General features: G+C 71.6%; 56 protein-coding genes (2 of these 56 only partly in view). 34 read left to right on the plus strand and 22 right to left on the minus strand.

The genetic code is table 11. The features are described 5' to 3' along the window. Together ACVHNB_RS18155 and ACVHNB_RS18160 are read right to left on the minus strand one after the other, a co-directional pair. Positions 1-131 carry the start of an LCP family protein gene (locus ACVHNB_RS18155; RefSeq protein ID WP_456228613.1) on the minus strand. Its footprint begins 1,006 nt before the window's first position, so the window shows 131 of its 1,137 coding nt (coding positions 1-131); it begins with the start codon at positions 129-131; its stop codon lies off the left edge, out of view. 28 nt (positions 132-159) lie between these two features. After that, positions 160-666: a transglycosylase SLT domain-containing protein gene (locus ACVHNB_RS18160; protein WP_456228614.1), complete on the minus strand. Its 507-nt coding sequence runs from the start codon at positions 664-666 to the stop codon at positions 160-162. Between the two features lie 583 nt (positions 667-1,249). On the opposite strand from ACVHNB_RS18160, the gene ACVHNB_RS18165 reads away from it, so the two are divergent. Next, positions 1,250-2,680 (plus strand): MFS transporter, encoded by a 1,431-nt coding sequence (locus tag ACVHNB_RS18165; protein WP_428950095.1) that lies wholly within the window; start codon positions 1,250-1,252, stop codon positions 2,678-2,680. After that, complete coding sequence (locus ACVHNB_RS18170; protein ID WP_428950094.1) at positions 2,677-3,249, plus strand: TetR/AcrR family transcriptional regulator; 573 nt, start codon at positions 2,677-2,679, stop codon at positions 3,247-3,249. The genes ACVHNB_RS18165 and ACVHNB_RS18170 overlap by 4 nt, the downstream gene beginning before the upstream one ends. 49 nt (positions 3,250-3,298) lie before the next feature. Here the strand turns inward: ACVHNB_RS18170 and ACVHNB_RS18175 are convergent, their stop codons facing one another. Both ACVHNB_RS18175 and ACVHNB_RS18180 read right to left on the minus strand, forming a co-directional pair. Further along, positions 3,299-4,336, minus strand: a complete 1,038-nt coding sequence (locus ACVHNB_RS18175) for an aminoglycoside phosphotransferase/kinase family protein (RefSeq protein ID WP_428950093.1) — start codon at positions 4,334-4,336, stop codon at positions 3,299-3,301. A 63-nt stretch (positions 4,337-4,399) separates the two neighbouring features. Next, entirely contained in the window at positions 4,400-5,638 is a 1,239-nt protein-coding gene (locus tag ACVHNB_RS18180; protein WP_456228615.1) for an MFS transporter, read from the minus strand. 100 nt (positions 5,639-5,738) lie between these two features. Here ACVHNB_RS18180 and ACVHNB_RS18185 point away from each other — a divergent pair, with 100 nt between their 5' ends. After that, positions 5,739-6,203 (plus strand): winged helix-turn-helix transcriptional regulator, encoded by a 465-nt coding sequence (locus tag ACVHNB_RS18185; RefSeq protein WP_428950091.1) that lies wholly within the window; start codon positions 5,739-5,741, stop codon positions 6,201-6,203. A 181-nt stretch (positions 6,204-6,384) separates the two neighbouring features. Here the strand turns inward: ACVHNB_RS18185 and ACVHNB_RS18190 are convergent, their stop codons facing one another. Further along, entirely contained in the window at positions 6,385-6,729 is a 345-nt protein-coding gene (locus ACVHNB_RS18190; protein WP_456228616.1) for a hypothetical protein, read from the minus strand. Between the two features lie 175 nt (positions 6,730-6,904). Continuing rightward, on the minus strand, positions 6,905-7,804 hold the full coding sequence (locus tag ACVHNB_RS18195) for an SDR family oxidoreductase (RefSeq protein ID WP_456228617.1): 900 nt from the start codon (positions 7,802-7,804) through the stop codon (positions 6,905-6,907). Between the two features lie 78 nt (positions 7,805-7,882). Here ACVHNB_RS18195 and ACVHNB_RS18200 point away from each other — a divergent pair, with 78 nt between their 5' ends. Further along, on the plus strand, positions 7,883-8,470 hold the full coding sequence (locus ACVHNB_RS18200; protein ID WP_428950088.1) for a TetR/AcrR family transcriptional regulator: 588 nt from the start codon (positions 7,883-7,885) through the stop codon (positions 8,468-8,470). A 243-nt stretch (positions 8,471-8,713) separates the two neighbouring features. Here ACVHNB_RS18200 and ACVHNB_RS18205 read toward each other — a convergent pair whose 3' ends face one another. Both ACVHNB_RS18205 and ACVHNB_RS18210 read right to left on the minus strand, forming a co-directional pair. Further along, a complete protein-coding gene (locus tag ACVHNB_RS18205; RefSeq protein WP_456228618.1) occupies positions 8,714-10,339 on the minus strand; it encodes an MFS transporter in 1,626 nt (541 codons plus the stop codon). A 122-nt stretch (positions 10,340-10,461) separates the two neighbouring features. Further along, positions 10,462-11,475: an NAD(P)/FAD-dependent oxidoreductase gene (locus tag ACVHNB_RS18210; protein ID WP_428950086.1), complete on the minus strand. Its 1,014-nt coding sequence runs from the start codon at positions 11,473-11,475 to the stop codon at positions 10,462-10,464. Between the two features lie 93 nt (positions 11,476-11,568). Between ACVHNB_RS18210 and ACVHNB_RS18215 the strand changes: the two genes are divergently transcribed. The 3 genes from ACVHNB_RS18215 (at position 11,569) to ACVHNB_RS18225 (ending at position 13,803) form a co-directional block, all read left to right on the plus strand. Beyond that, positions 11,569-12,177: a helix-turn-helix domain-containing protein gene (locus ACVHNB_RS18215; protein WP_428950085.1), complete on the plus strand. Its 609-nt coding sequence runs from the start codon at positions 11,569-11,571 to the stop codon at positions 12,175-12,177. A gap of 118 nt (positions 12,178-12,295) precedes the next feature. Continuing rightward, a complete protein-coding gene (locus ACVHNB_RS18220) occupies positions 12,296-12,841 on the plus strand; it encodes a TetR/AcrR family transcriptional regulator (protein ID WP_456228906.1) in 546 nt (181 codons plus the stop codon). Further along, positions 12,838-13,803: a DMT family transporter gene (locus ACVHNB_RS18225; RefSeq protein WP_456228619.1), complete on the plus strand. Its 966-nt coding sequence runs from the start codon at positions 12,838-12,840 to the stop codon at positions 13,801-13,803. The genes ACVHNB_RS18220 and ACVHNB_RS18225 overlap by 4 nt, the downstream gene beginning before the upstream one ends. A 44-nt stretch (positions 13,804-13,847) precedes the next feature. Here the strand turns inward: ACVHNB_RS18225 and ACVHNB_RS18230 are convergent, their stop codons facing one another. Next, positions 13,848-15,134: a phosphatase PAP2 family protein gene (locus tag ACVHNB_RS18230; protein WP_428950083.1), complete on the minus strand. Its 1,287-nt coding sequence runs from the start codon at positions 15,132-15,134 to the stop codon at positions 13,848-13,850. A 214-nt stretch (positions 15,135-15,348) separates the two neighbouring features. Further along, positions 15,349-16,410 carry a helix-turn-helix transcriptional regulator gene (locus ACVHNB_RS18235; protein ID WP_456228620.1) on the minus strand — a complete coding sequence of 354 codons (1,062 nt, stop codon included), beginning with the start codon at positions 16,408-16,410 and terminating at the stop codon, positions 15,349-15,351. Positions 16,411-16,556: 146 nt separating this feature from the next. On the opposite strand from ACVHNB_RS18235, the gene ACVHNB_RS18240 reads away from it, so the two are divergent. Both ACVHNB_RS18240 and ACVHNB_RS18245 read left to right on the plus strand, forming a co-directional pair. Next, positions 16,557-16,979 carry a VOC family protein gene (locus tag ACVHNB_RS18240; RefSeq protein ID WP_428950081.1) on the plus strand — a complete coding sequence of 141 codons (423 nt, stop codon included), beginning with the start codon at positions 16,557-16,559 and terminating at the stop codon, positions 16,977-16,979. A gap of 105 nt (positions 16,980-17,084) precedes the next feature. Beyond that, positions 17,085-18,188, plus strand: coding sequence for a winged helix DNA-binding domain-containing protein (locus ACVHNB_RS18245; protein WP_428950080.1), 1,104 nt, complete (start codon positions 17,085-17,087; stop codon positions 18,186-18,188). Between the two features lie 16 nt (positions 18,189-18,204). Here the strand turns inward: ACVHNB_RS18245 and ACVHNB_RS18250 are convergent, their stop codons facing one another. After that, positions 18,205-18,900, minus strand: a complete 696-nt coding sequence (locus tag ACVHNB_RS18250; protein WP_428950079.1) for an NADPH-dependent F420 reductase — start codon at positions 18,898-18,900, stop codon at positions 18,205-18,207. Between the two features lie 82 nt (positions 18,901-18,982). On the opposite strand from ACVHNB_RS18250, the gene ACVHNB_RS18255 reads away from it, so the two are divergent. Continuing rightward, positions 18,983-19,396, plus strand: a complete 414-nt coding sequence (locus ACVHNB_RS18255) for a winged helix-turn-helix transcriptional regulator (protein ID WP_456228621.1) — start codon at positions 18,983-18,985, stop codon at positions 19,394-19,396. Here the strand turns inward: ACVHNB_RS18255 and ACVHNB_RS18260 are convergent. Continuing rightward, entirely contained in the window at positions 19,356-20,591 is a 1,236-nt protein-coding gene (locus tag ACVHNB_RS18260; protein ID WP_428950077.1) for an MFS transporter, read from the minus strand. The two genes, ACVHNB_RS18255 and ACVHNB_RS18260, sit on opposite strands and share 41 nt — an antisense overlap. A gap of 59 nt (positions 20,592-20,650) precedes the next feature. After that, a complete protein-coding gene (locus ACVHNB_RS18265) occupies positions 20,651-21,295 on the minus strand; it encodes a GntR family transcriptional regulator (protein WP_428950076.1) in 645 nt (214 codons plus the stop codon). Positions 21,296-21,376: 81 nt separating this feature from the next. Between ACVHNB_RS18265 and ACVHNB_RS18270 the strand changes: the two genes are divergently transcribed. From ACVHNB_RS18270 to ACVHNB_RS18280, 3 genes are all read left to right on the plus strand, one after another. Beyond that, positions 21,377-21,865, plus strand: a complete 489-nt coding sequence (locus ACVHNB_RS18270; protein ID WP_456228622.1) for a MarR family winged helix-turn-helix transcriptional regulator — start codon at positions 21,377-21,379, stop codon at positions 21,863-21,865. Beyond that, positions 21,862-23,184, plus strand: coding sequence for an MFS transporter (locus ACVHNB_RS18275; RefSeq protein WP_456228623.1), 1,323 nt, complete (start codon positions 21,862-21,864; stop codon positions 23,182-23,184). The genes ACVHNB_RS18270 and ACVHNB_RS18275 overlap by 4 nt, the downstream gene beginning before the upstream one ends. Positions 23,185-23,334: 150 nt before the next feature. Next, the gene (locus ACVHNB_RS18280; protein ID WP_428950073.1) at positions 23,335-23,841 is read left to right on the plus strand and encodes a MarR family transcriptional regulator; all 507 of its coding nucleotides are present in this window, start codon (positions 23,335-23,337) and stop codon (positions 23,839-23,841) included. A 14-nt stretch (positions 23,842-23,855) separates the two neighbouring features. Here the strand turns inward: ACVHNB_RS18280 and ACVHNB_RS18285 are convergent, their stop codons facing one another. Further along, positions 23,856-24,350, minus strand: a complete 495-nt coding sequence (locus ACVHNB_RS18285) for a MarR family winged helix-turn-helix transcriptional regulator (RefSeq protein WP_428950072.1) — start codon at positions 24,348-24,350, stop codon at positions 23,856-23,858. Between the two features lie 380 nt (positions 24,351-24,730). On the opposite strand from ACVHNB_RS18285, the gene ACVHNB_RS18290 reads away from it, so the two are divergent. The 5 genes from ACVHNB_RS18290 (at position 24,731) to ACVHNB_RS18310 (ending at position 29,848) form a co-directional block, all read left to right on the plus strand. Further along, positions 24,731-25,906, plus strand: a complete 1,176-nt coding sequence (locus ACVHNB_RS18290) for a PP2C family protein-serine/threonine phosphatase (RefSeq protein WP_456228624.1) — start codon at positions 24,731-24,733, stop codon at positions 25,904-25,906. A gap of 185 nt (positions 25,907-26,091) precedes the next feature. Beyond that, on the plus strand, positions 26,092-27,756 hold the full coding sequence (locus tag ACVHNB_RS18295) for a PP2C family protein-serine/threonine phosphatase (protein WP_428950070.1): 1,665 nt from the start codon (positions 26,092-26,094) through the stop codon (positions 27,754-27,756). Further along, a complete protein-coding gene (locus ACVHNB_RS18300; protein WP_456228625.1) occupies positions 27,753-28,865 on the plus strand; it encodes a cobalamin B12-binding domain-containing protein in 1,113 nt (370 codons plus the stop codon). Before ACVHNB_RS18295 ends, ACVHNB_RS18300 begins: the two co-directional genes overlap by 4 nt. Continuing rightward, on the plus strand, positions 28,862-29,284 hold the full coding sequence (locus ACVHNB_RS18305; RefSeq protein WP_428950068.1) for an STAS domain-containing protein: 423 nt from the start codon (positions 28,862-28,864) through the stop codon (positions 29,282-29,284). The genes ACVHNB_RS18300 and ACVHNB_RS18305 overlap by 4 nt, the downstream gene beginning before the upstream one ends. A 207-nt stretch (positions 29,285-29,491) precedes the next feature. Then, positions 29,492-29,848: an STAS domain-containing protein gene (locus tag ACVHNB_RS18310; RefSeq protein ID WP_456228626.1), complete on the plus strand. Its 357-nt coding sequence runs from the start codon at positions 29,492-29,494 to the stop codon at positions 29,846-29,848. Between the two features lie 31 nt (positions 29,849-29,879). Here ACVHNB_RS18310 and ACVHNB_RS18315 read toward each other — a convergent pair whose 3' ends face one another. Beyond that, on the minus strand, positions 29,880-31,604 hold the full coding sequence (locus ACVHNB_RS18315) for a PP2C family protein-serine/threonine phosphatase (protein ID WP_456228627.1): 1,725 nt from the start codon (positions 31,602-31,604) through the stop codon (positions 29,880-29,882). A 442-nt stretch (positions 31,605-32,046) separates the two neighbouring features. Between ACVHNB_RS18315 and ACVHNB_RS18320 the strand changes: the two genes are divergently transcribed. From ACVHNB_RS18320 to ACVHNB_RS18340, 5 genes are read left to right on the plus strand one after another with little or no spacing between them, the layout of a single operon-like run. After that, positions 32,047-33,063 carry a PIG-L deacetylase family protein gene (locus ACVHNB_RS18320; RefSeq protein WP_428950065.1) on the plus strand — a complete coding sequence of 339 codons (1,017 nt, stop codon included), beginning with the start codon at positions 32,047-32,049 and terminating at the stop codon, positions 33,061-33,063. Next, positions 33,056-34,141, plus strand: a complete 1,086-nt coding sequence (locus ACVHNB_RS18325) for an ATP-grasp domain-containing protein (protein ID WP_456228628.1) — start codon at positions 33,056-33,058, stop codon at positions 34,139-34,141. The genes ACVHNB_RS18320 and ACVHNB_RS18325 overlap by 8 nt, the downstream gene beginning before the upstream one ends. Next, positions 34,138-34,878, plus strand: a complete 741-nt coding sequence (locus tag ACVHNB_RS18330; protein WP_456228629.1) for a PHP domain-containing protein — start codon at positions 34,138-34,140, stop codon at positions 34,876-34,878. Before ACVHNB_RS18325 ends, ACVHNB_RS18330 begins: the two co-directional genes overlap by 4 nt. Continuing rightward, positions 34,866-36,362 carry a glycosyltransferase gene (locus ACVHNB_RS18335; RefSeq protein ID WP_428950062.1) on the plus strand — a complete coding sequence of 499 codons (1,497 nt, stop codon included), beginning with the start codon at positions 34,866-34,868 and terminating at the stop codon, positions 36,360-36,362. The genes ACVHNB_RS18330 and ACVHNB_RS18335 overlap by 13 nt, the downstream gene beginning before the upstream one ends. Further along, positions 36,359-36,523, plus strand: a complete 165-nt coding sequence (locus ACVHNB_RS18340; protein ID WP_428950061.1) for a hypothetical protein — start codon at positions 36,359-36,361, stop codon at positions 36,521-36,523. Before ACVHNB_RS18335 ends, ACVHNB_RS18340 begins: the two co-directional genes overlap by 4 nt. A 16-nt stretch (positions 36,524-36,539) precedes the next feature. Here ACVHNB_RS18340 and ACVHNB_RS18345 read toward each other — a convergent pair whose 3' ends face one another. The 3 genes from ACVHNB_RS18345 to ACVHNB_RS18355 form a co-directional block, all read right to left on the minus strand. Beyond that, entirely contained in the window at positions 36,540-37,757 is a 1,218-nt protein-coding gene (locus tag ACVHNB_RS18345) for a hypothetical protein (protein WP_456228630.1), read from the minus strand. 147 nt (positions 37,758-37,904) lie between these two features. After that, a complete protein-coding gene (locus ACVHNB_RS18350) occupies positions 37,905-38,504 on the minus strand; it encodes a hypothetical protein (RefSeq protein ID WP_456228631.1) in 600 nt (199 codons plus the stop codon). A 209-nt stretch (positions 38,505-38,713) separates the two neighbouring features. Continuing rightward, complete coding sequence (locus tag ACVHNB_RS18355; RefSeq protein WP_456228632.1) at positions 38,714-39,850, minus strand: FAD-dependent oxidoreductase; 1,137 nt, start codon at positions 39,848-39,850, stop codon at positions 38,714-38,716. A 232-nt stretch (positions 39,851-40,082) separates the two neighbouring features. Between ACVHNB_RS18355 and ACVHNB_RS18360 the strand changes: the two genes are divergently transcribed. Beyond that, positions 40,083-40,472 carry a VOC family protein gene (locus ACVHNB_RS18360; protein WP_428950058.1) on the plus strand — a complete coding sequence of 130 codons (390 nt, stop codon included), beginning with the start codon at positions 40,083-40,085 and terminating at the stop codon, positions 40,470-40,472. A 26-nt stretch (positions 40,473-40,498) separates the two neighbouring features. Here ACVHNB_RS18360 and ACVHNB_RS18365 read toward each other — a convergent pair whose 3' ends face one another. Further along, positions 40,499-42,250, minus strand: a complete 1,752-nt coding sequence (locus tag ACVHNB_RS18365; RefSeq protein ID WP_456228633.1) for a cation:proton antiporter — start codon at positions 42,248-42,250, stop codon at positions 40,499-40,501. Positions 42,251-42,355: 105 nt separating this feature from the next. On the opposite strand from ACVHNB_RS18365, the gene ACVHNB_RS18370 reads away from it, so the two are divergent. Continuing rightward, positions 42,356-43,063, plus strand: a complete 708-nt coding sequence (locus tag ACVHNB_RS18370; protein ID WP_456228634.1) for a TetR/AcrR family transcriptional regulator — start codon at positions 42,356-42,358, stop codon at positions 43,061-43,063. A gap of 114 nt (positions 43,064-43,177) precedes the next feature. On the opposite strand, the gene ACVHNB_RS18375 is transcribed toward ACVHNB_RS18370, so the two are convergent. The 3 genes from ACVHNB_RS18375 to ACVHNB_RS18385 all read right to left on the minus strand — a co-directional run bounded on the left by ACVHNB_RS18375 (position 43,178) and on the right by ACVHNB_RS18385 (position 46,242). Further along, positions 43,178-43,438, minus strand: a complete 261-nt coding sequence (locus ACVHNB_RS18375) for a hypothetical protein (RefSeq protein ID WP_428950055.1) — start codon at positions 43,436-43,438, stop codon at positions 43,178-43,180. A 95-nt stretch (positions 43,439-43,533) separates the two neighbouring features. Beyond that, the gene (locus tag ACVHNB_RS18380; protein ID WP_456228635.1) at positions 43,534-44,850 is read right to left on the minus strand and encodes a cytochrome P450; all 1,317 of its coding nucleotides are present in this window, start codon (positions 44,848-44,850) and stop codon (positions 43,534-43,536) included. A gap of 36 nt (positions 44,851-44,886) precedes the next feature. Then, positions 44,887-46,242, minus strand: coding sequence for a glutamine synthetase family protein (locus tag ACVHNB_RS18385; protein WP_456228636.1), 1,356 nt, complete (start codon positions 46,240-46,242; stop codon positions 44,887-44,889). Positions 46,243-46,576: 334 nt separating this feature from the next. Here ACVHNB_RS18385 and ACVHNB_RS18390 point away from each other — a divergent pair, with 334 nt between their 5' ends. From ACVHNB_RS18390 to ACVHNB_RS18430, 9 genes are all read left to right on the plus strand, one after another. Next, positions 46,577-46,765 carry a ferredoxin gene (locus tag ACVHNB_RS18390; RefSeq protein WP_456228637.1) on the plus strand — a complete coding sequence of 63 codons (189 nt, stop codon included), beginning with the start codon at positions 46,577-46,579 and terminating at the stop codon, positions 46,763-46,765. 4 nt (positions 46,766-46,769) lie between these two features. Next, the gene (locus tag ACVHNB_RS18395; protein WP_428950051.1) at positions 46,770-47,978 is read left to right on the plus strand and encodes an NAD(P)/FAD-dependent oxidoreductase; all 1,209 of its coding nucleotides are present in this window, start codon (positions 46,770-46,772) and stop codon (positions 47,976-47,978) included. A 10-nt stretch (positions 47,979-47,988) separates the two neighbouring features. After that, positions 47,989-48,804: an acetoacetate decarboxylase family protein gene (locus ACVHNB_RS18400; RefSeq protein ID WP_428950050.1), complete on the plus strand. Its 816-nt coding sequence runs from the start codon at positions 47,989-47,991 to the stop codon at positions 48,802-48,804. Between the two features lie 30 nt (positions 48,805-48,834). Then, complete coding sequence (locus ACVHNB_RS18405) at positions 48,835-50,298, plus strand: aldehyde dehydrogenase (RefSeq protein ID WP_428950049.1); 1,464 nt, start codon at positions 48,835-48,837, stop codon at positions 50,296-50,298. Beyond that, positions 50,291-51,226, plus strand: coding sequence for a 3,4-dihydroxyphenylacetate 2,3-dioxygenase (locus ACVHNB_RS18410; RefSeq protein ID WP_428950048.1), 936 nt, complete (start codon positions 50,291-50,293; stop codon positions 51,224-51,226). Before ACVHNB_RS18405 ends, ACVHNB_RS18410 begins: the two co-directional genes overlap by 8 nt. Before the next feature lie 12 nt (positions 51,227-51,238). Beyond that, positions 51,239-52,093, plus strand: coding sequence for a fumarylacetoacetate hydrolase family protein (locus ACVHNB_RS18415; protein WP_428950047.1), 855 nt, complete (start codon positions 51,239-51,241; stop codon positions 52,091-52,093). A gap of 28 nt (positions 52,094-52,121) precedes the next feature. After that, on the plus strand, positions 52,122-52,736 hold the full coding sequence (locus ACVHNB_RS18420; protein ID WP_428950046.1) for a TetR/AcrR family transcriptional regulator: 615 nt from the start codon (positions 52,122-52,124) through the stop codon (positions 52,734-52,736). Between the two features lie 157 nt (positions 52,737-52,893). After that, on the plus strand, positions 52,894-54,342 hold the full coding sequence (locus ACVHNB_RS18425; protein ID WP_456228638.1) for an APC family permease: 1,449 nt from the start codon (positions 52,894-52,896) through the stop codon (positions 54,340-54,342). Positions 54,343-54,453: 111 nt separating this feature from the next. Next, on the plus strand, positions 54,454-55,071 hold the beginning of the coding sequence (locus ACVHNB_RS18430) for an aldehyde dehydrogenase (RefSeq protein WP_428950044.1). It continues 873 nt past the right edge of the window; the window shows 618 of its 1,491 coding nt (coding positions 1-618); its start codon is at positions 54,454-54,456; its stop codon lies beyond the right edge, outside the window.

Genomic DNA, 55,071 nt, shown 5'->3' on the forward strand with positions numbered 1-55,071 from the left:
CAGGCGGTGTACCGCAGGGCCTTCTTCCGCGGCCTGCGCCGGGCGCGGCGGACCCGTGCGGGCCCATAGGGGGGCACCGCCGAGCCGTCGGCCGGGTGCGCCTGACGGTCGTCTCCGCTCTCGTGCGGCATGCGCTGCCCTTCGTCGTGGATCGGTGGTTCAGTACGCCGAGTCGACGTTGTCGATGGAGCCGTACTTGTCGGCGGCGTAGTTGGCGGCCGCGGTGATGTTGGCGACCGGGTCCGTCACGCTGTTCGCGGTGCCGGACACGTGGTAGGCGTCGAACGTCGGCTGGATGACCTGGAGCAGGCCCTTCGACGGGGTGCCGTTGATCGCGTTGATGTCGGTGTTGTTCTGGGCGTTCGGGTTGCCGGAGGACTCACGCATGATGTTGCGGTGCAGTCCCTCGTAGGTACCGGGGATCCCCTTGGCCTTCATGATGTCGAGGGACTCGCGGATCCAGCCGTCGAGGTTGTCGGCGTACGACTTCCCGGTCGCGGCCTGCGTCGCCTTGGTGCTCGCCGCGGCGGGCTCGGCGGCCTGGGCGGGGGAGGGGACCAGCGTGAGGGCCGCGGCCGCGGCACCGGCGGTTGCTATCCCGGCGACGGACATCTTGCGGAGTCGGGTGGCGCGAGCGGTGCTGGTCAGGGTCTTCGTGATGGTCATGCGGGGGTGACTCTCCCATGCGGTGGTGCGTGCTGGTCGGCCGGTGGAAGCGGGCGGGTCGCCCGATGTGTCCGGCTCGAAGAACGTTCATCAGGGTTAGCGGCGCGGGGAGGGCGGCGCAAAGATGTGACGTACTACCGCGGTACGCAGAAGGGCCCGCACGGCGCCGGCGCAAGCGGCTCACAGGCCGCGGCGGGGGCGCACCGGCCCTACTACCGTCGTTCGCATGTGACGTGGCTCCTATGGGTGGGCTCACTGTCACCGCCGAGTTACCGACGGGTTCGGGACACCCCAAGGACCATCGCCGTCGTGCGACGGCAGCGCTCGAGCCGAGGCCCCGCACGGCGTGACATCCATCACCGGGCGACGTCCGAGGGGCAGCGCCAGTCGGTATATATGGGGTGGAAACGCCCGAAGAGCCACTGCCGGCCGCAGCGGGGCCATGGGGGTGCGCCGCGTCGGCTGTCATCATGCGATGACATCGCCTGATGACAAGAACGGGAAAACCTTGAGCCCCTCGGAACCGGGAACCGCGACCACCCCTGCCGCACCGGCATCAGCACTCCGCCACCCACGGGCCCTCGTGCCCGTCCTTGTCTCGCTCGGCATGCTCGTCGCCGTCGTCAGCAGCCTCGGCGCACCCCTCATCCCGACCATCGCGGCCGAGGACCACGTCGCCGTGTCCAGCGCGCAGTGGGCGCTGACGGTGACGATGCTGGTCGGCGCCATCGCCACCCCGGTCATGGGGCGCCTGGGCGACGGCCCGCAGCGCAAGCGGGTGATCCTCACCGGCCTCGCCGTCGTCCTGGCCGGCAGTCTCCTGGCGGCCCTGCCCCTCGGATTCGTCTGCCTTCTGGTGGGGCGGGCGCTGCAGGGCGTCGGCATGGGACTCGTACCGCTCGCCATCGCCACCGCCCGCGACGCGCTGCCCCCGGAGAAGGCGCGATCGGCGGTGGCGACCCTGTCCCTGACCACCGCCGCGGGCATCGGACTCGGCTATCCGATCACCGGCCTGTTCTCCGAGTACCTCGGTATGTACGCCGGATTCTGGTTCGCGGCCGTCACGGCCGCCGCCGCGCTCACCGCCACCGTGCTCGTCGTGCCCGCGGCGCCGCACCGCCCCACCGTCCCGATGGACTACCCCGGAGTGCTCCTGCTGGCAGGCGGCATGGCCGCCCTGCTGATGGCACTGGCCGAGGGGGAGCGGTGGGGCTGGGGGTCCGTGCCGCTGCTCGCGCTGGCGGTCGCGGCCGTCGTCCTTCTCGCCGGCTGGGTCCTGCACTCGCTGCACAGCACGCACCCCCTGGTGCGGGTACGGCTCGTCAAGGACCGCGGCGTGCTCGTCGCCAACCTGACCACGATGGTCGGCGGCGTCGGCACCTACCTGCTGATCGCTCTCGTCACCCGCTACGTCCAGACGCCCCGGTCGGCGGGGTACGGCTTCTCCGCGTCCATCGTCGTCACCGGACTGCTGCTCGTCCCGTTCTCCGCCGCCAGCCTGGTCACCGGCCGACTGGTACGGATCATGGGCCGCGCGGCGACGCCCGGCCGGATGCTGCCGCTGGGCTGCCTGCTCTCGCTCGGCGCCCTGGTCTGCTTCCTCCTCGCCCGCTCCAGCCTGTGGGGCATCGGCGCGATGATGGCGCTCGCCGGGCTCGGCGTGGGCGTGACGTTCGCCGTCACCCCCGGCCTGATAGTCGGCGGGGTGCCCGCGCAGGAGACGGGCAGCGCGATGAGTTTCAATCAGGTCGTGAAGTACATCGGATACTCGACCGGCAGCGCCCTGAGCGCGGTCATCCTGCAGGCCGCCACCGCTCCCGGTGCGCAACTGCCGTCCAACGACGGTTATCGCACCGCGGGCCTCGTCGGCTGCGCCGCCTTCGTGATCACCGGCGTCCTCGCGGTCGCTCTGACCCGGCCGGGCGCGCGGCCGAGCCCGTCCCTCGTCGCGGCGGGCCAGACCGTGCCCGCGGTGGCGGGTGACCAGGCGCCCTCCGTGCCGGGCCGCCCGTGAGCGGGGCGACGCCGGGCCCGCGCCGGAACTCCGCCCGCAGCCGTGAGGCTCTGTTGCGGGCGGCGACCGACCTCTTCTCCGAGCGCGGATACGACCGCACCACCATCCGGGAGATCGGCGAGCGGGCCGGGGTGGACCCGGCCCTGATCGCGCGCTACTTCGGCAGCAAGCCGCTGTTGTACGTGGAGGTGCTGCGCGCCGAGCACGGCGACACCGTGCCGGACGACCTGCTGACCGAGCCCCGTCTGCGGGAGGTCGCCGAACGCGCGGAGCGGCGCGGACCGGTGCCGCTGCTGCGGGTCGCGGTCCAGCCGCTGAGCGACGGCGCCGCCCAGGAGGCCACGCGCGCGACGCTGCGGGACCGCCTCGTGGACCCTCTGCGCGCACGCTTCGTCAAGGAGGGCAGGGACCGGCCCGGGCTGCGGGCCGACGTCCTCGTGGCGGCGGTCGCCGGAGTGCTGCTCGCCCGCCACTCCGGGGCGTTCGACGACCTGGCCGATGCGGATGTGGACGAGGTCGTCGACGTACTCCTGGAGACGCTCGGCGGCGAGGGACCGGCCGAGGGCTGACGACTGCCGGTTCTCGGTGGCCGGCTGTCCGGCCGGCGGCCAAGGCCGGTCATACGGTGTGCGGGCGCCGCGACGGGACGGGTGCGAGCGAGGGCCAGCGGACGAGCATCTGGCGGCGCAGGTCCGTGCCGAGCCTGTTCAGTCCGCTCAGGTCGGCACGGCCGGCGGTCATCCGGCCGACGACCGCGAGCCGGTGGACGAGCCGTTGCCGGGCGCTCGCGGTGCCCCACTCCCAGTCCTGGTCCGGGATCCGGGCCAGATGATCGACCGTTCCGCGGTGGGCCCTCTCGACCAGCGCGTCACCGCGCAGCAGCCAGCCCGCGCAGGCGTCGGTGAGATCGTCGTCGAGTGGAGTGCCGGTCGCCGTGTGCCATGTCGTGCGGTACGCCGTCTCCGCCCGGTCCGGCAGTGCGGCGGAAGCCGCGGTGACGCACCAGCACGTCGGGAAGCCGATGCGCAGGTAGGCGAGCTCCACCAGGCCACTGCCCCACGAGGCCTGTTCGAAGTCGATGAACCTGACCCCGTCCGCGGTGTGCAGGTCATTGCCGGGACACGGGTCCCCGTGGAGCAGGGCGTGCCCCGGTGCCCGGCCGAGCCGTTCCACGAGGTCGGCGAGTTCGCCCGGCACGCCGGGCGCGACGGGCACCTCGAGCGCCTCGGCCAGCCGGAGGAAGGACGCGATGTCCGCCTCGCCGGGGCCCGCCCAGCGGGGGAGTGCCTCCATGTCCTCCGGGCGGGCGGTGGCATGGAGTCGGGCCAGCGCCGTCGCGTAGCCGACGATCCAGTCCGCGGAGGGGCGTTCGTGGTGGAGATGTTCCAGTACCAGCACGCGCCGGCCGGGATCGGTGGCCAGCAGTGCGGGCACCACGGGCGGCTCGGCCCGGGCGGCGACGCGCAGTGCGGTCACCTCGCGGCCGTACCGCTCCTCGGCGTCCGGGCCGTCGACGATGTGCTTCACCACCGCCGGTGTCCCGGCCAGCTCAACACGCCACACACGTGAGCGAGGGCTGCTGTCCAGCCGCCTGGCCCGGCCGACGGATCCCAGCTCGGCCCGTAGCGCGTCCCCGAACGGCAGTCGTGACCACATGAAGTCATCCTGCCAGGCGAGTGAACAGCAGGGCAGCGGAAGGCGACTGCGTCTGATGAGGCATCAACGCGCCGTTGAACGCGGGCCCCGGGGCGTCGCCCACAGCAGCAGGGCCGCGCAGCTGAACCCCGCGCCCAGGGCGCAGACTCCCGTCCACCCGGCCGCCGCGTACATCGTGGACGAGCCGATGGCACCGAGGGCGCTGCCGGCCGAGTAGAACACCATGTACCCGCCGATGATCCTGCTTCCCGCGTCCGGGAGGACGGCGTAGATGAGCGACTGATTGGTGACGTGCACGGCCTGGACGGCGAAATCCAGGAGGACCGCGCCGACGGCCAGGGCCCAGAGCGACTGCCGGGTGAGGGCCAGCGGGAGCCACGACACGGCGAGCAGGACCAGCGCTGTGCCCGTGGTCCGCTGGGCGAGACCGCGGTCGTTCCGCCGGCCGGCGGCTCCCGCGGCCGCGGCTCCGGCCGCTCCGGCGAGGCCGAACGCGCCGACCGCCGTGTGCGTCAGCGACCAGGGAGGGCTGCTGAGCGGCTGGACCACGCTGCTCCACAGCGTGCTGAACGCGGCGAAGACCAGCAGCGCCAGCAGGCCGCGGACCCGGAGCAACGGGTGACGGGCGAACAGGCCGACGGTCGATGACAGCAACCGCCGGTACGGCAACGTGACCGTGCGTGGCGGATCGGCCGGCAGCGCGCGGCGCAGGAGCACGGCGAGCGCCGCGGTCAGCGCAGCCGCCAGGAGATAGACGGCGCGCCACCCTGCGACGTCGGCCACCACGCCCGCCACCGTGCGGGCCAGCAGAATGCCGGTGATCACCCCGCTGGTGACCGCTCCGACGACCCGCCCCCGGAAGGCCGGAGCGGTGAGGTGCGCCGCCGCGGCGACCATGGTCTGGGCGACGACGGCCAGTGCTCCGACCGCCGCCAGAGAGATGAGCAGGGCGGCGACTGCGGGTGCCAGACCCGCGATCAGCAGTGCGACGGCGAGCAGGCCGAGCTGGAGCGTGATCAGCCTGCGCCTGTTCACGAGGTCGCCGAGCGGGACGAGCAGGAACAGGCCCGCGGCGTAACCGAGTTGGGTGACCGTGACGATGGCGCCGAGCAGGCCGGAACCGAGCCCGAACTGCTCGCCGAGCGTGACCAGCAGGGGCTGGGCGAAGTAGACGTTGGCCACCGCGCTGCCGCAGGCGACGGCGAAGAGCAGGACGAGCCGCGTGGAGGGCCGCCCGGACGGATCGGGTGCGGTGTTCACGGCCGCCTGCTGCCCATCGGCCGTTGTGCAGTCGCTCGGCATACGGCACCCCCTTCATCATGGTTGCAACTTGCTACCTGCTGGACCTTAGATGCGGGCGGTAGCATGTTGCAACCAGCTGTGGTGTGAAGGAGGAAGCGCGATGGTCGCCCGCACTCGGTTCGACGCCGAACCGTGCCCCGTTGCCCGGTCGATCGATGCCATCGGCGACTGGTGGTCCCTGCTCATCGTGCGCGACGCGTTCGACGGCAGCCGCCGCTTCGGGCAGTTCCACCGAAGCCTGGGCATTGCCAAGAACATCCTCACCAGCCGGCTGCGCACCCTGGAGGAGACCGGAGTCATGAAGACCGTGCCCGCCTCCGACGGCAGCCGCTACCAGGAGTACGTACTCACGGAGAAGGGGCGCGCCCTCTTCCCCGTCATCGTGGCGCTGCGCCAGTGGGGCGAAGCGCGGTGCTTCGACCCGGGGGAGGCGCACTCGCGGCTCCTCGACCGCCGGAACGGGGAACCGCTGAGTCCGCTGGAGATCCGCTCCGCCGACGGGCGGCCTGTCGGCCCGGACGAGACCGTCGTCGAAAAGGTCGGCGCCGAGGACGGCGACAGCTGACCGCGGCCTCGGTGCCTGGCCAAGAGAGCCTTCGTGACCCAGCAGCGCCACTTCCGGGGCGTTCTCGCGATGGCCAGCTCGATTTCGTCGCCCAGTAGTGGGATCGCGCAGACTGGAAGCGCTGGACGAACTCCGTTCCGCCTGGAAGTAGTTGCTGGCCTGAGCGCGCCCGCGAGGAGCGTCACACCTGGGCGAGGTATCCGGGCAGCCCCAGCGCGATGATCCCGACCAGGAACACGGTGGCGGCCACCTTGAGCCGGCCTCGCCGACTGAGCTCCGTCGCCGCCAGACACACGGCACAGGCGGCGCCCATCAGCACCGCCGTCGTACCGGCGCCCCTCTGTGCCTGCTGCACCGCGCCGACCAGCACGCCTGCCGACATGGCGGCGCTCACGAGCATGTAGCCCTGACGGCGACGTTCCTGTTCGGAGTCGCCGGAGGGTGTTCCGCTGTCGTTCCGGGGGAGTTCCACGGGGTGGATGTCGGTTCCGCGGAAGCTGCTGTTCCCGCGCTGGGGGTTCGTCACTCCGGGCGCACTAGCTAGTCGACCATCGCGTCGCGGCCCCCGCGCGCCATGAACGGCAGTGCGACGGGTGGTACGGGGTGCGCTCGCCGAGTTCGCGGTGCGAGGCCGTGAGGTAGCCGGAGCTGATCAGCAGGCGGGCGCCCCCCCGGGAGCCTCGTCCGCTCCCTCGGGCCGCTCAGCGGGACGGGGAGTCGCCGAAGTAGTGGCCCTTCTCCAGGTCCTCCAGCAGCCCGGGCCCCGCCGGTCGCCAGTCCAGCAGTTCGCGGGTCAGCGTGCTGGAGGCCGGCTGGTCGATGGAGAGGACCGAGCCGAGGAAGCCGAAGTCCTCGGCGGGGCGGGAGGCCGTCGGCAGGCCGAGGTGTCGGCCGATGACTTCGGCGATGTCGCCGATCGCCACGCCTTCGTCGCCGGTCGCGTGCAGCATCGACCCCGCCGGGGCCTGCTCCACGGCCAGTCGGAACAGCCGTCCGGCGTCCGTGACGTGCACCGCGGGCCAGCGGTTGGAACCGTCGCCCACGTAACCGGCCGACCCCTTCTCCCGGGCGTCGGCGATCAGCCAGGAGACGAATCCCTGGTCTCCCTCGCCGTGCACGGTCCGGGGCAGACCCACGACGGAGGAGCGGACGCCGCGCGAGGCCAGGTCGAGCACGGCGCGAGCGGTCGCGGCCCGGCCCGCCATGGGGGAGCCGGGCGGGAACTCGGGGCGGTCCTGCTCGGTCGCCACCTTGCCCGGCATCGCGGGTGTGCCGGAAGCGATGACCAACGGCTTGCCGGTGCCTTCCAGCGCGGCGCCGAAGGCCTCGACGGCGCGCGCGTCGGCCCGCACGGAGTCGTCGAACCGGGTGAAGTCGTGGCCGAAGGCGAGGTGGATCACCCCGTCGCAGTCGGCGGCGCCGGCGCGCAGGGTGTCCAGGTCGTCGAGGTCGCCGCGCAGGACCTCGGCGCCCGTGGCGGCGACGGCCTCGGCCGAGGAGTCGGACCTGGCCAGCCCGAGGACCTGGTGTCCGGCCCCGATGAGCTCGGGTACGACGGTCGAGCCGATCCAGCCGGACGCGCCCGTGACGAATACACGCATGGAATCCTCCTTGATGTCAGGAACTGTCATCAGCGTAGCACGGTGATGACAGGGACTGTCATGGCGTAGGATCCCGCCATGGGTAGATGGGAGCCGAACGCGCGAGGTCGGCTGGCGGAAGCGGCGCTGAAGCTCTACGCGGAGCAAGGTTTCGAGCGGACCACGGTCGCCGAGATCGCCGAGGCGACGGGGCTGACCGAGCGGACCTTCTTCCGGCACTTCGCCGACAAACGCGAAGTGCTGTTCTACGGCACCGAGATGGCGCTGGACCTGCTCACGCGCACCATCGCCGAGGCGCCGCCCTCGGCGCTCCCGATGGACGCGGTGACCGCGGCGCTCGACGCCTTCAGTGCCTTCTTCCAGGAGGACCCCGCGCGCGTCCGGAGCCGCCACGCCCTCGTCAGCGCCAGTACCGAGCTGCGCGAGCGCGAGCTGGTCAAGCTCGATGCCTTCGCCGCGGGGATGGCGGGCGCCCTGCGCGAACGCGGCACCCCGCAGCCGGCCGCCGACCTGGCCGCCGAGGCCGGCCTCGCCGCATTCAAAGTCGCCTACGGACGCTGGGTCGTCGCCGAGCCCGGCGCGAAGGACGAGCAGGATCTGCCTGGGCTCCTGCGCACGACCCTCGCGGAACTGCAGGAGATCCTCGCGCACCGCGCGCCGGCCTAGCCACGGTGGGCCCGAACTGTGCCGGGCCCCTCGTCGACGCCAGCCATTGCTTCGCTCCGCCGCCCAGGCGCGATGCCCGCGGACGCGTGCCCAACTGGGGGCCCGTCGGGTCATCGCCGTACGGGACGGACTGCCGCTGTCCGAGGCGCTGGCCCACCGGGACCCTCCGCCCTCCCGCGACAGGCTGATCAGTCACGATCACTCAACCGACCGACGGCCGGCGGCCTTCACGGAGCTCCGGTCTCACAGCGCGGTCGGTGTCGCCTCGGCCGGTTCCGTCGCCTCGGCCGGTTCCGTCGCGGCCGTCGGCGTGCGGTGCGGACGTTGCGGCCCACGGGTCAGGACATACAGGAGTAGGGCGGCCATGACGGCGACGCCCACCCACATGGCGTGCTGCCAGCCCTCGACGAAGGACTGCTGCGCGGCGCGGATCAGGGCCTGGGCGTGGGGCCCGGCCTGATGCGCGGCGTCGAGGGCGTTGGCGACGCCTTCGCGCGCGGTGTCGGCGGTGCCCTCGGGGGCACCGTGCAGCTTGTCGTCGATGGAACTGCGGTAGCCGGCGGACACGAGCGCCCCGAGCAGGGCGACACCGAGCGCGGTGCCGAACTCGCGCGTCACGTCGTTGAGGGCGGACGCGACTCCCTGGCGCTCGCGGGAGAGAGCGCCGGTGATGGCCTCGGTGGAGGGTGTCATCGACAGGCCCATGCCGATGCCCATGGCGAGCATGCCGGGCAGGACGGACAGATAGCCGCCGTCCACGGACACCGTGACGGCCAGGAGACTTAGCCCGGCGCCGGCCAGCAGGATGCCGAGGGCCATCGTCGCGCGCGGACCCGTCCGCGCGGCCAGCTTCGGGGCCAGACCGGAACTCATCATCATCAGTACGGCCATGGGCATCAGTGCCAGAGTGGACAGCAGCCCCGACCAGCCGAGCACGGCCTGGAAGAACGGGAAGAGGACCACGAAGATGCCCGCCTGCACACCGAAGACCACCAGCAGCGTGACCGACCCGCCGGCCGGCCCGCGCGCCCGGAACAGCCGCACGTCCAGCAGTGCCGCATCCCGGCGGTGCACCTCCCAGGCCACGAAGCCGACTGCGGCGACGATGCCGACGACGAGAGCACCCAGGGTCACCGGCGCGGTCCAGCCGCGCTCCGGACCCTCCTGCAGTACGAAGATGAGCCCGACCACGGCGACGACGGACGTCAGCGCGCCGACCGTGTCGTAGGAACGCCCGGACTTCTCACGGGAGTTGGGGACGGACCGGTGCGTCATGGCGAAGGCGACCACGGCGAGCGCGACCGGCAGGACGAACAGCCAGCGCCAGTCGGCCACGTCGACCAAGGCGGCGGAGAGGAACATGCCGAGGACGCCGCCGCCTCCGGCGACGCCGGTCCACACGCCGATCGCCCGGCCGCGCTCCTCCTCGGGGAAGGTGGAGGTGATGACGGCAAGCGTGACGGGCATGATCATCGCGGCCCCGACCCCGCTGAGCAGGCGTGCGGCCAGCATGACTTCGGCCGACGGCGCGAGTCCTGCCACCGCGCCGGCGACGCCGAAGACTCCGAGGCCGGCGAGCAGCATGGGCTTACGGCCGATGCGGTCACCGAGCGCACCGAGCGGCAACAGCAGCGCGGCCAGGGTGAGCGTGTAGAGATTGATGATCCACAGGATCGTGGTCTGCGAGGCGCCGAAGGTGACGGCGAGATCGGGCTGGGCGACGTTGAGCCCCGACACCGAGGCGATGACGGCCATCAACGCGACACAGACGGCGCTCAGGATCGCGCGACGCTGACGCGCGTCGGGCACGCCCTCGTCCGCATCGCCGCTCGGCACAGGGCTGACCTGGCCAGGCTTGTTCGTACTCATGGATTCCTCTCAACAGGACATGCGAATGCTGGCGCCGGAGCGACGCCGCAGCGCCGGTGGGTGACAGGAGGAGGGCGCGTCCGACCCCGCGCGCGGCAGGTCCGGGCCGGCCGCGCGGCCCGTCAGACGCGCGCGGTGTCGAACTGCGCGGCCGCGAAGGCCGCCTCGGTGTCGGCGGTGGCCAGGTCGGCATTCATGTGGGCACCGGCCAGAGCGCCGGCCGCCGCCGAGGCGCCGACCTGGGAGGTCAGGTCCGTCGCGTTGCCGGTGACCCACACGCCGGGCACCGCGGTGGTGCCTGCCGTGCCGGTGGCGAAGTGGCGTCCCGTTCCGCCGGGCAGGTCCCGCATCGGCAGGCCCAGCCCCTCGAGTCCCTCGACGCGCGCCCGCATGACGGTGGCCACGGCGATGACGCTTCGGGGGACGAGTCGTCCGTCCGCCAGGCGTACGCCCGCGACACCGCCGACCTCCGCCGCCACGACCCGGTCGACGGGGGCGTCGACGACGCGGATCCCGCGGGCGGCGAACCGAGCCCGGGTGTCCGCGTCGAGCGGGGTGCCGCGGGTGAAGTAGACGACGTCGTCGGTCAACTGGCGGAACAGCAGCGCATGGTGGACCGAGCCGGGCCCCACCGCCAGGATGCCGATGGGTTCGTCGCGCACCTCCCAGCCGTGGCAGTAGGGGCAGTGCACCACGCCGTGTCCCCAGTGCTCGGCGAGCCCGGGTACGTCCGGCAGGACGTCCCGCAGACCGGTGGCGACGAGGAGACGACGGGCGTGGAGGACGCTCCCGTCGGCCAGGGTGACGGTGAAGCGCGGATCGCCGTCGGTGGACGGATCCGCCGCGACGGCCGTGACGACCTCACCGGCGCGCACCGTGCCGCCGTAGCGGCGCACTTCTCGACGGCCCCTTGCCAGCAGCTCGGCCGGGGGAGTGCCGTCCAGCCCGAGCAGGCCGTGCACGCCTTCCGCGGGCGCGTTGCGCGGGGTGCCGCTGTCGATCACGGTGACCGAGCGGCGGGAACGGGCCAGCATCAGCGCCCCGTTCAGCCCGGCGGCGCCACCGCCGATCACCATGGCGTCAACGGTCTCGTCCGCCGGCGCGCCGGTCGCGTGTGCGGCCTTGGTCGTAGCCATGTCGTCGCCCCTTTCCTCGCGGCCCCGGTCAGGACGGGGCCGAACAAGGCCGACGTTAGGCGCGCCTTGCTGCCAAGGCATACACTCTTGCCTATGACGCAAGACAATGGTGAGCTGGACAGCCTGGTGCGCAAACGCATCCGTGCTCTGCGGGTGGCACAGGGCTGGTCCTTGGAGGAGCTGGCCACCCGGGCCAACGTCAGCCAGTCCACGCTGTCCCGGATCGAGAACGGTCAGCGGCGCCTCGCCCTGGACCAGCTCGTCACCCTCGCGCGCGCCCTGGACACGTCCCTGGACCAGCTGGTCGAGACCGCCACGGACGACGTCGTCTCCCACCCCGCCATCGACGCGGCCCACGGGCTGATGCGCTGGCCCGTCAAGGCGGACCCCGGCATGACCGTCGTACGCCAGCGCATGACCAACCCGCCGCCCGACAAGCCGTCGCGCCTGCGCGCCCACCCGGGCCGCGAATGGCTCGTCGTCCTGTCCGGCACCGCGATCCTGCTGCTGGGCAACCGGCGCTTCCGTATCGAGACCAACCAGGCCGCGGAGTTCCCCACGATGCTCCCGCACGCCATCGGCGCCGAAGGGGGGCCGTGCGAGATCCTCGGCATCTTCGACCGCGACGCCCGCCGTGGCCATCAGCGCGGAGAGGACTCCGGTCCCGACGGGCAGGGGGGCGCAGCAGCCGCCCCTCACTAGGTAGACTGACCTACCTAGTGAGGGGGAGAGTGCGTTGGCGGACACGGATACGGACACAGGTACAGAAGGCGGGGTTTCGGCGCCGCGCCCTGCGCGGGGGCGGCCCGCCAGAGAGCGGATTCTGGCCGCTGCGGCCCGCCGGTTCTACGCGGACGGCGTGGCGGCAACGGGGATCGACACGATCACCGCCGAAGCAGGCGTGGCCAAGATGAGCCTCTACAACAACTTCTCCTCCAAATCGGACCTGGTGCTCGCCTATCTCGACGCGCGGCACGAGGAGTGGCTGGGGCTGTACCGGCAGCGGCTGCAAGGGGGAAGCGACGGCCGCTCGGGCGTGCTGGCCGTGTTCGACGCCTACGCCGATCACGCGGCGCACGCCTACGAGCGCGGGTTCCGCGGGTGCGGTCTGCTGAACGCGGCCGCCGAACTGCCTGCGGGTGACGAAGGCCGAGCCGCGGTGCGCCGGCACAAGGAGGAGGTCGAGACCCTGCTCGCCGGACACGTGGCGGAGCTGCTGCCCGGGCGGCCCGAGGAGACCCGCGCGGTCGCGGAGCACCTGGCGTTCCTGCTGGAAGGGGCGATGGCACGCGCCGGTCTCGAGGGCGCGGCCACGCGGGTGGAGCGGGCGCGGGCCATGGCGGCGGACCTGCTGGAGCGCCTGTGAGGAGGGCGGCCGGACCGGCGGGCGCGGGGTCGCTGTGCGTCCTGCTCGCCTCGATGCTGTGGGGCACGACAGGTACGGCTGCGACGTTCGCCCCGGGTGTGGGGCCCCTGGCGATCGGAGCCGTCGCCATGGGGCTGGGCGGGCTGCTCCAAGCCCTCATCGCGGCTCCCCGGATCCACCGGGAAGCTCCCCGACTGCGCGCGCAGCGCGGTGTGGTGCTGCTCGGCGCGCTGGCGGTCGGCGCCTACCCTCTGGCGTTCTACAGCAGCATGCACCTGGCCGGGGTCGCCGCCGGCACCGTGGTCTCGATCGGCTCCGCCCCGCTCGCCTCGGCCGTGATCGAACGGGTCGTGGACGGCCGCCGCCTCACACGGCGTTGGATGAGCGGCGCCGCTCTGGGCCTGTCCGGGACAGCGCTGCTGTGCGTGGCCGAAGCCGCCGCGCGGCACCCGGGCCCCGGCGCCAGGTCCGTCGGCGCGACCGTGCTCGGCGTGGGCCTCGGCCTGGTGGCCGGGCTGACCTACGCCCTGTACTCCTGGGCGGCCCACCGTCTGATCAGCCGCGGCGCCACGTCCGGCGCCGCCATGGGAGCCGTCTTCGGTATCGGCGGACTACTGCTTCTGCCCGTGTTGCTGATCACCGGCGCGCCCTTGGCGGAGTCGTGGACGAACGTGGCGGTCGGGGCCTACATGGCGCTGGTGCCCATGTTCCTCGGCTACATCGTGTTCGGCTGGGGCCTGGCCCATGTCCCGGCCAGTACCGCGACCACGCTCTCCCTGCTGGAGCCCGCGGTCGCGGCCGTCCTGGCGGTCCTGGTCGTCGGCGAACGACTTCCCCCGCTGGGGTGGGGCGGCATCGGCCTGGTCGTCGGCTGTCTCGCCGTCCTGACCGCACCGCCCCGCACCACTGCGGAGTCGCGGCTCGTGGCGGCGTCCGAGCAGGAGAGGGTCCCCACCGGCTGACCGGGTCCGCCGCCCCGCGCACGAGGCCTCCGGCGGACCCGGCCTCAGGCGAGCTCGGGTTGCGGTTCCGCGGGCTGCGGTTCCGGGTTCGGCGTCGGCGCGCTCTTCGGATTCCACGCCTTCGTGGTGCGTACGTAGAGCTGGATCACCGAGATCAGCGCCAGGACGAGAAGCGGTCCGAACACCCAGGGATGCGCGGCCATGTGCTGCGGCAGGTAGCGGTACGCGACCAGGAGCACGCCGAAAACAGCCGTGCCGTAGCTGACCAGACGGATTCCTGACACGTCCCAGCCGCGAGCGACGGAGCGCATGGCCGCCTCGATCGTGAGGGCGAACACCACGCCGGCGATGAGGTCCGCGCCGTAGTGGTAGCCGAAGCCCAGCGTCGCGGTGAGGGTGGCGACCAGCCAGAACGTGCCCGCCCAGCGCATGACCCGCGAGCCCTCGCGGGAGTGGATGAAGAGCGTGGTGGCCCAAGCCGTGTGCAGGCTCGGCATGCAGTTGCGCGGGGTGATCTGGTCGAACGGGATCGGGTGCAGCGCGCCGATCGACGGCAGCGTGTCGGGCCACACGTTGGCCGCCGCCCACAGTCCGCCGTCGGTGCCGTACGCGTAGATCGGTCCGACGACCGGGAAAAGCATGTAGATGGCCGGCCCGAGCAGACCGATGACCAGGAAGGTGCGGACCAGATGATGGCTCGGGAAGCGCCGCTCGACCCCGACGTGACGCAGCTGGTAGAGCCCGACCAGGGCGGCTGCCAGCGGCAGTTGACCGTAGACCAGTCCGAGTACGTGACTGCTGATCGGACTGGTGGCCTCGACGGCCTGGCCGAACAGCCACGAGGGGTTGCCCAGCGCGTGATCGGCCGTGGCCACGTACGGATCGAGCACCTCGGGGCGGGCCTTCGACGTGATGAGCAGCCACGTGTCGCCCGTCTTGTGGCCGAACACCAGCAACAGGCCCAGCCCGACACCCTTGAGCAGCAGGACCCGTTCCTCGCCGGTCCGGTGCGTGAAGGCGAGGACCGCACAGCCCATGACGACCCACAACGCGCCGTTCCCGAAGTTCAGGTCGGCGCCGACCACCAGCCGCACCAGCAGGAAGACGATGTCGATGCCGATCGCGGCACACGCCGCGATGAGCCGTTGCCGCCAGGTGAGCACCACCATCGTCAACGCCAGACCCGCGTACAGCAGCGGCCCTGAATGCGGTGCGAAGATCACCTCTCGTGCTTCGTCTGTGATCGGCCCCGGTTGGCCGTAGTGGCGCGCCGCGAATTCCAGTGCGATGACGAATCCGAGGACGGCCACTCCCGCCATGACCCACAGCATCGTGCGTGGCTGACGCCGGATTGCGGCGTCACCGGGGTCGGGCAGGGATATTCGTGGTGGCGTGGTTTTCAATTGTCCGACTCATTGATGATGTAGGGCGCAAGCGGCACTTGTTGCGCTCGATGGCATGTTTCCGGTGAAGAACAGGCGATCAGGGTGATCGTCGCGAGTTCGAACATGCTAACGGCAAGCGGACTCGGCAGATAGGGGCACGTCAGACAGCGTGCTCCGGCGGGCCGTGCCGAGGCAGGCTCCGTACCGGAGAGCTGTGCGTCGGGCCTGCCGGCACCGGCTCAGGGGCGGGGAGGTGCTGCCCTGCCGCGCGTGCGTAGCGATCGGCGAGCAGGGCGAAGGAGTCGGCGAGTTGGCGCGGGGCGACGTCGTCGATCTCGGTGTCGAAGCGGCCGAGGACGGCGGCGAGTCCGGTCCATGACCACGAGCCGAGCGTGAGGCGACAACGCTCGGGGCCGAGTTCCTCGACGATGCCGTCAGGGACGAAGGCGGCGACGGACTGCGCGGGCATGGTGAGGACGGCCTCACCTCGGCACGGCCAGTCGGCGGTGGTGCCGTCGGTGCCGCGGAAACGTCCGGTGACGAAGGCGGACACGTCGTCCTGGGGGAGCGGCCGGGGCGTGAAACGGGGCCCGTTGGGGGTGCGGACGGTGATGCGGTCCACGCGGAAGATACGCCAGTCCTCCCGGTCGAGGTCCCACGCGAGGAGATACCAGGTGCCACGCCAGGTGAGCAGGTGGTGCGGCTCCGCCCGGCGCGGACGTGCGTCGCCGCCGCCTCCCGGCGCGTAGTCGAAGCGCAGTTCCTCCCGGGCACGGATGATCTCGCCGAGCGCGACCAGGCGCTGAGGGTCGGCCGTCGTCGTGGCCTGCTTCTCGACGGGCCGGACCGGCGTGACGCGGAGCGCGTCCATACGGTGGCGCAGGCGGGCGGGCATGACCTGGCGCAGGGTGGCCAGGGCCCGGGTGGCGTCCTCGCCGATGGAGGGATCCGCGGCTGCCGTCTGCAGGGCGAGAGCCAGGGCGACGGCCTGGCCGTCGTCGAAGAGCAGCGGCGGCAGTCGCGTACCGGCGCGCAGGCGGTAGCCGCCCGAAGGGCCCTTGACCGTGTGGATCGGATAGCCCAGTTCGCGCAGGCGGTCGATGTCCCGGCGCACCGTCCGCACGGTGACGTCGAGGCGCTCGGCCAGATCGTCGCCCGACCGGTCGCGAGGCGACTGGAGAAGCGAGAGCAGGACCAGCAGGCGGGAGGACGTCTTCTGCATGACGGCCATGGTGCCAGCGGTAGAGGACACAACCTGTCCTCTACCGCTGCGAGGGTTGATCTCGCACAGGCCGGAGAGCCACCGCTCCTGGCCCGGGCCGCGGTCACTCGGACCGTGCCCGTCCACCGGTTGCGAGGAGAAGCGTCATGTCGGTGTCGACCACCACTCATCTCAACTTCCGGGGCCAGGCCCGCGAGGCGCTGGCCTTCTATCAGTCGGTGTTCGGCGGCCGAACCGTCACCGTGACCTACAAGGACGCGGGCGCGGTACAGAACGAGGCCGAGGCGGACTGGGTGATGTGGGGTGAGGTGTCCGGCGGCCACGGATTCCACGTCATGGCCTACGACGTGCCGTCCCAGCTTCCCTGGGCGCAGGGGGAGAACTCGTTCTTCGTCTCCGTGCGCGGGGACGAAGCCGACGAGATCAGCACGCTCTGGGAGCGGCTGGCGCAGGGCTCCGCCGTCGTGCGGCCGCTGGGCGAGGCCCCGTGGGCCCCGCTGTACGGCATGCTCACCGACCGCTTCGGGGTGACCTGGGTCCTGGACGTCGCCGCGCCCCACAACGGCTGAACCACCGCAGTCCACGTGCACATCCGTCCGGGCCGTGGCCTCTCTCCGCGGCCCGGATGCCTCCACCCAGCGGAAGAGACGACCAGCGTGCCGCAGCCTAGGACCATGACGGTTCTCACCCAGCGCGACCTCAACCGGGCCACGCTCGCCCGCCAGTACCTGCTCGAGCGCCGCGCCACCACGGTCACCGACGCCGTGTCCCATCTGTGCGGCCTGCAGGCACAAGAGCCTCAAGAGCCTTTCGTCGGGCTGTGGTCACGGATGCGGGACTTCACCCCGGACCAGCTCGACGACGCCCTCACCGGGCGGGACGTCGTCCGTACGCACCTGATGCGCCGCACGATCCATCTGGTCACCGCCACGGACGTACTGGACTGGCGTGCCCGGCACGACGCCATGCTGCGCCAGCGCGTGCTGGGCACGTACCGCCGCGAACTGGCGGGCATCGACCTGGACGAGCTCGCCGCCGCGGGGCTGACCGCCCTGGCCGACGGCCGGCCCCGCACCATGGCCGAACTCGTGACCGCCGTCGAGGAACGCTGGCCCGGTCCGCCCCGCCGCGCGCTGGGCGAATTGCTGATCGCGGCGCTGATCCCCATGGCCCAACTGCCACCGCGCGGCCTGTGGCAGACCACCGCGGGAGTGCGCAATCTCCCCCTGGCCACGTGGCTCGGCGCGAGCATCGTCCCCCTGTCCGGACACGGCGACGGAGACGGACGCCTCGCGGGTGACGATGGCGATCCCGTCGGTCAGCGGCTGGTCCGCCGCTACCTCGCCGCGTACGGCCCCGCCGCCACTGCCGACATCCGTGCCTGGAGCGGCCTGGCCGGGCTGCCGAAAGCGGTCAAGGCCCTCCGCGACGAGCTCGTGAGCTTCCGTGACGAACGCGGACGTGAACTGCTGGACCTGCCCGACGCCCCCCGCCCGGACGCCGACACCCCTGCACCGGTCCGCTTCCTGCCCGCCTTCGACAACGCGCTCCTCGGCTACGACGACCGCAGCCGCATCGTCGACGACGAGCATCTAGGCCTCTCCGTAGCAGGACAGCGCGTCGTGCTGGTCGACGGGCGGGTCGCCGCGACCTGGGCCGGGGACGGCGAACGCGTACGCGTCACCCCCCTCAGAACCCTGTCACCCCAGGAGAACGACACCGTGCAGGAAGAAGCCGGAAAGCTGGCCGGTTTCCTTGCGACCCCCGCGACGAACTGAGGCCGTGCTCGCGCAGTCACGCCGGGTCCCTCCGCGCCCCCTCGCCGTCTTCCGAGTCCGGCCGGCCCGGTCCGGCGGCATAGGCCAGCGGAGGGGCGATCGCCTGGGCGTCCGCGCCCTCGCCGACCCACAGCCCGATGAGCAGCGCGGCGGTCGCCTCCAGCAGTCCCGCACGGTCGAGCCCGCCTGCAGCCACCGGTGCGCACCCCAGGTCCCGCACCAACTCGTTCACGCGTACCAGCGCCGTCTCGTCGTCCCCGCAGACCGGCACCGCCAGTGGTCTCCCGTCGAAGACCGGCGGGCGCATGCGCCACACGTCGGCGTGACAGAGGTTGAACGCCTTGACCACGTGGGCTCCTGGTGCCGCGGTGGCCAATTGCCGTGCGGCTGAGGGGCCGCCTTCCGTCAGCAGCCGGAAACCCGGCCCGACCGGGTTGGAGCAATCGAGCAGCACCTTGCCGTCCAGGACGGCGCGCAGGTCCCGTACGACAACGGCCCCCGCCCCGAAGGGAAGCGCGGCCAGCACCACCTCCTGACCGGACTCGGCCGCCGAACGCAGACCGGCAGGCCTCGCGCCGCCCCCGATGCGCGTCGCGAGCCGCTCCGCCTCGCGCGGGTTCCGTCCCCCGATGGTCACCTCGTGCCCGGCCCGCACCCAGTGGGTGGCGAGCGCGTCGGCCATGTGGCCCGTTCCCAGTACGCCGATTCTCATCACGCGTCCCCTGTCCGTACCCGATTGCCCGCTTCCAGCGTTCGCACCGACGCTAGAAGGGAGTTCGGGCACCATTTGGTACGTGACGACCGACGCCTTCCTCGCCGACTGCCGGGCCCGCCTCGCCTTCGACCTGCTCTCCAACACCTGGAACGCCGTGGTGCTCTGGGCCCTGCGCGACGGCCCCGCGCGCCCTGTCGACCTGCGGGAGCGGATCGGGGGCATCAGCTCGAAGGTGCTCACCGAGACCCTGCGGCGACTGCAGTTCAACGGACTCGTCGACCGGCAGGTCCGCCCCGAGGCACCCTCAGGGGTCGAGTACCGGCTCACGGCGCTCGGACGGACCCTGCTGGCGCCCATCGACGCCGTCGGTGCCTGGGCCTTCGAGTACGGCGACGAGGTCATGGCAGCCCAGGAAGCGGCGAGCACTCCCGGCCAGCTCCTTCCGAGGACGGTCACTCGACGCGGGCGTCGGACGGCTGCGCGTCCCTCCTGACGCCCTGCGCGACAACCCGCGTCGTTGCCGGTCCGGCCGGCAGGTGACGGCGGTAGGCCAGCAGCACCGACGTCGCGCACAGCAGGGCCAGGACGACCAGGGCGAGCAGCAGCGTCGTCGTGCTGAACAGTGAGGTGGCGGCGGCCAGGACGATCGGAGTGAGGAACCCCGCGTAGGCGAGCGTGTAGAAGACGCCCGTGAGTCCCGCGAGATCGCGTGGTCCGGCGATGCGCTGCACTTCGAGGAGCCCGCTGACCAGTCCGGTGCCGATGGCGCAGCCCAGTACGACGGCCGTGGCCACGCCCAGCAGGAGGGACTGCCAGTGCTGGGCCCCGGTCATCATCAGCAGCCCGGCGGCTGCCAGGAACAGGAAGACGACCAGGCCCCGTGCCGATGAGGGGGTGTCGATCCGCTTCGCCAGCGGCTGGACCAGGGCGGCCACGCCGAGTGTCAGTCCCGTGAGTGCGGTGGCGTAGGCCAGGCCCCACGAGCCGGTGGAGTCGGAGAGCAGTACGGGGAGGTAGCCGTAGGCGAGCGCGGCCGAGGCGAACAGCCACGGTGCCGCGATCGCGACCACGCGAACGAACCGCTTGTGCCCGGCCGCCGGAACCCGCAGCTGCTTGCGCAGCGGTCCGCCGAGGCCGCCCGGACTCGTTTCCGGGACACGCCTGACCAGCCACACGAACGGAACGGCGACAGCTATCTGCAGCAGGAACGGCAGGACCTCCGGGCGCGGTCCCCACTGCGCGAGCGCTCCGGCCACCAGGGCACCGAGGCCGGAGCCGAGGGTGAACGCCGTCGAGGCGCGACGGGCGCCCGCACCGGCGTCCGCGGCGGTGTCGTGGGGCGGCTGGGAGAGCTCCTTGAGCCAGCTGTTGCCCACCGCCATCGCGATCCCCACCGTCACGCCCGACAGCAGGCGCCCGATGAACAGCGGGGCCGGACCGAGGGGCCCGAGGGCGAGCACGGCACCGGCGGCGAGGGCCGTCAGCATCCCCGCCGTCATGACCGGGCGCCGCCCGTGCCGGTCGGACAGGGCGCCGGCCAGGAGCAGAGCGGGCGCGAGACCGCCCACGTAGACCCCGAGAAGCAGGTTCACGAGCAGCGTCGAGTACTGCTCCTCGTGCTTGTACAGGAGCAGCAGGGGGCTGAACTGGTTGCCGCACCAGCTCATGACGAAGACAGCGCCGAACACGACGCGCCACTGCCTCCCGGAACGCACACCGTGCCCGCAGGGAACTGGCGTCGCCCGACTCACAAGGCCCCCTGATGCCGTGCCACGTGATCGGCGAGCACTGCCTCGTAGCCCGGGGCGTCCGCCCCGGTGAGGCAGTCCGACAGCTTGCGGTGGTCGTCGATCACTTCCGGGAGATGCTGCGGGTGCATGGTCAGCAGCTGGTGGCGCAGCCGTTGCTGGCGGTCGTGCAACAACGTGAAGAAGTGCAGCGCTATGGCATTGCCCGAGGCCCGCACCACGGCGGAGTGGAAGGCCTCGTCCGCCGCGACGAACGCTTCCAGATCCTCCGCGGCCAAGTGGCGTCGCTGCTGCTCCAGACACTCCGTCAGGGTGCGGACCGTCTCGGCGGAGGGACCGCCCTCCTCGACGACCCGCCGGGCGGCGGCCCCTTCGAGCAGCCTGCGCATCTCCAGTACGTCCTGCGCCTCGCGCGGAGCGATGGGCGTGACCACGGCACCTCTACGGCCCGCGAGATCCAGCAGGCGTTCGCTGCTCAGCCGGAGAAAGGCCTCGTGCGCCGGAGTCCGGCTGATGCCGAGCTCCTCACTGATCTCGCTCTCGGTGACCAGCTGCCCGCCGGGCAGCCGACCGCTGATGATGGCCTGTTTGACGTGGTGGTACGCGTGCTCCGCTGCGGAGCGGGATCCCGAGATAGGTGCCATAGCCACGTATCTTTTCATGCATGCATTGATGCATGCAACGACATCCGGATTTGATTGCGACAGCGCTGTTATATTAGCGCTGTGACATCTTCAGATCCCACGACGGTTCCTGATCCCTGGCAGCCCCTGCACGCGCTGCTCGCCGACTTGGACGCCGAGATCGAGCAGGTCTACGTGGCCCGCGGCATCGAGGGGGTGCGGCCGCGGTTCGCCTATCCGCTGATCCGGCTCGCGCACACCGGGCCGCTGACCATCCGGGAGCTCGCCGAGTCCCTCGACCGCTCGCACTCCGCCATCAGCCAGACCATCACCGCCATGCGCAAGGAGGACCTGGTCACCTCGGAGCCCGGGCCCGACGCGCGGACCCGGCGGATCGACCTGACCGAGCGCGGCCGGGCACTGGTGCCCTTCCTCGAGGCCGAATGGCGCGCCACCCACGCGACGGTCGCCGAACTGGACGCCGAGATCCCCCACGCCATGACCGCCGTGGTCGAGGAGGTGCGACAGGCGCTCGCGCGACGGTCGATGCGGCAGCGGATCCACGACCACATCGTCGAGCCGCCACGATGAGGGCGCGTGTCCGCTTCCTCGACACCCGGCCGCTGCGCGGCAGCCGGCCGTTCCGCAGTCTGTGGATCGGCACCTCCGCCTCCCAGCTCGGCGGCCAGATAGCCAACGTGGCCGTGCTGGCGCAGGTCTGGGACCTGACCGGCAGCCCCGTGGGCACCGGAGCCATCGGGCTCGCCACCGGCCTGCCGACGCTGCTCCTCGGGCTGCTCGGCGGCACCTTGGCCGACGCCGTCGACCGCCGCACGGTGGTGCGGGCCACCACCGGCGGCCAGTTGCTGGCGGCCACCGGGCTGTGCGGCCAGGCGCTGGCGGACAACCGGAACGTCCTGCTGCTGCTCGCGCTGGTCGCCACGGGCGCCGGCTGCAACGCGCTCGGTGCGCCTGCCCGGCGCACCTTCCCGGTCCGGCTGCTGCCGAACGACCAGGTCGCGGCCGGGCTCGCGCTGACCAACGTCTCCTTTCAGGCGGCGATGCTGGCCGGGCCCGCCCTGGCCGGACTGATCATTGCCCACTGGGGCTTCTTCGCCGCCTACGCCGCCCAGGGCGCGGCCGTCGCGGTCTCGATGCTCACGGTTCTGCGCCTCCCGTCCATGCGGCCCGAGGGCGTCGCCACGGCAGGCAGGCGCCGGGCGCGGCGCGGTGGGTGGCGGATCGTCCTGCGCCGGCCGACGCTCTGGGGATCGATGGCCACCGACTTGTCCGCGACGCTGCTCGCCATGCCGATCGCGCTCTTCCCTCTGGTCAACGAGGCCCGGTTCGGCGGAAATCCGCGGACCCTCGGCCTGTTCCTCTCCGCTGTCGCGGTCGGCGGGATCACGGCCGGCCTGCTCTCCGGCACGGTGACGCGTCGGCGCCGCGCCGGCCTGGTGCAACTGGTCGCGGCCGGGACCTGGGGCCTGGCCATGGCCGGGTTCGGCCTGGCCGGATCGCTGTGGCTCGCGCTCGGCAGCCTGGCCGTGGCCGGCGCGGCCGACACCGTGTCGGTGGTCACCCGCAGCGCCCTGGTCCAGTTGGAGACCCCCGACGCGTACCGCGGGCGAGTCTCCTCCGTGGAACACGTCATCGGTGTGGCGGGCCCCGAGCTCGGCAACTTCCGCGGGGGCCTCCTGGCGTCGGCCGCTTCGGCCCCGTTCTCCCTGGTCGCCGGAGGGCTGTCCGCGAGCCTGGCGGTGGCCCTCGTGGCCCTGGTCAACGGCCCTCTCCGCGCCTACCGCACGCCGCCTCCGGTACCCGTCGAGCCCGAACCGACAGCGCCCGGGGCAGAAGCGGCGGGCACGGCGCGCGCACAGGGCAGCGGCCTGCAAGCCGCCGACGGATGATCTTCATAGGGGAAGCCGGATGACCCTCATGGGTGGAGCCGAGGACCCGGCGAAAGCGCGGAGGGCATATACCGGGGCGAGCGCCGGGCGCCTCCGCGACGGTAGGGTGCTGGACTATCTGCCTCGCTTTGTGGACGGGAGGGTGCTGGGATGTCCCGAAGTGTGCCCCTCCATGCACCTGAGCACGTTGCTCATGTGGCGTGCCATGTATCGGAGTTGCTCCAGGTGCTGTGGGGGCGCGGTCAGGAAGCGGCGCCGTCCGGGCCGCTGTCGCCTTCGCAGTTCCGGGCCCTGACGGTGATCGAGGAACAGCGGCGGGTGAACCAGCGGGCGTTGGGCGAGGCGCTCGGGTCGCGGCCGTCCGCGGTGAGCCGCCTGTGCGACAGGCTGGAGGCCGCCGGACTGGTGGAGCGGCTCGCGAGCACCACGAGCCGCCGTGAGGTCGATCTGCGGCTGAGCCGTCGGGGAGCGGTCGTCCTTCAAGACTTCCGTTCGGCGCGCGCCCGGGAGATCGAGGAAGTCCTGCAGACCATGTCGCCGGCCCATCTGCGGAACCTGGCCGAGGGGCTGGAGCAGTTCCAGGCGGCGGCCACGGCGTACATCGGCCTGAGCGGCCCCGAGGACGGGACGGCGGGCAACTCGGAGGCCATCGCCTGACGTGGGGCGGACCGTCAGGGGCGGTCCGTCGTGCGACGGCCCTGCGTCCGAGCCGTCTCGGCGAAGGCGCGGAGCCCCGTCAGCAGTTCTTGCCGTGAAGCGGCCGGCATGCGGCTGAGGACGTCACCGAACATACGGGCGCGCCGGGCGGACAGGGTGTCGAGGATGTCGTTCCCCTGCCGGGTCAGGACCAGTTGGATCTCCCGGCGGCTCGTGGTCGCCGGTTCGCGGCGCAGCAGGCCCGCGGCCTCGAGCCGGTTGCACAGCCGGCTGGCGGCGGAGGGGGCGGCGCCGACCTCCTCGGCCAGAGCGCTCAGATTGATCCGCGGTACTTCCCGGGCGACGAGCAGAGCCTGCAACTGCAGAACGGACAACTGAGGGGTGACAGTTCTGGACGCGCGCGCCCACAAGGACACCAGTGCTTCCACGGCCTCGACCGTCTCGGCGGTCAGGTCGGGTCGGGCGTCCTGCAGCGGTCCGGCACACGCCCTGGGGCCGTCACTGTCCATGGAAAGAGGTGCACCCCTCGCGAGCTGTGGCTTTGATTACGCGTACTCTCTCGTCTGCCCGCTCCGCCGAAAATATCCGCGCGGCGGCCGGCGGAGTGCGGATCAGTGCCGAGTCGGGGCCGGAGACCTGGTCATTTGCTGCCGGGCCGGTGCGTACGCGAGATACAATCCCTTGACAGTTGCCGTATGGCAACACTTGTGGTGCTTCGATGTTCCTGCTCGGCTCGGATGGGCGCGGCGCAGGGATCGTGGTCGAGGTCATGCCGATGAGGGCCTGTGTCGCCAGGAGCGTTCTTCCAGGCCGATAGGTGATCCGGCCGCGCCGAACGCCCGTTCCCCTGTCTCGCCCGGTAGCCGCCGGCCTCTTGGAGAAGGCTGCTGTGACGACGAATTTTGTGGCTGTCGAACGGGCGATTCGTGGTGCGGCGCCGTACGGCCTGCTGGACACCGTACGCGCCGCCCTGGGCAAGCACTACGGAGCCGTGAGCGTCGAGCTCCTCATGGCGGACTACAGCCTCACTGTCCTGCAGCCGGTGACGGAGCTGCCGCACACGGCCAAGCCCCTTCCCGTGCACGCCAGTGCCGAGGGCCGCGTCTTCGGCAGCCAGGATCCGCGTACGCACGTCGAGAGCACGTCGGGCGTGGTGCAGCTGCACCTGCCGGTGACCGTCCGCGGCGACCGGCTCGGCATTCTCTCCGTGCGGGTGCCGGAGGAGAGATGCACGCAGGAAGGGGTGGCCGAGCTTGCCGCCCTCTCGGAGATCCTGGGCCACGAGATCGTTGTCGCCGACCGCGACACCGACGTCTATCTGCAGGCCCGCAGGGCGAGCCGCCTCACCCTGGCGGCGGAGATGCAGTGGCAGCTGCTGCCCGGGCGGTCCTGCTCCCGCGCCGAGTACGCGATCGGTGCCCAGCTGGAGCCGGCCTACGCCATCCACGGCGACAACTTCGACTGGGCCACGACGGCCGAGACGCTGACGCTGACCATCACGAACGGCATGGGGGAGGGGATCGGGGCCTCCCTGCTCACCAACCTCGCCGTGAACGCCCTGCGCAACGCCCGCAGGGCCGGCATCGGCATCGCCGACCAGGCGGCTCTGGCCGATCAGGCCCTCTACGCGCAGCACCGGGGCGAACAGTACGTTTCGACCCTGCTGCTCTCCTTCGAACTGGCGACGGGACGGGTGCGGGTGGTCGACGCCGGATCGCCCCAGCTGTGGCGGCAGCGCGCCCGTGCGGTGGAGCAGGTGCCGTTCGAGGCCCAGCTGCCGCTGGGCATGTTCGAGGAGACCGACTACGTCGCACAGGAGATCCAGGTTCTGCCGGGGGACCGCCTGCTGTTCGTCAGCGATGGGGTGTATGCCGCCCTGTCGGAGGCGGGGGAGGCGTACGGTGATCGGATGCTTGCGCGCGCGATCCAGAACGCGAGCCTGCTGCCCGCGGCGGCGGTGCCTCGCGCGATCCTGCAGGAGTTGGCGGCGTACTTGAACGCCGACGCGGACGATGACGCCCTCGTGGTGTGCCTGGACTGGTTCGGTCGCGACACCGCCGCCTGAGTCCGGGCCGCGTGCGACGGCCGTGGTTGCCGGGAAGCCCCTGGGCATGCAACTGTTGCCTTATGGCAACTGTAGTCGTGGGCGTTGACGCCGGAGCGGGGCAAGTCGGTCCGTTGCGGCGCCGGTTGCTGTCCTGAGAATCCAGTGAAGGGTGGTGGGGGCCGGCGTCCTGCGGGTCCCGCGTGATGGTTTCCTCCACGGAGCCGGTTGGCTCCCGAGGCGCTGAACCGGCCGTCGGCCTGCGTGATCCCCGTTCCTCGGTCACGGTGGACGGGGCGGGACGAGTGCTGTCCTGCAACGACCGGGCCGGTGAACTCCTGCAGGGTGTGCGGCCCGGTGTCCTGCTGGCGGACGTGGCGCCCGACTGGCTGACCGAAGCGCACGCCGATGTGGTGCGAGGGGCGGACGCGGGTCTGCCGGCAGAGGTGTGGGGCCGCGTCGGCGAGAGAAGGGTGGACGCCTTTCCGAGCCGGCAGGCCGACGGCGCCGTGTCGTGGTGGCTGATCGATGACGCCGATCTGCGGTTCGCCCAGGCCGAGTTGGCCAGCGAGCGGAAGCGCTCGCGGGTACTGCAGGAGGTCTCCAGCGAGCTGTTGTCCTCGCTGAACGTGGATCGGTGCATGGAAGTGACGGCCCGTATGGCGGTGCAGCACCTCGCGGAGGCGGCGCTCATCGTCGGAGTCCGCGACGGCCGCTTCTATCCCGTCACGCGCTGGACCCGCAACGGGCCGGTGGTGCGGGAGAAGATCGCGATGGACCCGGACAGCCTGCCGGGCCTGTCGGAGGCACTGCTGGGCTTCCCGCCGGTGTCCTCGTGCTGGATCGACCCGGCGCAGGTTCCCGACTGGGCGGTCCCGGAACAGTTCGCGGCCGACGGCGGGCAGATCGGCTCGGTCGTCGTGGTCCCGCTGCCCGGGCACGGTCTGCCCGCCGGCGCGATGGTGCTGATGCGCCACAAGCAGGAAGCGGCGTTCACCGAAGCCGAGGAGGGGTTCGCCCGGCTCTTCGCCGCACGGGCCGGCGCGGCCCTGTCCGCGGCGCGGATATACGCCGAGCAGACACACATCTCCGATGTGCTCATGCGTGAGCTGCTGCCGCCCGTGCTCGACCGCGTGCGCGGGGTCGACTTCTCGGGCCGCTACCGTGCCGCGGCCGTCAGCGAACGCATCGGCGGCGACTTCTACGACGTCTACCCGGCGGACAGCGACGACGGCGAGACGTTCGCGGTCCTCGGCGACGTGTGCGGCAAGGGGCTGGAAGCCGCCGTGCTCACCGGAAAGATCCGCAACACCATCGAGGCGCTGCTGCCGTTCGCCGGCGACCACCTGCGCGTGCTCACCCTGCTGAACAACGCACTGCTGTCCTCGCACCACGCCCGCTTCGCGACGCTCGCCCTGGCCTCCGTCAAGCGCCATGGCGGCCGCGTACGGCTGCGGGTGTCCAGCGCCGGACACCCCACCCCGCTCATCGTGCGCGCCGACGGCCGGATCGAGGAAGCGGACACCAAGGGCGTACTGATCGGAGCCCTGCCCACGGAGAGCATCAAGCTCACCACCGCAGCCGTGGACCTCGCACCGGGAGAGACGTGCCTGCTGTATTCGGACGGCATCACCGAGGCACGCGGCGGCCCGCTCGGCGACGTCCTCTTCGGTGACCAGCGGCTGCGCAACACACTGGCCGGGTGTGCGGGCCTGCCCGCCGAGGCGGTCACCGAGCGCTTGCAGATGGTCGCCACGCAGTGGGTCGACGGAGGCCCGCAGGACGACATGGCCCTGCTCGCCATCACCGCACCACGTAACAACCACCTCACAGCGGTGGACGGACATACTCGGGGCAGGTTCACTGCATGACTACAGCCACGACGACCGCGGACGACGAGGCGCCGGCTTTCAGCGAACTGCGCGAGCGCCTCTGGCAGGCGGTGATCGACTGCGACGAGCTCAGTGCCCTCTCCCTGGTGCGTGCGGCCGCCGACACCGGAGCCTGCGACCCGGTGCAGGTGCGCAGGGCCGCCGAGCGGATCCTGCTGGACCTCATCGCGCCCACGCAGAGACGCGTCGGCACCGAGTGGGCCGCGAACAAGATCACCGTCGCGCAGGAGCACGCCGCGACCGCGATCAATGAACGCTGCATCTCCGCGCTCGCCGACGCCACCGCGCACGCCCTGCCCGAGACGGCACGCGGCCGGGTCGTCGTGGCCTGCGTGGACGGCGAGTGGCACGCGCTGCCCGCCCGGCTGGTCGCCGAGGTGCTCCGGCTGCGGGGCTGGCGCGTCGACTACCTCGGCGCGCAGGTCCCCACCGAGCACCTGGTCGCCCACCTGCATCACACGGGCGCCGACGCGGTGCTGCTGTCGTCGTCGATCCCGACCCATCTGCCGATCGCGCACACGGCGATCAGCGCTTGTCAGGCCATCGGCGTGCCGGTGCTCGCCGGCGGCGCCGCCTTCGGCGAGGACGGCCGCTACGCCCGCGCGATGAGAGCCGAGTGGGCCCTCGACGCGGCGGGCGCGCACTTGGCGCTCGCCCAGGGGCTGGAGCGGCCGAAGGCGGATGCGGCACGGCTGCCGGACCGCGACCTGCCGCACCTGAACGACCAGGAATACACGATGGTCCGCCGCGTCAAGCGGCAGTTGGTCAAGCAGGCCCTGGCCGACGTGGAAGACGGCTTTCCCGCGATGCGCGACTACAGCGAGTTCCAGCGCGAGCGCACCGTCGAGGACATCGACTACATCGTCAGCTACCTGGCCACCGCCCTCTACGTCGACGATGCCGATCTGTTCACGACGTTCGTGACGTGGACCGCGGGCATTCTCGAAGCCCGCCGGGTCCCGGCCGCCAGTCTTCAACCGGTGCTGGTCTCGCTGCTCCGCCAGCTCAGCGACTTCCCCCGCGCCGTCTCCATCCTCGACCAGTCACGCGTCGCGCTCACCGATCTCCGCTCCGGACAGACCTCATGACGACCTTTCCCGCCCTGCGCCTCAGCCACAGCTACCGCGACGGTGTCCTCACCGTCGCGGTGGAGGGCCCGCTGGAGTACGGCACCACTGACGACTTCACCGACCATGTGGAAGACGCGCTCGCCGCCCACCCCGCCACGCACACCGTGCGCCTCGCCTGCGCCGGGATCTCGTACGTCGATTCCATGGGGGTGTCCGCGCTGCTGATGCTCGGACGCCGGATGCGGGCGGCGGGTACCCGCCTGTGCATGAACGAGCGTCCGGCCCAGTTGAGCCGGGTCCTGGAGATCACCGGCATCCTCGACTACCTGCTGGCGGGCGACCAGCCTGCCGAGACCGCGGCACCGCCGGATCGCGACGCCGCGGACGGCTCCTCCTATCAGGACGAGGCGCTGTCCGACCCGGCCCGGCCGACCTGAGCGGAGCCGTGGCCGTCGACGTGGGAACCGCCGGTCCGGTGGAGAGTCCGCCATGCCCCGGTGCCCACCGGATGCCGTGCCGAGCGCACTCACTCACGAGGGTGACGGGCGTAATTCGGTCGAGGCGGAGCAGTTGCATGCAGTGTGCGGTCCGCGGCGCGCGGTACGCGAGAGGCGAAGAATCTGACAGCGTGGGGAGAGAGTCGAGTGGATCCGACGGAGCACTGGGCGGGGATCAGAGCGTCCCATCGGCACGGCCCGGTGTGGGTGATCGAACTGGTCGGCGACTTCGACTACTCGAACCTGAACGACATCGCCGAGGCCACGGCCCACGCGCTGCGTGCCCACCCGGGGCCACTGGTCTTCGACATGGCCGCGCTGACGTTCTGCGACTCGTCGCTGCTGAACCATCTCCTGCGGGTGAGAGCGGAACGCCGGGTGATGCTGACTCAAGTCCCGGACCAGGCGCGGCGGTTGTTCGAGGTCACCGGAACCTCCGACCACCTGGAGGAGCACAAGGACGTCCGCGAGGCCGTCGATTCCGTCGACCCCGCGGATCAGTAGCGGCGCGCCCTCTCGCGCCGTAGCCGGATTGTCAGCCCGGTACCTCGGTCCGGCGCAGTACGAGGAGGGTCGCGTCGTCGGTGCGGTGGAGGCCGTCCAAGCGGGCGACGATGCGTTCGGCGTAGTCCTGCAGCGCGTCGTGGCCGGGGCCCGGGGGAGCGGTGCGGTGGCAGTGCTCCGCCGCGTCGAGGAAGCGCCGGGTGTCCTGGTCGGGGTCGCTGGCGCGGCGTTCGGTGAGCCCGTCCGAGTACAGCAGCACGAGGTCGCCGACGCGCAGAACCGTCTCGGCGGCGATGTAGGCCGTGTCGGGCAGGACGCCCAGGGGGAGTCCCGGGCCGCCCTCGGGAGCGGGTAGTTGGCCGGCCCGTCCGTCGCGTACGAGGACGGGGCGCGGATGGCCGGCGCAGGTCCAGCGCAGCAGGGCCCGTTCCGGGTGGTAGCGGGCGATGATCGCGGTCGCGGTGGATTCGATTCCTTCGGCGCAGGCCAACTCGTTGAGCCAGCGCGTCAGTTGCTCGACCCGCTCCTCGGTGTAGGCGAGGCCCGCGAGGGCGTAGCGCAGCTTCGCCATGAGGGTGACCGCGGCCAGGCCGTGGCCGCGGGCGTCGCCCAGCGCGATGAGCAGCCGGCCGCCGGGCAGCCGGCGGGCCTTGTACCAGTCGCCGCCGACACCGGCCTCCCGCTCGTCGGGCCGGTACACGGCGACCGCCTGCAGTCCGTAGGCGGCCAGCTCGTCCTGGAAGTGGGGGAGCACCGCCTCGCGCAGGGCGTCGGCGACGTCGACGACGGCCTCGGCGCGCTCGCGCTGCCTGCGGGCCTCGCGTTCGGCGCACGCGGCGGTCTCCCGGTGGTGGCGGTCGGCGGTCACGTCGGTCAGCACACCGCGCAGCGCCCAGACCAGGCTGCCGGGCGCGATCCGCACCGGCTCGGCCGTCATCCGGATCACCCGGCCCGCGACGCCGCGCAGACGCAGCTCGCAGCGGGCCGTGCGTTTGCGGAGGATGACGTCGTACAGCGTCTGGTAGAGGTCGGGCAGGCTCTCCGCGGTGACGGTGGAGGCGAGATCGGACAGGGTGGGCACGGCGGCCTTGCGGGGCAGGCCGAGCACCTGGCGGAATCCGCGGGACGGCTCGACCCCGTCGTCGCCGAGATTCCACTCGGCCCAGCACGTACGCATCAGGTGCTGTGCGGCGGCTGCCATGTGCAGGCGGTGCCCGCGCTCCCAGGTGAGGAGCAGATGCTCACCGCAGGGTGCGACGCGCACCTGGTCGTTGATGCGGACGGGCCCCGCGGGGCTGCTCATGACCCATTCGATCATCGTGGGACCCTGTGCGGCGCGGTCGTGGAAGGCCCGGGCGAACATGCCGGGCACTGGGGTGTCCAGGAGCGCCGGGAAGTGCTCGTACAGGGATGTGGGGCCGGTCCAGCGACGGACGCCTTCCTCGGGGAAGCGGTCGGCTGCGTAGGCGCGGGCGGCCGCGTTCTCGGCCGCGTAGTGCGCGTCCCGCATCTCGCCGTCGTCGCCGAGCACCGGGGTCACCAGCAGGGCAGGCAGGGTGAGAGCGTCCAGGACCTCCTGGCCCGAGGGGGACGGCGGCGCAGGCGTCCGGTTCGGGGCGGGAGCCGGTGCCGGTGGCGCGGCCCGGTGGCGCTCGGCGTACGAGCGGATGCGTCGGCGCTGGGCCTGCAGGAGTTGTCGGATCGCCTGCAGTTCCAGGTGGGAGCGCGCGTCGGGGACCGGGGTGAGGTCGTCCATGCGCGGTTCGGGCCTCCTGTGCGAGGGCGGACGGTGTCGAACAGCCTTCGCGCCGAGCGGCCGCACGGCCAGTGGGCGTACGCCAGGTGGCGGTGGTCCGGGCGGTCGGCGGCGGTCGTTCGTCGACGCGGCGAGCCGGACCCGGGCGAGGAGCAGGACGTGCCGACGCATCGAGGAGAGACCAGTAGAGATCGTGCCCGACGTGTAGGGGATCAATCGGGTCCAAGTGCCCTGATGACACAGGGCTTCTGCCCCCTTGCGGCTGGGCGGGAAGGGACTTTCGGCGACCGCCCGACGTGACCCAGGGCGCGTTACGGTGGGCTTTATGCCCGAAATAAGCGATAAGTCGATTGCGGCGGCCGACGTGCGGCGCTCCTCCCCCCATGACAGCCAGCCCCTCTTGTCCGGCGCGCGGGTTCTGGTGGGTGATCGCGACGAGCGTGTGGCATCGGCCGCCGCCGAGGTGCTGCGCGCTTCCGGCGCGACTCTCGTGCACATCGTCGGATCGAGCGACGCGTTCCTCGCCGCCGGGCGCAGACCACCGTCCCCCGGGCAGGCCTGGGACGCCGCCGTGTGGGACACCGCGCTCACAGGGGGCGACGGCGCCCTGACCGGGTTCCTGCAGCAGTGGCACGAGCAGAGCCCGCGCGTGCCGATCGTCGTCACGGACGACGCGCCGAGCACCCGCCGCGCCCTCGCCGCCCTGCGCGGCCGGGCCGCCGACATGGTCGAACGAGGCGATCCGGGCGGCCTTGCCGCGGCCGTGACCCGCGTGCTGCACAGCCGGCACGACGCGCTCGGCGGTGTGGGGGTGCCGGAGGAGCGCGTGAACATGCTGGTGATCGGCGCCCACCCGGACGACGTCGAGATCGGCGTCGGCGGGACCATCCACCGGCGGGTCGACGAGGGCTGGGACGTCACCATCCTGACGCTGTCGCGGGGCGCCGGCGGCGGCGACTCCGGCCAGCGCGGCACGGAGGCCCATCGGGCCGCCGAGGTCATGCGTGCGCGGCTGGTGCTGGAGGACCTGCCCGACGGTTCCATCGCCGACAACAGCAGCACCATCAGGACCATCGAGCGCACCGTGGCCGAGGCCCGGCCCGACGTGGTGCTCGTCCACTCCGGGAGCGACACCCACCAGGATCACCGGGCCGTGCACCGCGCGGCGCTGGTCGCCTGCCGTCGCGTGCCCCGCGTGGCCTGCTACCAGTCGCCGTCGGCCACCGTCTCCTACCAGCCCAACCGCTTCATCGGACTGCGGGAGAGCGACGTGGAGGCGAAGCTCTCCGCGATCAACGCGCACCACTCCCAGGCCGCGAGCCGCTGGTACCTGGACGAGGAGCTGCTGCGCTCCACCGCCCGCTACTGGGGCCGCTTCTCCCAGTCCCGCTACGCCGAACCCCTGGAGGTCGTCCGTGACACCACACCGCTCGGTTTCTTCCCGGCCGACCATGTCTGAGCGGCGCGGGACCGGCCCGGCGGCGGGCCCCGACCTCGCCGCCCCCCTCGGCCGTCCGCCGCGGGTGCTCGTCACGGGCGCGGGCGGACCGTCGGGCGTCTGCTTCCTGCGGGCTCTGGAGGGCGCCGCCGAGTGCTATGCGGCGGACATCGACCCCAACGGGGCGGGGCTGTACCTGGTGCCGCGCGCCTACCGCCTGCTGCTGCCGCCCGGCGACGACCCGCGCTTCGCCGAGGCCGTGCTCGTGCTGTGCCGCAGGTACGCCGTCGACGTACTCGTCCCCACGGTGGACGCGGAACTGGTGGCGCTGTCCCGCGCCGCCGACGCCTTCACGGAAGCGGGAGTGCGTGTCCTGGTGCCGTCCGTCGCAGCACTGGAGACCTGCCTGGACAAGTGGCGCCTCGCGCAGGCGTGCGAGGGGGCGGTGCGCCAGCCGGTCACCCGTCTCGTCGGACCGACGGACGACACGGGCGTCGGTGACGACTTCGCGGGCGGCTTCCCCGCCATCGCCAAACCCCGCACCGGCTCCGGTTCCCGCGGGGTGACGACCGTCGAGGACCCGGCCGGTCTCGCCCGGCTGCCGCAGGACGGCTCGTACCTCCTCCAGGAGATGCTGCCGGGCACCGAGTACTCCGTCGACGTCCTCACCGACGCCGCGGGCCGGGTCGTGGCCGCGGTGCCCCGGGCCCGTGACAAGACCGACTCCGGGATCGTGGTCGCCGGCCGCATCCTGCACGCCCCCGAACTGTCCGCGCTCGCCGAGGACACGGTGCGCACGCTCGGCCTGCGCGGCATCCTCAACGTCCAGGTGCGCGAGGACCGGGACGGCAAGCCCGCCCTCCTGGAGGTGAACCCGCGCCCGCCGGGCGGACTCTCCCTCACCGTCGCCGCCGGGGTGGACATGCCCGGCTGGGCGGTGGCCGGACTCCTCGGCGCCGTACTGCCGGACCGCGTCGAACACCGCGAGGCCGCCGTCGTACGCCACTGGCAGGACGTCGTCCTGCACCCCCGCGAACTGGGCGACATGGGCGACACACGGGAGGTGGGCCCCGGGAACGGCCCGGGAGGCCCGGCATGAGCGGCCGGACACATCCCCTCCTCCGCACGGACCTGCACACGCACACCGACTTCTCCGACGGCCGCGACCCGCTCGACCAGGTCGTCGCCGCGGCCGAGAAGGCCGGCCTGCACACCCTGGTCCTCACCGACCACGTGCGCGCCGACACCACCTATCTGCCGCGGTACGTGACCGCCGTGCGCGACGCCCGGGCCACCACACCGGTGCGCCTGGTGTGCGGTGTCGAGGCGAAGATCATGGACACCGAGGGGCGCATCGACCTGCCCGACGACCTCACCGGGATCGACCACATCGCCCTCGCCGACCACCGCTTCCCGCTGCCGGACGGCCCCGCCCACCCCGAGGCGGTACGGGACCGGCTGGACGCGGGGACGATGTCCCGCACCGAGGCACTCGCACTCCTGGTGCGGGCCACGGCGCGGGCGATCGGCCGGATCCCGGCGGGCCGCACCGCCCACCTGGCGCACCTGTTCAGCGTGCTGCCCAAGGCCGGACTCGACGAGGCGGAGGTCGACGCCCCATTGCTCGCCCCGCTGGCCCGCGCCTGCCGGGACCACGGCGTCACCGTCGAACTCAACGAGAAGTGGCAGTGCCCCGCCCCGCGCACCGCCGCCCTGCTGTCCGGCGCGGGCGTACGCCTCGCCGCGGGCAGCGACGCGCACCGCGCGGACGCCGTCGGCGTCTTCCCCTGGGTGGCCCGGGCGCTGGCCGAGACGGAGGCGCGGTGCACACCCTGAACGAGATCCTGCACACCGTCGCCGAGGTGATCGTCTTCCTCGGCGCGGTGCCGCTGGTGACCGCCGTCATCCAGTTCCTGCTCATCGGACTGCAACGCTTCCGGCACCTCTACGACGACCACGAGCACCTGCACCTGCCCCGCACCGCCGTCCTCATTCCCGCCTGGAACGAAGCCCCCGTCCTGACCGCGTCCGTCGAAGGACTGCTCGCCCTCCACTACCCCTCCGACCGGCTCCGCGTCTTCGTCATCGACGACGCCAGCACCGACGACACCCCCGAGGTCGTCCAGCGCCTCGCGCGCCGCCACCCTGGCAGCGTCGTGCACCTGCGGCGCGAGAACGGCGGACAGGGCAAGGCCCACACCCTCAACCACGGCCTCGACCACGTACTGCGCGACGACTGGGCCGAGGCCGTCCTGATCATGGACGCCGACGTCGTCTTCGACCGGGACGCGCTGGTGCGGATGACCCGGCACCTCGCCGACCCCGAGGTGGGTGCCGTGACCGCGTACATCAAGGAAGGCAGCGGGAAACACGGCAACTACCTGACCCGCTACATCGCCTACGAATACATCACCGCCCAGGCCGCCGCCCGCCGCGCCCAGAACGTGCTCGGCGTCGTCGCCTGTCTGGCCGGCGGCGCGCAACTGCACAGCAGGGCCAATCTGGCGGCGATCGGCGGACGCATCGACACCAGCACGCTCGCCGAGGACACGGTCACCACCTTCGAGACCCAGCTCGCCGGCCGCCGGGTCGTCTTCGACGGCTTCGCCACCGTGCTCGCCGAGGAACCCGCCGACCTGACCGGACTGTGGAAGCAGCGGCTGCGCTGGGCGCGCGGCAACCTGCAGGTCACCCGGCGCTACCGGCACATCTGGTTCCGCGGCCGCACCGCCCCCGGCGAGCGGCACCGGCTCGGCTCGTACCTCTTCGGACTCATCTGGTACTCGCTCCTGGCCACCCCCGTGCTGCTGGTGGCGTGCTCGGCTTCGCTGCTGTTCCTCTACTTCACCGACCACGACCGGGCCTGGACCCTGTTCCATCTGCTGTGGGTGACGAACCTGATCTGCTACCTGCTGATCACTCTGCTCGCCGCCGTGATCGACCCGGGGACCTTCCGCCGCAGCTGGTGCGAGGCACTGATCTATCCCGGCGTCGTCGCCACCGGCATCCTCGTCGTCACCGCGCTGCCCGGCGTCTTCGTCCCCCTGCTGGAGCGGGCGGGGCTGATCACCGGGAACGGCGAGACCCACCCCGTGATGATCGCCGTCTACGCGTGGCTCGCGCTGTCCATGCCGATCGCCTGGATGGCCAAACTCCTGTCCGGAACGCGTCTGCGCCGCCTCGCACCACCCCTGCTGCACCTCGCCGGATACGGTTCGCTGCTCGCCGCCTGCCTGGTCGCCTCGTTCTTCCAGGAACTCCGCAACAAGCAGATGACATGGGACAAGACCGAGAAGACCGGAAAGGTCGGCGCCCGATGACGACAGAAGACGACGGCCCGGACCCGCAGTGGCTCGAGCGGCGCGCACAGGAACTCACCCGTCAGGACCGGCGCAGCGACCGGCGGCTGTTCTGGCTGGAACTCGTCGTGCTGCTCGTCATCGCGGCCCTGCTCGTGGCCCGCTGGCAGTGGCTGCTCTGATCCCTGCGGTGCGCCTTCACTGCAGGACGAACGGATTGGCCCGGCGCGCCGCCAGCGCGAACCAGGCCGTCGTGCCCGTGTGCAGACTGGCGTAGAGCCGGTCGCCGTCGCCGGTGTCCAGTCCGTCGGACGAGGCCGCGACCAGGCCGTACCCGTCCGCGTGGGGCGCATGGGCCTGCGCGGAGCGCAAGGAGGTGAGCAGCCGGTCGGCCCGCTCGCCGTCGCGGTCCCCGTTTCGGACCCGCAGCGCGCACACCAGGTGGGCCGTGCCCTCGAACCACACCTTGGACGTGTCGGCGTCGCTGACCGACACCCCGACGAACCCGCCGTCCTCGGCCGCGAGATGCTTGCGGGCCCAGTCCAGGGACGCCGCGTGCCGACTGTTCCTGGTGGCCAGATACGACCAGGTCTGGGGGTCCTCCGGCACCGGTGTGCGGTTCACCGTGGTGCCGTCCGTACCGGTGCCGGTCCAGAACGCGCCTTGTTCGCCGTCCCACATCGCGTCGAGGAACGCCACGGCGGTGTCCGCTCGGCTGCCCCACGTGTCGTCGTCCACGGTGCCGACCAGCGCCCGGAAGAATCCCGCGACGTCCGCGTTGTGCTCGCTGGACTTCCACCGCACCTCGTCGCCCTGGGCGTTGATGCCACCGGAGTAGCCGGGCGTGCCCGTCGACGAGGAGGCCTCGCGCTGGATCCACTGCGCCGCGCGCACCGCACCGGAGCGGAACGCGGCCGTGCCCGTGGCCCGGTGCGCGTGCAGCAGAGCGAGACCCGCCCAGGCCAGTGTGCCGGTGAACGTGTCCGCGGCAGCGGCTTCGGGCACCTCCCGCCCTGTGGGCAGCCGTCCCGAGGCGTAGGACTGGCGCAGCCTGCCGTCGTCCTCGGCGTCCTGTTCCTGGAGCGCCACGAGCGTGCGGGAGAGCGCGGCCGCCCGTGCGACGTCGGCCTTCGTGCCCCGAGCGCAGTAGGCGATGATCGTGAGCGCGACGTCGTACGTGAAGGCCACCGTGGAATGGTGTCGTGCCATGTACCCACCGGTGTAGCTGCGCGGCAGCCCTTGATGCGTGCCCGCGGCCTCGTCGACACGGTGATCGAGGAACTCGTACGCGCGCTTGATGGCATGCTGCGTCGTGCCGTCGGGTGAAGGCCCGCCCGCCGAGCAGCCGCCTGTCGTGGCGGCGATGCTGCCCATGGCCGAGCCCAACAGCAAGGTGGTGAAGGCTCGGCGATTCATGCGTGGATATGGCATCTCACTATGAAATCCCACGTAATGACCGTGTACCCGTTTTGGGTGTGCCCGGGTGCGGCGCCGGGGGTGCGCCCTTGCCGGGCGGCATGGCCCTGAACGGCCATGCCGCCCGCGTCCGCCGAGCCGTCCCGGTCAGCTCGTCGCGGGTTCCTGCTCCGCGACCGCATCGGGGGACTGCGCCTGGTCCGGTGCGCTGTAGAAGACGGAGGCGCCCTGCTTGCTGCGCTGGGCAAGTCCCTTGGCGACCAGACCTTCGACGGTGGTGCGTACGACCGTCTTCTTGATGCCCCGGTCGGGGTGCGCGGTGCCGAGCGCCTCGGCCACCTCCGATGCCGAGCGCGGTTCCTTCTGCTGCGCGAGGTAGTCCTGCACGAGAGTGACCAGCGTCGGCTGCGCACCGGGGACGGCCTTGCTCACGCGCGGCGCGGGCTTCTTGGCGCTGCGCGTGGACCGGGGCTTCGGCACCCCGGCGGCTTTGGCGCCCGCGCCCGGGGCGGTCCGGCGCCGCGGACGCGCTAGCGAACCGGCGCTCTTCTTCTTTTCGAGCCCCAGGGCCTGCTGAACGCCCATCAGGACTGCCTGGTCGTCCCGTAGCGACTGCAATTGATCCTGCAGGACCGCCAACTGCGAGCCGATCTGCTCCTGTTCCTTGGCATTGCGCTCCAGATCGGCGACGACCTGTGCTGCGTACTGTTCCTTGACGCTCGAGTTTCCAGGCTGAGGATCCGACACAGGAAGCTCCTGTCTGTGTGCTGACCCGCTGGGAAGCGAGTGGCAGCGGGGGACGTGGATAGTGCCTTCGACGGCCAGATCTGTCGTTGGCTGACGACTTCTTGAGTGTACGGACGGGACCACTGGAGTGATGTCTTCTGCGCTCATAAGGTGAACTCTCAAGCCGCACATGACAGTTTGCGTCAGCACTCCTGGAGGGTTTGGGCGCTTTATCGGGGAGCCGTCTGGCCGGTGAAGAAGCCGAGCAGTCCCTCGGGCGCGTTCTCGTCGCGGCAGCAGAGCTGGAAGACGACCGCGCCGTCGGTGTACTCCGCGTCGCTGCGGGGGAACAGGTCCCGCTCGTACGCGGTGAGCGCGGCCTCGATGTCGTCGGGGTGCGCGGCGATGGCCCTGCCCAGTTCGGCTCCGTCGTACATGGCGAGGTTGGCGCCTTCGCCGGACGGGACCATCAGGTGGGCGGCGTCGCCGAGCAGGGTCACCCCGGGCACACGCTCCCACCGGTGGCCGTGGGGCAGGGAGTGGATCGGGCGCAGGATCGGACCGCTGTCCGCGTCGGTGATCAGCGCGGTCAGCTCCGGCGCCCAGCCGTCGAACTCCTCGGCTATCCGCGCGGCAGCGGCGGCGGAATCGGTGAAGTCGATGCCGGCCAGCCAGTCCATCGACCGGTTGAGCGTGATGTAGCTGTGCAGGGTCCCGTCCGCCTCCCGGTGGCCCTGGATGCCCTTGCCCGGCGCGAGCGCGAACAGCGCCCCGTCGCCGACCGCTTCCGCGGTGGCCGGGTGCCGGTTGTCGGCGTCGAACAGGTAGGTCTCGACGAACGACGTTCCGACGTACTCGGGTGTGGCGTCGGAGAGCAGCGGCCGCACCCGTGACCATGCGCCGTCCGCGCCGACCAGCAGGCTCGTGGTGACGGTGCTGCTGTCGGCGAAGCTCACCTCGAAGCGGGCGTCGCCGAGGGCGCGGACTCCGCTGACCTTGTGCCCCCATTGGACGGTGCCGTCCGGAAGCGATGCGAGCAGGATCCGCCGGAGCTCGCCGCGCAGCACTTCGGGGCGTGCGCCGTTGCCGTCGTCGGGCTCGTCGAGCAGGACTTCGCCGTTCTGGTCGAGGAGGCGCACGGCCTCGCGGCCCTCCAGGACGATGCCGCGGAACTCGTCCGTCAGCCCTGCGGCCCGAAGCGCCCGCTGGCCGTTGTTCTCGTGGATGTCGAGCATGCCGCCCTGTGAGCGCGCGGCGGGGGAGGACTCCGCCTCGTAGACGGTGGCTGTGATGCCGTGGACGTGCAGGACGCGGGCGAGCGTGAGGCCGCCGAGTCCGGCGCCGATGATCGTGACGTGCGTGGTCATCGTGGCTCCTTCAGGTTCGAGGCGACCTGGTTGGCTCCAGCCCGACTCCTTGGAATGTCGTTCCAATCGATGATGGAACAGGATTCCAGGAATGTCAAAAACGGACATTGTGCAGCAAAGTCGCTGTCGCGGTGAGCTGTGGGCGCAGGCCCGCCCGCTCGCGCCGGTTGTCTACTCTGCGAGGGGCTCCGCGGCCCTTGGCGGATGCGTCACTTCACCGGGAGGTCCTGACATGACCAGTAAGTTCACCGAGCTGGCGATCGACTGTGCCGACCCTGAGGCGCTCGCCCGGTTCTGGTGCTCGGTCCTCGGCTACGAGGTCCAGGGCCGGGAAGACGGAGTTGTCACCATCGGCTCCCCGCTGGTGCCGGAGGGCAGGAGCCGCCCCGGCCCCGTGCCGCCGGCGCTGACCTTCGCGCAGGTGCCCGAGGGCAAGACCATCAAGAACAGGCTCCACCTCGACGTCAACGCCGCGGACAGGGAGCAGGACGAAGAGGTCCGTCGCCTGCTCGGCCTGGGCGCCCGACATGTGGATGTCGGCCAGACCGGCGAGGAGAGCTGGGTGACACTCGCCGATCCGGAGGGAAACGAATTCTGTGTCCTGGCGGGCCGCTGCCCCTGAACGGAGACCGTGCAACCGCTCGTTGGTCAGTCGTCGGCCGCCGCGTCCGCCAGTTGCTGGAGGCGCGCCATGTCCACGTCGAGCACGGTCTGGGCGTGGTTGAGGGCGGCCGAACTGTACGCGCCCTTGGTCCGGGCCTGTTGGAGGTGCTCGGACTGCTCGGTCAGGACGCGCAGCCGCAGCCGCAGGTACTGTTCGCGGCCCCCGAGCTGCTCCGGGGTCGGGGCGGCGGCGCCGGACTGGCCGGGGACGCGTGTCCTCGCGTCCGTGCGCACCTGGTCCATGACCCGCTCCGTGAACTTCGCGCCGTCGCGGTCCGTGAGCGCGGGGTCGTCCAGGACGGAGTTCGCCGTGGTCGAGAGCTCCGTCACCAGTCGCACGTACTCCTCGCGCAGCCTGGACGGATCCTCCTTGGGCACCCGCACCCAGCGGATGACCGCCGGAAGCGTCAGTCCCTGGGCGAGCAGTGCCGTCGTCGCCACCACGTAGGCGATCAGGACGAGTTGGGCGCGGTCGGGGGTGTCCTGCGGGAGTGTCTGCGCGGCGGCGACGGTGATGGCGCCGCGCATGCCGGCCCAGGCGAGCACCGCCCCACCGCGCCAGCCCAGCGTTTCGTTGAGCCGGAACTCGACGTCCGCGGAGGCCTTGTCGACCCGGAGCCGGAACCGCTGCACCTTCCTCTCGGGCACATTGCGCAGGCGCTCCTCCATGGCGGGATCGGATTCGTCGCCCTGCAGGGCCGCCTGCATGGACTCCAGACGCGGCTTGGACTCCGCGGCCCGCTGCTGTTCCCGGCGCAGCCCCGCGACGAGCGGCGCGACGAAGACGATGCGCACCACGATCACCAGCGCCGAGGCGGCCAGGCCGATGAGCAGGGCGTGTCCGATGCCCATGCCGTCGTCGTGCACCTCGTCGACGAGCGCCTTCACGCCGAGGCCCATGAGCAGGAACATCCCGCTCTCCAGGAGGAACGCGACGGTGCGCCAGTTGGTGGCCTCGGTGATGCGGTCCTGGGCGCGCAGCCGGCGCGGGCTGAGATGGCCCGTCACCAGCCCGGCGACGACGACGGCGAGGACGCCCGAGGCGTCGAACTCCTCGGCGGGCAGGAAGGCGAGGAAGGGCACCACGAAGGAGATCGCGGCATTGAGCACGGCGTCGTTGAGCAGCGCGCGCACCCGGACGTTGACGACGCCGACGAGTAGTCCGATCCCCACGGCGACGGCCACCGCGTAGAAGAACTCCCCGACGATGCCCCAGAGGGACACCGAACCGGCGATCGCCGCGACGGCGGAGCGCAGCAGGACGAGCGCGGACGCGTCGTTGACGAGCCCCTCGCCCTCCAGCACGGTGAGCAGCCGGTGCGGCAAGCCGAGCCGGCGCCCCACGGAGGTGGCCGCGACGGCGTCGGTGGGGCTGATCACCGCGCCGAGCGCGAACGCGGCGGGCCAGCCGATCTCCGGCAGCAGCCAGTGGAAGAGCCAGCCCGCGCCCAGTGTCGACACCACGACGAGCAGCACCGCGAGACCGGTGATCGGCCGGATGTTGCGCCGGAAGTCGACCACGGGCATGTTCACGGCCGCCGAGTACAGCAGTGGGGGCAGCACCCCGGCGAGGATCAGTTCGGGCTCGACCTCGGGATGCGGGACCCCCGGCAGGAAGCTCAGGCCGATGCCCACGACCACCAGGCTGAGCGGTGCGGCGAGACCGAGGCGCTCGGAGAACGCGGCGACCGCCACGATGCTGATGACGCCGAGCACGGCGACGAGGGTCAGTTCCACAAGCGCGCCCGTCCTCTCATGACCGGTGACGACCGGCCGCCCTTCCTGGAATGTCGCTCCAGAACATATGTTGGAACAGCACTCCAGACGTGTCAAAATGGTGGCATGACACCACAGACCCGCAAGTCGGAGCGGCGCACGGACGCGCTGTCCCGCGAGCGCATCATCGAAGCCGCCGTCGAGCTGCTCGATGCGGAAGGTGAGCGCGGTCTGACGTTCCGGACGCTGACGGAGCGTCTGTCCACGGGACCCGGGGCGATCTACTGGCACGTGGCGAACAAGGGCGAACTGCTCGCCGCCGCCACGGACGCCGTCGTCGCCGCCGCTGTGGCTGTCGAACCCGCGCGATCCCCAAACGCGCCGCGGGACGGGATCCGCGCCGTCGCGCTCGGCCTGTTCGCCGCGACCGAGGAACATCCGTGGCTCGCCACACAACTCGCCCTGCAGCTCTCCCACAGCCCCGGCGGGTCGGTGACCCTGCGGATCTTCGAAGGCGTCGGCCGGCAGGTCCGCGCGCTCGGTGTGCCCGAGGCCGCCTGGTTCACGGTGACGTCGGCGCTGGTCCACTACATCCTGGGTGCCGCGGGGCAGAACGCCACGAACGCCGACAGCGCCCGCGCTCTCGGCCCGGGCACCGGCCGCGCCGAGTATCTCGCCGCGGCGTCGACGGCGTGGGGCGAGCTCGACCCTGACGAGTACTCCTTCACCAGGGCGGTCGCGCCCCAGATGCGCGATCACGACGACCGCGAGCAGTTCCTCGCGGGGATCGACTTCGTCCTCACCGGCATCACGGCTCTTCATCTGAACGGCTGACCCGGCAGCCGGTCGCCCAGGGCACGGAGAACGGCTCGCACCAGGAGGCCGTACGGAGCTGGATGCCCCTCACGGACGCGTCGCCGACGCCCCCGACGCTCGGCTGGAAGGTGTTCATTCCTGGGAGCGCTGCTCGTTCCGGTGCGCCGCGCGCGCGAGTTCCTGCAGCACGGTGTGCTCGGTGGTGCCGGTGTCGTTGGCGAGTTTGCGCAGCAGGTACGCGCAGAGCGCGGCGGTGCCGTCCATCAGATGCTCGGCCGCTGCCGGGTCTTCCCGGCGTCGTTCGTCGACGTAGGCGGCCAGCATCGCGTTGTCGGTCGTGTAGGCGGTCATGAACTCGATGCCGAGCCTGATCCGGTCGTAGTCGTTGCTCATGGGCGCACCGTGGCACATGCAGGGGTCGGGGCGCGCGGCCGGGGCGGCGGACGGTGTCCGGCGTCGGCCGTCCGCCCTGGTCCGCATGCGTGCGATCAGGCGAGAGTGACCTCGACCGGCAGCTTCTTGATGCCGTTGACGAAGTTGGAGCGGACGCGTGGGACGTCGCCCGCGAGCTTGATGTCGGCCAGACGCGGGACGAGCTCCTCGAACATGATGCGGATCTCGGTGCGCGCCAGCAGGTTCCCCAGGCACAGATGGGAGCTGCCCTTGCCGAAGGTGACGTGGTCGTTGTTCTCGCGGGCGACGTCGAGATCGTACGGGTTGTCGAAGACGTCCTCGTCGCGGTTGCCGGAGGCGTACCACATGACGACCTTGTCGCCTTCCTTGATGCGCTTGCCGCCGAGTTCCACGTCGCGGGTGGCGGTCCGGCGGAAGTGGTACACGGGGGAGGCCCAGCGCAGGAACTCCTCCGTCGCGGACGGGATCAGCGAGGGGTCGTCCCTGAGCCGGGCCAGCTGCTCGGGGTGCTGGAGCAGGGCGAGCATGGCGTGGGACATGGTGTGGCGGGTGGTCTCGTTGCCGGCGACGACCAGGAGCAGGAAGTAGTTGTCGAAGTCCTGGGCGGAGAGCGGCACTCCGTCGCGCGGGGTCTGGTTGACGAGCCGGGACACGATGTCGGTGCCGTCCTTGCCGCGCCGCTGCCGGGCCAGCTCCCGCCCGTACGCGAAGACTTCGAGGGACGCGGGGGAGCGGAACGGCAGGTCGCGGTACTTCTCGCTCTCCGCGCTGTGCAGCAGGACATCCGCGTAGTCCGGGTCGGTGTTGCCGATGATGCGGTTGCCCCAGTCGATGAGCTGCTGGTTGTCCTTTGGCGGGACGTCGAGGAGGCGGGCGAGCACGTTGATGGGGAAGTCGGCGGAGATCTCCTGGACGAAGTCGAACGTGCCCTTGGGGAGGGCCGCGTCCAGGGTCTGCGCGGTGAGGCCGCGCAGGAAGTCCGCGTAGCCGTTGATGACGCTCGCGCCGAACTGGCGCTGGATCACGCTGCGCAGGGCGCGGTGGCGGACGCCGTCCATTTCCAGGATCGAGGCGCGCTTCTTGATCTGGTCCTCGTCGACCTCTTCGAGGTTGACGAATCTGGTGGACGTGAACGTCTGCGCGTCGCGGTCCACGGTCGCGATGTCGGCGTGCCGGGTCACCGCCCAGAAGCCCGAGTTGGGGGCGTCCTCCGGCTGCCAGTGCACCGGGTCCTCGTGGCGCAGGGTGTGGAACATCCGCCAGGGCGTGGTCGGGTCGGCGAAGTCTTTCAGGTCGGCGAGGTCGACGTCGGCCAGCGGAAGCGGCTCGGCGAGGCGGGCGCGCAGCTCGCCGGCGGTGGTGGGGGTGGCGGGGACGGTGGGGCTGGTCATGGCGGGGTCTCCTGGAGGTGCGGCGGGCCGGGGCGTTCAGAGGTGGTAGGCGTACTCGGTGAACTCCCAGTCGGTGACGTGCCGTTGGAAGCGCTCGACCTCGTCGCGCTTGTACGAGAGGTAGGAGGCGGTGAAGTCCTTGCCGAGCAGCTCGGTGAGCGCGGTGTCCGCCTCCAGGGCGTCGAGCGCGGCGGGCAGTGTCGTCGGGAGCAGGGCGGACCTGGTGGTGTCGTAGCCGTAGCCCTCCAGTGGAGCGGGCGGCTCCTCCCCGGCCAGGACGCCGAGCAGGGCGGCGGCGAGTGTGGCGGCGATCAGCAGGTAGGGGTTGGCACTGGCGTCGCCCAGCCGCAGTTCGAGGCGGGAGCCGGAGCCGCGCTCGGGCGGGACGCGCACCATGGCGCTGCGGTTGTCGAGACCCCAGTCGATCAGCCAGGGCGCGAGGGTGTCCGGTCCGAAGCGCTTGTACGAGTTGACCGTCGGGTTGGCCAGGGCCGTGAGGGCGGGGGTGTGGGCGAGGACGCCCGCGACGGCGTGCCGGGCCGTGGCGGACAGGCCGTGCGGAGCGGACGGGTCCTGGAAGGTGTTGATGCTCTCGTCGTCGACGCAGGACAGGTGGAGGTGGAAGCCCGAGCCGCCGGCGTCGTTGAAGGGCTTGGCCATGAAGGTGGCCAACCTGCCTTCTCTGCGGGCGAGTTCCTTGACGGCCGCCTTGAAACGGAAGGCGCGGTCGGCGGCGTCCAGGGCGTCCGAGTGCGTCAGGTTGATCTCGAACTGTGAGCCGTCGAACTCGTGGTTGCCGTTGCTGACGCCGATGTCGAGGTCGCGCAGCAGGCGCAGGGTGCGCAGCAGGTGGTTGTCGCCGTCCGCGCGCAGGCCCGAGGTGTAGACGACCCCGGCCGCGTCGCTGTAACGGCCCCAGCCCCGCGGGGTGTCCGGCGCGGCGTCGCACAGGAAGTACTCCAGCTCCGGTCCCACGACCGGGCGCAGGCCGTGCTCGGCGCAGCGGTCGACGACGGCGCGCAGCAGGTCGCGCGGGGATTCGGGCGCGGGCAGTCCGGTCGCGGGGTCGGTCACGTCGCCGAGACAGGTGGCGACTCCGGGCTCCCACGGCAGGGCGGTGAGGGTGTCGAGGTCGGGGCGGACGCAGATGTCGGGCAGTCCGGCGTCGAGGCCGCCGGCGACCGGGACCACGTCGCCCTGTGGACTCGTGTGGTAGACGGCGCGGCAGAAGGCGAGTCCGTGGTCGCAGGCCGCGGGCAGGTGGTCGAGCAGGACGTCGCGGGCCCGGTCGGTGCCGATGAGGTCGGGATAGGTCACCCGGACGACGTCGATGCCCTCGGCGGCGAGCCGTTCCATGTGCTGGCGGACGGGCGGGGTGTCGGATGCGCTCACCGGTGTCTCCTCTGCGGGAAAGGGGCGCCTCCCAGCGCTCGGGGCGCTGGGGGAGAGGGGGTGCGGCGGCTGCGAACTGCGGGGAGATGCAGGAGCCACTCACTTGTTTGATGCCAAACGGTATGGATGCCGCCCCCTTCTCGCAAGGGTTCCGTCGCAGAAATTTATCCATGCGGATAGCTATTGACCAGGGTCCGGTCGCTTCCTATGTTGTTTGAAGCCAAACGAGTTGGGGGTCGGTGAGACCGCACCCCTTTGGCCGGGGCCCGGCCCCTGGTGGTCCGGGCCCCATCTCCCCTCTCTGACGCCCCCTCAGTCCCAGGAGGACAGGCCCATGAAGGTCGTCGTCGACATGAACAAGTGCCAGGACCACGGCCAGTGCGTCTTCGCCGCCCCGGACGTCTTCAGCTTCGACGACGCCGGTCGCCTGGCGTACGTCGCGGACCCGGACGACGCGCTGCGCGACGAGGTCGAGGAAGCCGCGGACGTCTGCCCGCTGCAGGCCATCCGGATCGAGGGCTGACCTCATGAGCGCACCCATCGTGGTGGCCGGCGCCTCCATGGCCGGTCTGCGCATGGCCGAGCAACTGCGGTCGGCGGGCTGGGGCGGCCCGATCACCCTTGTCGGCGACGAACCGCACATGCCCTACAACCGTCCGCCCCTCTCCAAGGAGGTCCTGGCCGGGAAGGCCCCCTTCGCGTCGCTCGCGTTCCGGCCCCGCGCCGGCTTGGCCGACGCCGACTGGCGCCTGGGCACCCGCGTCGTACGGGCCGATCTCGACCGCCGAACCGTCGAACTCTCCGAGGGGGAGGCGATTCCGTACAGCGGTCTCGTCGTCGCCACCGGTATGCGCCCTCGCCGCCTGCGCTGTCCCGGACCCGTCGCCGGACGGCACACCGTGCGCACCCTGGAGGACGCCGAGGAACTGCGAACAGCCCTGCTGCGTCCGGGCGTTCGCGTGGTCGTGGTCGGCGCCGGATTCATCGGCTGCGAGGTCGCCGCCACCGCCCTGGACCTCGGCGCCGCCGAGGTCACCGTCATCGACCCCTTGCCGCTGCCCATGGTCGGACCGCTCGGCGCACCACTCGCGCGGGCGCTGCGGGAGCGCCACGAACAGCGCGGAATCCGCTTCGCCCTCGGCGCCGCAGTGGCGGGCTTCGAAGGCGACGGCCACGTCACCGGCGTACTCCTCGCGGACGGCACCGTCCTCGCCGCGGACGTCGTCGTCGAATCGGTCGGCTCCGTCGCCAACACCGAATGGCTCGACGGCAACGGCCTCGACCTCACCGACGGCGTGCTCACCGACGCACACCTCCGCGTCGGCGGACGTCCCGACGTCCTCGCCGTCGGCGACGTCGCCCGCTTCCCCAACGCCCGCTACGACGGCGTGCCCCGCCGCGTCGAGCACTGGTCCATCCCCACGGACACCGCCAAACACGCCGCCAAGGTGCTCGCCGCCCACCTGAACGGCACCGAGGCGGACCTCGCGCCGTTCGGGCCACTGCCCACCTTCTGGAGCGACCAGCACGACTTCCGGCTCCAGTCCTTCGGTGCCCCCGCCCTCGGCAAGGACGACATGCGCGTCCTGGACGGCGATCTCGACGGCGACGTCCTCGTCGGCTACCACCAGGACGGCCGGCTCGTCGGCGTCGTGGCCCTGGGGGGCCGGTCCGCCGCGGCGGCCGCCGCCCGCTACCGCGCCGAACTTCTCAAGCAGCCCGCCCTCACCGCCTAAGGAACCCCAAGTGGCTGAAAACCCCACGGTTCGTGGATACCTCCACCCCAAGACGGCGACGGGCGCCTCGTCCCTGATCCCCGCGCCGCCCTGGCGCTACTCCGGCGATCTGCTGACCGTCGAGTACCGCACCGACCCGGCCCGGGTCCGCGAACTGCTGCCCGCGCCGCTGGAGTTGGCCGACGAGGACCCCGGAGCGGTCGCGCTGATCTGGGCCGACTGGCAGTCCTGCTCCGCCGACGGCCACGAGCTCCTCGACCCGGTGCGAGCCCAGTACAAGGAGGCCTTCGCGGTCGTCCGCTGCCAGTACCGGGGCCGGACCTTCACCCGCTGTGTCCACATCTGGGTCGACAAGGACTTCGCCATCGCCCGCGGGCTGCACCAGGGGTACCCGAAGAAGCTCGGCTCCATCCACCAGACGCGCCCCCACCCCCACGGCCCCGCCCCGCGCATCGAGGCCGGCGCCCGCTTCGGTGCCACCCTCGCCGCGGCCGACCGGCGCCTCGCCCAGGCCGTCGTCACCCTGCGCGAACCGGCCGGTACCAACGGGTTCGTCAACGCCCACCCGATGGCCCACCACCGCTGGCTGCCGTCCATCGAGAAGGGCAAGGGACTGGCGCTCGACGAGCTCGTCGAGTCCGGTGCCGCCTCGTTCGAGGGCGGCCAACCCTGGGTCGGAGAAGCCGAGTTGGAGCTCTTCGAGGCGCCCACCGAGGAGCTGGCCCGCCTGGAGATCCGCGAGCCGATCGCCGCGTACTACCGCCAGGTCGGCGTCGTCTGGGACGGCGGCCGGCTGCTCGAGTCCCACACGTCCGGCGCCGAGTGACCGCCCACCGACCAGCAGGAGTCTGACCAGATGACCGAGCACACCCTCACGGTCGCCGGGGTCGCCGTCGACACCCGCCACTGGATCGGCGGCCGGCGCGTCGCCTCCACCGGCACGTTCACCGATGCGTCGCCCATCGACGGGACAGCCCTCGGCGAGATCTCCCGGGGTACTCCGGCCGAGGCCGCCGCGGCCGTTGCCGCCGCCAAGGCCGCCTTCCCCGGCTGGGCCGCCACCCCGCGCGCCGAGCGCGCCCGCATCCTGCACGCCGTGGCCGACGGCGTCGAGAAGCGCCTCGAAGAACTCGCCATCGTCGAGACCACCGACAACGGCGCCCTGCTGCGCTCGCACCGCCGCGGCGTCATGCCGCGCGTCGCGCACAACTTCCGCTTCTTCGCCGACTGGCTGCTGAAGCTCGACCACGAGGACTTCGAGACGCGCGGCCACACCAACCACGTCAGCTGGGACCCGGCGGGCCCCTGCGTACTCATCACGCCGTGGAACGCGCCCCTGATGATGGAGTCGTGGAAGGTCGCCCCGGCCCTCGCCGCCGGCAACACCGTGGTCCTCAAGCCCGCCGAATGGACCCCGCTGACCGCCTCGCTGCTCGCCGACATCGCGGCCGAGGCCGGACTGCCCGCCGGTGTCCTCAACATCGTGCAGGGATACGGCTCCGAGATCGGCGACGCGCTGACCTCGCACCCGGACGTCCGCCGCATCAGCTTCACCGGCTCGGTGCCCACGGCCCGGCACATCGCCGCTTCGGCCGCCCCGCACCTCACGCCGGTCAGCTTCGAACTCGGCGGCAAGTCACCACTGTTGGTGTTCGCCGACGCCGACCTCGACCTGGCTGTCGACCTCGCCGTCGAGCAGTACGACAACGCGGGCCAGGTCTGTCTCGCCGCGACCCGCATCCTCGTCGAGGAGCCGATCGTCGAGGAGTTCACCCGCCGTTTCACCGACAAGGCGGCCCTCCTCCACCAGGGCGACCCGCGCGACGAAGCCACCGACATCGGCCCCACCATCCACCCCCGCCAACTGGAGAAGATCGACGGCTTCGTGCAGCGGGCGGTCGCGGCCGGCGCCCGCGCGGTCATCGGCGGCCACCGGGGCGAGGGCCAGTACTACGCCCCGACGCTGCTCACCGACGTCGCCCAGGAATCCGAGATCGTGCAGGAAGAGGTCTTCGGCCCGGTCCTGACCCTGCAGACCTTCGGCGACGAGGACGAGGCCGTCCGCCTGGCCAACGACACCCGCTTCGGCCTGGCCGCCACCGTCGCCACCGGTGATCCCGAGCGCGCGGAACGCGTCACCGCTCAGCTCGTCGCCGGCACCGTCTGGGTCAACTGCTTCTTCGTCCGCGACCTCCGGGCCCCCTTCGGCGGTTCCCGCCAGTCGGGCGTCGGCCGCGAGGGCGGCATCTGGAGCTTCGACTTCTACTGCGACCTGAAGAACACCGTCACCGCCCCGAAGGGATGGAAGGACCATGGGTGAGATCGTCGGGGCGGGCCTGCTCGCCCACGTCCCCACCGTCGTGCTCCCCGAGAAGACCCGCCGTGAGCTGAACGAGGGCAAGGAGATCACCCTCGTCACCGGCCTGCGGGAACTGCGCAAGGAGGTCTTCGAGCGCGACGACTACGACACCGTGGTCGTCCTGGACTCCCATTGGGCGACGACCGTCGAGTTCGTCGTCACCGCACAGGACCGCCGCGCGGGCCTGTTCACCTCCGAGGAGCTGCCGCGCGGCATGCGCCGCATGCCCTACGACTTCCCCGGAGACCCCGAACTCGCCCGCAACATCGCCGAGTTCGCCGACCGGCACGGCACCTGGATCACCGCGATCGACGACACGTACCTGCCGATCTACTACGCCACCATCAACCTGTGGAAGTACCTCGGCGAGGGCCTCGCGGACAAGCGGTGGGTGACCATCGGGGTCTGCCAGACCGGCGACATGGAGGACCACCTGCGACTGGGCCGCGCGCTGGCCGACGGTATCGCCGCCACTCCCGGCCGCCGCGTCCTCCTCATCGCCTCCGGCGCGCTGTCGCACACCTTCTGGCCGCTGCGCGAACTGCGCGACCACGAGTCCAGCGACCCGGCGCACATCTACACCGCCGAGGCCCGGGAGGCCGACCTCGAACGCATCAACTGGTTCACGGAGGGCCGCCACGACAAGGTCCTCGACACCATGGACGAGTTCTGGACGCACAAGCCCGAGGCGAAGTTCTTCCACTACCTGATGATGGCGGGCGCCCTCGGCGAACGGGCCTGCACCGCCAAGGGCCGCCAGTACGGCGCGTACGAGAACGCGATCGGCACCGGCCAGGTGCACCTCTGGTTCGACCGCCCCGCCGACGGCTGGACCGGCGCCGGAGTCCCCGCCGCCACCGCACCCCGCACTCCCCACAGCCGCGCCTAGAAAGGCCCGCTCATGTCTGCCCGCCCTGAATATCGCCGCATCCTCCTCGACGGCGCCGCCGTCGAGGTCACCGTCGACGGGGACGAACTCGTCGCCGGTGACGGCCGCCGCGTCAAGACCGACGAGGCCCGGCACCTGCCGCCGGTGGTGCCCTCCAAGGTGATCGCCGTCCACCTCAACCACCGCAGCCGCGTGGACGAGTTCCGGATCGGCCTGCCGGACACCCCGACCTACTTCCACAAGCCGACCTCCGCGCTCAACAGCCACCAAGGCGCCGTCGTCCGCCCCGAAGGCTGCAAGTGGCTCAACTACGAGGGCGAGGTCGCCATCGTCATCGGCAGGACAGCGCGCAACATCGCCCCGGCCGACGCGGGGGAGTACATCGCCGGCTACACCGTCGCCAACGACTACGGACTGCACGACTTCCGCGACACCGACGCCGGATCCATGCTCCGCGTCAAGGGCTCCGACACCCTCTGCCCGCTGGGCCCCGGCCTGGTCACCGACTGGGACTTCCACGGCAAGCGGCTGCGTACGTACGTCAACGGCGAGCTCGTCCAGGACGGCTCGACCGACGAGATGAAGTGGGATATGCACTACCTCGTCGCCGACATCGCCCGCACCATCACGCTGTACCCCGGAGACGTCCTGCTGTCCGGCACCCCCGCCAACTCCCGGCCGGTGCGGCCCGGCGATGTCGTCGAGGTCGAGGTCGAGGGCCTGGGACGCCTCACCAACCACATCGTCACGGGCCCCACCGCCGTCCGCGGCGACGTCGGGGCCCAGCCCACCGAGTCGGAGGAAGTGCTGTCCACCGCGCTCGGCGGCGACTGGGAGTTCCGTGGCATCAGGCCGCCGCAGCGCTGACGGCGAGATCGCCGGTAGGGTCGACGGCATGACCGACCCCGTCGAGCCCGCCGGTGAGCGCCGATCCCGCAAGCGCGTCACGAACTACGGCACGGGACGGCTCGCTCTGCTGGACGCCGCGATCCGCGTGGTGGCCCGCGGCGGTCTGCGCAGCCTCACCTACCGGGCCGTCGCCCAGGAGGCCGGGGTCACCCACGGGCTCGTCGTGCACCACTTCGGCTCGCGCGACGCGCTGATCGAGGAGGCCGTCAGCCATGCCATCCGCTCCTCGCTGAGCAGCAGCGCCCTCGAGATCGGCACGGGCAAGCCGGCCGACTTCGCGGCGGGACTCGGCGACATGGTCGACTCAGGCCCCGAACTCCAGGCGTTCCAGTACGAGTTGCTGCTGGAGGCGCGCCGTCGCCCCGAACTGCTGTCGCAGCTGCGCAGCCTCTACGAGGAGTACTTCGGCGCCAGCGCGCGGGAGTTGACCCGCATCCTCGACCGGCCGGTGAGCCGCGGCATGTCCCGGCTCGTCTTCGCCGCACTGGAGGGCCTGGTCCTGCACCAACTGGCCTTCGGGGAGCGCGAGGTGACCGAAGAGGCGCTCGCGGAGCTCAGGGGCCTGCTGGAGCGTCTGGCCGGGGAGCCGGTCACGGACTGAGCCCGGCACGTCGCTGCCGGGGCACGGCTGAGCAAGAAGCGCCGTCGCCGCGGGATTCCCTGCCCTCGACCCCTTGTCAAACGGATAGTTCGGCCCGACGATGAGGCAACTCGTTTGGCCTGAAACGATCCTCCTCTCTTTCTGGCAGGTGATCCGAGTGGACAGTCAGACGGTTTCCGCCGAGCGGACCGTACGGGACGCCCCCACTGCAGCCACGCTCAAACCCGACGCCCTGGGCGTTCTGGGCATCCTCTTCTTCGTACTGTCCGGTCAGGCCCCGCTGACGGGCATCGCCGGAGCGGCCCCGATCTCGATCGCCACCGGCAACGGGTCCGGCACACCGGCCGCCTACGTGCTGGCCGGAGCCGTGATCCTGCTCTTCTCCGTGGGCTTCGTCGCCATGGGGCGTCACGTCGTGGACGCCGGAGCCTTCTACACGTACATCGGCACCGGACTCGGCCGCACCGCAGGCTCCGGCAGCGCGAGCGTCGCGCTGTTCGCCTACTGCGTCATCCAGGCGGCGATGTACGGGCTGTACGGCGCGACCGTCGCCGCGCTCGTCGCCGACCACACGGCCCTCGACCTGCCGTGGTGGGTGTACACCCTGGTCACCATGGCCGTGGTGCAGGCGCTGGGCGCCGCGGGCATCGAGATGGGCGCCAAGGTGCTGGCCGTGTTCGTGCTCGCCGAGTTCAGCATCCTGCTCGTCTTCGGCCTGGTCACTCTGCTCAAGGGCGGCGGTCCCGAAGGACTCGGCGCGGCCGACAGCTTCTCCCCGTCGGCGGCGCTCCAGGGCGCACCCGGAGTCGCCGTCATGTTCGCCGTGGCATCGATGTTCGGGTTCGAGGCCACCGCCATCTACGGGGAAGAGGCCAGGGAACCGAAGAAGACCGTGCCCCGGGCCACGTACCTCTCGGTCCTCGTCGTCACCGGCTTCTTCGCCCTCATCTCCTGGATGCTGATCTCGGCCTACGGCGCCTCGAAGGCCCCCGGCGCCGCGGGGGAGGCGCTGGCCTCCGGGGACTCGGCAGGGTTCGTCTTCGCCCCCATCGCCGACCAGTTCGGCGGCTGGGTCGACGACGTCCTGCCGATCCTCCTCGCCACGTCCCTCTTCGCCGGCATCCTGACCTTCCACAACTCCGCCAACCGCTATCTGTTCGCCCTCGGCCGCGACGGGCAGCTGCCCGCACGGCTGTGCCGCCTCAACACGCGGCACGCACCGTGGACGGCCGGCTGCGTCCAGACCGTGGTCGCCGTGCTCCTGGTCGTGCCGTTCGCGCTGGCCGGCAAGGACCCGGTGCTCACCCTCTTCTCCTGGTTCAGCGGCCTCGCCGTCCTGGCGATGATGCTGCTCTACCTGCTGACCTCGATATCGGTCCTCGTGTTCTTCCGTCGCCGTCGCGTCGACAACCGCCTCTGGAACACGCTGATCGCCCCCGCGCTCGGCGCGCTCGGCATCGCGGGCGCGATCTGGCTCATCCTCGCCAACTTCACCACCCTCATCGGTGGCGAGACGAGCACCGCGCTCTGGCTGGTGCTCACGGTCCCGGTCGTTCTCGCCCTCGGCGTCGCCAACGAACGTCTCCGGCGTCGAGCAGCCGGCTGACCCGCCTCCCCTCGGCACGCGGGACCCGGCCGCGTGCCGAGCGGTCGGCGCCACTCGCTCCGCCTTCCCCTGTCCGGCCCCTTCGTTCCGGCCCCTTCTCTGGAGGACCGCATGACCACCCCCACCCATGAGACATGGCTCGAGCGGGCCAAGGCGTTCCACCCGACAGGCGCGCATCTCATCGACGGCGCCGACGAGTCGGGCGGCGGCGCCGAGTTCGCCACGATCTCGCCACGCGACGGTCAGGTCCTCGCGGCGGTCGCCGACGGCGGTGAGGCCGAGGTGAACGCCGCCGTCGCCGCCGCACGCCGCGCCTTCGACCAGGGCCCCTGGCCCCGTATGGCACCCGCCGAACGCGGCCGCGTCCTGATCCGCACAGCCGAACTCCTCGACGAACACCGGGCGGAGCTCGCGCTCACCGTCAGCCTCGAAATGGGCAAGCCCGTCACCGACGCCCACGACATCGAACTCCGCGCCGTCATCAACACCTTCCGCTGGTACGGCCAGCTCGCCGACAAACTCACCGACGCGTCCCCGCACACCCCGCACGACGCCCTCGCCCTCGTCACCCGCGAGCCCGCCGGTGTCGTCGGCGCGGTCGTGCCCTGGAACTTCCCGCTGACCCTGGCCGGCTGGAAGATCGCCCCGGCGCTGGCCGCCGGCTGCACCGTGGTCCTCAAACCCTCGGAGAACTCGCCCCTGTCGGCCCTGCTCCTGGGCCGCATCGCC

The organism is Streptomyces sp. YJ-C3 (assembly GCF_053891275.1).

Bases quoted from the DNA above. Each gene is read 5' to 3' on its own strand.
- ACVHNB_RS18315 (WP_456228627.1), bottom strand. From the start codon at position 31,604: ATGGACGACCTCACCCCGGTCCCCGACGCGCGCTCCCACCTGGAACTG.
- ACVHNB_RS18410 (WP_428950048.1), top strand. From the start codon at position 50,291: ATGGGTGAGATCGTCGGGGCGGGCCTGCTCGCCCACGTCCCCACCGTC.
- ACVHNB_RS18370 (WP_456228634.1), top strand. From the start codon at position 42,356: ATGACACCACAGACCCGCAAGTCGGAGCGGCGCACGGACGCGCTGTCC.
- ACVHNB_RS18325 (WP_456228628.1), top strand. From the start codon at position 33,056: ATGTCTGAGCGGCGCGGGACCGGCCCGGCGGCGGGCCCCGACCTCGCC.
- ACVHNB_RS18355 (WP_456228632.1), bottom strand. From the start codon at position 39,850: ATGACCACGCACGTCACGATCATCGGCGCCGGACTCGGCGGCCTCACG.
- ACVHNB_RS18160 (WP_456228614.1), bottom strand. From the start codon at position 666: ATGACCATCACGAAGACCCTGACCAGCACCGCTCGCGCCACCCGACTC.
- ACVHNB_RS18245 (WP_428950080.1), top strand. From the start codon at position 17,085: ATGACGGTTCTCACCCAGCGCGACCTCAACCGGGCCACGCTCGCCCGC.
- ACVHNB_RS18360 (WP_428950058.1), top strand. From the start codon at position 40,083: ATGACCAGTAAGTTCACCGAGCTGGCGATCGACTGTGCCGACCCTGAG.
- ACVHNB_RS18195 (WP_456228617.1), bottom strand. From the start codon at position 7,804: ATGCGTGTATTCGTCACGGGCGCGTCCGGCTGGATCGGCTCGACCGTC.
- ACVHNB_RS18405 (WP_428950049.1), top strand. From the start codon at position 48,835: ATGACCGAGCACACCCTCACGGTCGCCGGGGTCGCCGTCGACACCCGC.
- ACVHNB_RS18390 (WP_456228637.1), top strand. From the start codon at position 46,577: ATGAAGGTCGTCGTCGACATGAACAAGTGCCAGGACCACGGCCAGTGC.
- ACVHNB_RS18230 (WP_428950083.1), bottom strand. From the start codon at position 15,134: ATGCTGTGGGTCATGGCGGGAGTGGCCGTCCTCGGATTCGTCATCGCA.
- ACVHNB_RS18375 (WP_428950055.1), bottom strand. From the start codon at position 43,438: ATGAGCAACGACTACGACCGGATCAGGCTCGGCATCGAGTTCATGACC.
- ACVHNB_RS18235 (WP_456228620.1), bottom strand. From the start codon at position 16,410: ATGCAGAAGACGTCCTCCCGCCTGCTGGTCCTGCTCTCGCTTCTCCAG.
- ACVHNB_RS18340 (WP_428950061.1), top strand. From the start codon at position 36,359: ATGACGACAGAAGACGACGGCCCGGACCCGCAGTGGCTCGAGCGGCGC.
- ACVHNB_RS18300 (WP_456228625.1), top strand. From the start codon at position 27,753: ATGACTACAGCCACGACGACCGCGGACGACGAGGCGCCGGCTTTCAGC.
- ACVHNB_RS18305 (WP_428950068.1), top strand. From the start codon at position 28,862: ATGACGACCTTTCCCGCCCTGCGCCTCAGCCACAGCTACCGCGACGGT.
- ACVHNB_RS18330 (WP_456228629.1), top strand. From the start codon at position 34,138: ATGAGCGGCCGGACACATCCCCTCCTCCGCACGGACCTGCACACGCAC.
- ACVHNB_RS18265 (WP_428950076.1), bottom strand. From the start codon at position 21,295: ATGGCACCTATCTCGGGATCCCGCTCCGCAGCGGAGCACGCGTACCAC.
- ACVHNB_RS18185 (WP_428950091.1), top strand. From the start codon at position 5,739: ATGGTCGCCCGCACTCGGTTCGACGCCGAACCGTGCCCCGTTGCCCGG.
- ACVHNB_RS18215 (WP_428950085.1), top strand. From the start codon at position 11,569: ATGACGCAAGACAATGGTGAGCTGGACAGCCTGGTGCGCAAACGCATC.
- ACVHNB_RS18240 (WP_428950081.1), top strand. From the start codon at position 16,557: ATGTCGGTGTCGACCACCACTCATCTCAACTTCCGGGGCCAGGCCCGC.
- ACVHNB_RS18295 (WP_428950070.1), top strand. From the start codon at position 26,092: ATGGTTTCCTCCACGGAGCCGGTTGGCTCCCGAGGCGCTGAACCGGCC.
- ACVHNB_RS18380 (WP_456228635.1), bottom strand. From the start codon at position 44,850: ATGACCAGCCCCACCGTCCCCGCCACCCCCACCACCGCCGGCGAGCTG.
- ACVHNB_RS18200 (WP_428950088.1), top strand. From the start codon at position 7,883: ATGGGTAGATGGGAGCCGAACGCGCGAGGTCGGCTGGCGGAAGCGGCG.
- ACVHNB_RS18345 (WP_456228630.1), bottom strand. From the start codon at position 37,757: ATGAATCGCCGAGCCTTCACCACCTTGCTGTTGGGCTCGGCCATGGGC.
- ACVHNB_RS18395 (WP_428950051.1), top strand. From the start codon at position 46,770: ATGAGCGCACCCATCGTGGTGGCCGGCGCCTCCATGGCCGGTCTGCGC.
- ACVHNB_RS18275 (WP_456228623.1), top strand. From the start codon at position 21,862: ATGAGGGCGCGTGTCCGCTTCCTCGACACCCGGCCGCTGCGCGGCAGC.
- ACVHNB_RS18180 (WP_456228615.1), bottom strand. From the start codon at position 5,638: ATGCCGAGCGACTGCACAACGGCCGATGGGCAGCAGGCGGCCGTGAAC.
- ACVHNB_RS18280 (WP_428950073.1), top strand. From the start codon at position 23,335: ATGTCCCGAAGTGTGCCCCTCCATGCACCTGAGCACGTTGCTCATGTG.
- ACVHNB_RS18250 (WP_428950079.1), bottom strand. From the start codon at position 18,900: ATGAGAATCGGCGTACTGGGAACGGGCCACATGGCCGACGCGCTCGCC.
- ACVHNB_RS18285 (WP_428950072.1), bottom strand. From the start codon at position 24,350: ATGGACAGTGACGGCCCCAGGGCGTGTGCCGGACCGCTGCAGGACGCC.
- ACVHNB_RS18210 (WP_428950086.1), bottom strand. From the start codon at position 11,475: ATGGCTACGACCAAGGCCGCACACGCGACCGGCGCGCCGGCGGACGAG.
- ACVHNB_RS18415 (WP_428950047.1), top strand. From the start codon at position 51,239: ATGTCTGCCCGCCCTGAATATCGCCGCATCCTCCTCGACGGCGCCGCC.
- ACVHNB_RS18175 (WP_428950093.1), bottom strand. From the start codon at position 4,336: ATGTGGTCACGACTGCCGTTCGGGGACGCGCTACGGGCCGAGCTGGGA.
- ACVHNB_RS18205 (WP_456228618.1), bottom strand. From the start codon at position 10,339: ATGAGTACGAACAAGCCTGGCCAGGTCAGCCCTGTGCCGAGCGGCGAT.
- ACVHNB_RS18420 (WP_428950046.1), top strand. From the start codon at position 52,122: ATGACCGACCCCGTCGAGCCCGCCGGTGAGCGCCGATCCCGCAAGCGC.